This is a genomic window from Treponema peruense, assembly GCF_016117655.1.
GTDB lineage: Bacteria > Spirochaetota > Spirochaetia > Treponematales > Treponemataceae > Treponema_D > Treponema_D peruense.
Map to the genome: position 1 here is coordinate 1,725,637 of NZ_CP064936.1, position 57,671 is coordinate 1,783,307.

At 42.0% G+C, this 57,671-nt stretch carries 46 protein-coding genes, 1 tRNA gene and 1 pseudogene (2 of these 48 only partly in view); 16 read left to right on the plus strand and 32 right to left on the minus strand.

The window, feature by feature from the left end:
- From IWA51_RS07985 to IWA51_RS08040, 12 genes are all read right to left on the minus strand, one after another.
- Window positions 1-525: the beginning of a sigma-54-dependent Fis family transcriptional regulator gene (locus IWA51_RS07985; RefSeq protein WP_198442038.1), read on the minus strand. 1,020 nt of this gene lie to the left of the window's left edge; 525 of the gene's 1,545 nt are visible here — the first part of the coding sequence; it begins with the start codon at window positions 523-525; its stop codon lies beyond the left edge, outside the window.
- 11 nt (window positions 526-536) lie between these two features.
- Window positions 537-2,894, minus strand: coding sequence for a 30S ribosomal protein S1 (gene rpsA, locus IWA51_RS07990; RefSeq protein ID WP_198442039.1), 2,358 nt, complete (start codon window positions 2,892-2,894; stop codon window positions 537-539).
- A 13-nt stretch (window positions 2,895-2,907) separates the two neighbouring features.
- Entirely contained in the window at window positions 2,908-3,636 is a 729-nt protein-coding gene (locus IWA51_RS07995; RefSeq protein WP_268969350.1) for a pseudouridine synthase, read from the minus strand.
- Window positions 3,626-4,165, minus strand: a complete 540-nt coding sequence (gene scpB / locus IWA51_RS08000; protein ID WP_230402744.1) for an SMC-Scp complex subunit ScpB — start codon at window positions 4,163-4,165, stop codon at window positions 3,626-3,628. Before scpB ends, IWA51_RS07995 begins: the two co-directional genes overlap by 11 nt.
- A 116-nt stretch (window positions 4,166-4,281) precedes the next feature.
- A complete protein-coding gene (locus IWA51_RS08005) occupies window positions 4,282-5,043 on the minus strand; it encodes a segregation and condensation protein A (RefSeq protein ID WP_198442041.1) in 762 nt (253 codons plus the stop codon).
- A 12-nt stretch (window positions 5,044-5,055) separates the two neighbouring features.
- Window positions 5,056-5,607 (minus strand): 2-amino-4-hydroxy-6-hydroxymethyldihydropteridine diphosphokinase, encoded by a 552-nt coding sequence (gene folK / locus IWA51_RS08010; protein WP_230402745.1) that lies wholly within the window; start codon window positions 5,605-5,607, stop codon window positions 5,056-5,058.
- A 5-nt stretch (window positions 5,608-5,612) separates the two neighbouring features.
- Window positions 5,613-6,896, minus strand: coding sequence for a recombinase RecA (gene recA / locus IWA51_RS08015; protein ID WP_198442043.1), 1,284 nt, complete (start codon window positions 6,894-6,896; stop codon window positions 5,613-5,615).
- A 187-nt stretch (window positions 6,897-7,083) separates the two neighbouring features.
- Entirely contained in the window at window positions 7,084-8,199 is a 1,116-nt protein-coding gene (locus tag IWA51_RS08020; protein ID WP_198442044.1) for a tetratricopeptide repeat protein, read from the minus strand.
- 2 nt (window positions 8,200-8,201) lie between these two features.
- The gene (locus IWA51_RS08025; protein WP_198442045.1) at window positions 8,202-9,737 is read right to left on the minus strand and encodes a hypothetical protein; all 1,536 of its coding nucleotides are present in this window, start codon (window positions 9,735-9,737) and stop codon (window positions 8,202-8,204) included.
- 91 nt (window positions 9,738-9,828) lie between these two features.
- Window positions 9,829-10,620 (minus strand): tetratricopeptide repeat protein, encoded by a 792-nt coding sequence (locus IWA51_RS08030; RefSeq protein ID WP_198442046.1) that lies wholly within the window; start codon window positions 10,618-10,620, stop codon window positions 9,829-9,831.
- A complete protein-coding gene (gene rpe, locus IWA51_RS08035) occupies window positions 10,611-11,243 on the minus strand; it encodes a ribulose-phosphate 3-epimerase (protein WP_177528944.1) in 633 nt (210 codons plus the stop codon). Before rpe ends, IWA51_RS08030 begins: the two co-directional genes overlap by 10 nt.
- Before the next feature lie 99 nt (window positions 11,244-11,342).
- Window positions 11,343-13,244, minus strand: a complete 1,902-nt coding sequence (locus IWA51_RS08040) for a glycoside hydrolase family 43 protein (protein ID WP_198442047.1) — start codon at window positions 13,242-13,244, stop codon at window positions 11,343-11,345.
- Between the two features lie 326 nt (window positions 13,245-13,570).
- Between IWA51_RS08040 and IWA51_RS08045 the strand changes: the two genes are divergently transcribed.
- The 3 genes from IWA51_RS08045 (at window position 13,571) to IWA51_RS08055 (ending at window position 18,323) form a co-directional block, all read left to right on the plus strand.
- Window positions 13,571-14,500, plus strand: a complete 930-nt coding sequence (locus IWA51_RS08045; protein ID WP_177528946.1) for a tetratricopeptide repeat protein — start codon at window positions 13,571-13,573, stop codon at window positions 14,498-14,500.
- A 106-nt stretch (window positions 14,501-14,606) separates the two neighbouring features.
- Window positions 14,607-17,321 carry a transcription elongation factor GreA gene (gene greA / locus IWA51_RS08050; protein ID WP_177528947.1) on the plus strand — a complete coding sequence of 905 codons (2,715 nt, stop codon included), beginning with the start codon at window positions 14,607-14,609 and terminating at the stop codon, window positions 17,319-17,321.
- Window positions 17,322-17,387: 66 nt separating this feature from the next.
- Window positions 17,388-18,323 carry an MBL fold metallo-hydrolase gene (locus IWA51_RS08055; RefSeq protein WP_198442048.1) on the plus strand — a complete coding sequence of 312 codons (936 nt, stop codon included), beginning with the start codon at window positions 17,388-17,390 and terminating at the stop codon, window positions 18,321-18,323.
- A 12-nt stretch (window positions 18,324-18,335) separates the two neighbouring features.
- On the opposite strand, the gene deoC is transcribed toward IWA51_RS08055, so the two are convergent.
- Window positions 18,336-19,082, minus strand: a complete 747-nt coding sequence (gene deoC / locus IWA51_RS08060) for a deoxyribose-phosphate aldolase (RefSeq protein WP_230402629.1) — start codon at window positions 19,080-19,082, stop codon at window positions 18,336-18,338.
- Between the two features lie 150 nt (window positions 19,083-19,232).
- Between deoC and IWA51_RS08065 the strand changes: the two genes are divergently transcribed.
- Together IWA51_RS08065 and IWA51_RS08070 are read left to right on the plus strand one after the other, a co-directional pair.
- Window positions 19,233-21,239, plus strand: a complete 2,007-nt coding sequence (locus IWA51_RS08065) for an NAD(+) synthase (protein WP_198442049.1) — start codon at window positions 19,233-19,235, stop codon at window positions 21,237-21,239.
- Window positions 21,233-22,105 carry a 23S rRNA (adenine(2030)-N(6))-methyltransferase RlmJ gene (locus tag IWA51_RS08070; RefSeq protein ID WP_177528951.1) on the plus strand — a complete coding sequence of 291 codons (873 nt, stop codon included), beginning with the start codon at window positions 21,233-21,235 and terminating at the stop codon, window positions 22,103-22,105. The genes IWA51_RS08065 and IWA51_RS08070 overlap by 7 nt, the downstream gene beginning before the upstream one ends.
- 3 nt (window positions 22,106-22,108) lie before the next feature.
- Here IWA51_RS08070 and IWA51_RS08075 read toward each other — a convergent pair whose 3' ends face one another.
- The 6 genes from IWA51_RS08075 to IWA51_RS08100 form a co-directional block, all read right to left on the minus strand.
- A complete protein-coding gene (locus IWA51_RS08075; protein WP_198442050.1) occupies window positions 22,109-23,863 on the minus strand; it encodes a B12-binding domain-containing radical SAM protein in 1,755 nt (584 codons plus the stop codon).
- A 9-nt stretch (window positions 23,864-23,872) separates the two neighbouring features.
- Window positions 23,873-25,906, minus strand: a complete 2,034-nt coding sequence (gene fusA / locus IWA51_RS08080) for an elongation factor G (protein ID WP_177528953.1) — start codon at window positions 25,904-25,906, stop codon at window positions 23,873-23,875.
- Window positions 25,907-25,944: 38 nt separating this feature from the next.
- Window positions 25,945-26,016 (minus strand) — tRNA-Val (locus IWA51_RS08085).
- Window positions 26,017-26,100: 84 nt separating this feature from the next.
- The gene (locus IWA51_RS08090; RefSeq protein WP_198442051.1) at window positions 26,101-27,693 is read right to left on the minus strand and encodes an SH3 domain-containing protein; all 1,593 of its coding nucleotides are present in this window, start codon (window positions 27,691-27,693) and stop codon (window positions 26,101-26,103) included.
- Window positions 27,694-27,761: 68 nt separating this feature from the next.
- Window positions 27,762-31,712 (minus strand): hypothetical protein, encoded by a 3,951-nt coding sequence (locus IWA51_RS08095; protein ID WP_198442052.1) that lies wholly within the window; start codon window positions 31,710-31,712, stop codon window positions 27,762-27,764.
- Window positions 31,713-31,769: 57 nt separating this feature from the next.
- A complete protein-coding gene (locus tag IWA51_RS08100) occupies window positions 31,770-32,651 on the minus strand; it encodes a LysR family transcriptional regulator (RefSeq protein ID WP_198442053.1) in 882 nt (293 codons plus the stop codon).
- 205 nt (window positions 32,652-32,856) lie between these two features.
- On the opposite strand from IWA51_RS08100, the gene IWA51_RS08105 reads away from it, so the two are divergent.
- The 3 genes from IWA51_RS08105 to IWA51_RS08115 all read left to right on the plus strand — a co-directional run bounded on the left by IWA51_RS08105 (window position 32,857) and on the right by IWA51_RS08115 (window position 35,547).
- Entirely contained in the window at window positions 32,857-33,177 is a 321-nt protein-coding gene (locus IWA51_RS08105; protein WP_177528957.1) for a hypothetical protein, read from the plus strand.
- Entirely contained in the window at window positions 33,177-33,737 is a 561-nt protein-coding gene (locus IWA51_RS08110) for an SGNH/GDSL hydrolase family protein (RefSeq protein ID WP_198442054.1), read from the plus strand. Before IWA51_RS08105 ends, IWA51_RS08110 begins: the two co-directional genes overlap by 1 nt.
- A gap of 145 nt (window positions 33,738-33,882) precedes the next feature.
- Complete coding sequence (locus IWA51_RS08115) at window positions 33,883-35,547, plus strand: nucleoside kinase (RefSeq protein WP_198442055.1); 1,665 nt, start codon at window positions 33,883-33,885, stop codon at window positions 35,545-35,547.
- On the opposite strand, the gene fliJ is transcribed toward IWA51_RS08115, so the two are convergent.
- The 8 genes from fliJ to flgB all read right to left on the minus strand — a co-directional run bounded on the left by fliJ (window position 35,541) and on the right by flgB (window position 42,623).
- Complete coding sequence (fliJ, locus tag IWA51_RS08120; protein WP_198442056.1) at window positions 35,541-35,972, minus strand: flagellar export protein FliJ; 432 nt, start codon at window positions 35,970-35,972, stop codon at window positions 35,541-35,543. The two genes, IWA51_RS08115 and fliJ, sit on opposite strands and share 7 nt — an antisense overlap.
- A gap of 17 nt (window positions 35,973-35,989) precedes the next feature.
- Complete coding sequence (locus tag IWA51_RS08125; RefSeq protein WP_198442057.1) at window positions 35,990-37,348, minus strand: FliI/YscN family ATPase; 1,359 nt, start codon at window positions 37,346-37,348, stop codon at window positions 35,990-35,992.
- A gap of 9 nt (window positions 37,349-37,357) precedes the next feature.
- Complete coding sequence (gene fliH / locus IWA51_RS08130; protein WP_177528962.1) at window positions 37,358-38,290, minus strand: flagellar assembly protein FliH; 933 nt, start codon at window positions 38,288-38,290, stop codon at window positions 37,358-37,360.
- Between the two features lie 17 nt (window positions 38,291-38,307).
- Window positions 38,308-39,393 (minus strand): flagellar motor switch protein FliG, encoded by a 1,086-nt coding sequence (gene fliG / locus IWA51_RS08135; protein WP_177528963.1) that lies wholly within the window; start codon window positions 39,391-39,393, stop codon window positions 38,308-38,310.
- Window positions 39,394-39,396: 3 nt separating this feature from the next.
- Complete coding sequence (fliF, locus tag IWA51_RS08140; RefSeq protein ID WP_177528964.1) at window positions 39,397-41,106, minus strand: flagellar basal-body MS-ring/collar protein FliF; 1,710 nt, start codon at window positions 41,104-41,106, stop codon at window positions 39,397-39,399.
- 165 nt (window positions 41,107-41,271) lie between these two features.
- Window positions 41,272-41,604, minus strand: coding sequence for a flagellar hook-basal body complex protein FliE (gene fliE, locus IWA51_RS08145; protein ID WP_198442058.1), 333 nt, complete (start codon window positions 41,602-41,604; stop codon window positions 41,272-41,274).
- A gap of 74 nt (window positions 41,605-41,678) precedes the next feature.
- Window positions 41,679-42,140, minus strand: a complete 462-nt coding sequence (flgC, locus tag IWA51_RS08150) for a flagellar basal body rod protein FlgC (RefSeq protein WP_177528966.1) — start codon at window positions 42,138-42,140, stop codon at window positions 41,679-41,681.
- A 63-nt stretch (window positions 42,141-42,203) separates the two neighbouring features.
- Window positions 42,204-42,623: a flagellar basal body rod protein FlgB gene (gene flgB, locus IWA51_RS08155; protein WP_198442059.1), complete on the minus strand. Its 420-nt coding sequence runs from the start codon at window positions 42,621-42,623 to the stop codon at window positions 42,204-42,206.
- Between the two features lie 416 nt (window positions 42,624-43,039).
- On the opposite strand from flgB, the gene IWA51_RS08160 reads away from it, so the two are divergent.
- The 8 genes and pseudogenes from IWA51_RS08160 to IWA51_RS12930 all read left to right on the plus strand — a co-directional run.
- A complete protein-coding gene (locus IWA51_RS08160; protein WP_198442060.1) occupies window positions 43,040-43,273 on the plus strand; it encodes a helix-turn-helix domain-containing protein in 234 nt (77 codons plus the stop codon).
- Window positions 43,273-44,841: a type I restriction-modification system subunit M gene (locus IWA51_RS08165; RefSeq protein WP_198442061.1), complete on the plus strand. Its 1,569-nt coding sequence runs from the start codon at window positions 43,273-43,275 to the stop codon at window positions 44,839-44,841. Before IWA51_RS08160 ends, IWA51_RS08165 begins: the two co-directional genes overlap by 1 nt.
- Window positions 44,838-45,902 (plus strand): virulence RhuM family protein, encoded by a 1,065-nt coding sequence (locus IWA51_RS08170; protein WP_198442062.1) that lies wholly within the window; start codon window positions 44,838-44,840, stop codon window positions 45,900-45,902. The genes IWA51_RS08165 and IWA51_RS08170 overlap by 4 nt, the downstream gene beginning before the upstream one ends.
- Window positions 45,903-45,907: 5 nt before the next feature.
- Window positions 45,908-46,699 carry a hypothetical protein gene (locus tag IWA51_RS08175; protein ID WP_198442063.1) on the plus strand — a complete coding sequence of 264 codons (792 nt, stop codon included), beginning with the start codon at window positions 45,908-45,910 and terminating at the stop codon, window positions 46,697-46,699.
- Entirely contained in the window at window positions 46,696-47,943 is a 1,248-nt protein-coding gene (locus IWA51_RS08180) for a restriction endonuclease subunit S (protein WP_198442064.1), read from the plus strand. Before IWA51_RS08175 ends, IWA51_RS08180 begins: the two co-directional genes overlap by 4 nt.
- 43 nt (window positions 47,944-47,986) lie before the next feature.
- Window positions 47,987-48,547 (plus strand): restriction endonuclease subunit S, encoded by a 561-nt coding sequence (locus IWA51_RS08185; RefSeq protein ID WP_268969669.1) that lies wholly within the window; start codon window positions 47,987-47,989, stop codon window positions 48,545-48,547.
- Between the two features lie 21 nt (window positions 48,548-48,568).
- Window positions 48,569-51,811, plus strand: coding sequence for a type I restriction endonuclease subunit R (locus tag IWA51_RS08190; RefSeq protein ID WP_198442066.1), 3,243 nt, complete (start codon window positions 48,569-48,571; stop codon window positions 51,809-51,811).
- Between the two features lie 49 nt (window positions 51,812-51,860).
- Window positions 51,861-51,980 (plus strand): annotated as a pseudogene (locus tag IWA51_RS12930) (abortive infection family protein); the annotation flags it as partial.
- Window positions 51,981-52,147: 167 nt separating this feature from the next.
- On the opposite strand, the gene hslU reads toward IWA51_RS12930, so the two are convergent.
- The 5 genes in view from hslU to IWA51_RS08220 are tightly spaced (at most 17 nt apart) and all read right to left on the minus strand, a layout consistent with a single transcriptional unit that may run on beyond the window.
- The gene (gene hslU / locus IWA51_RS08200; protein WP_230402631.1) at window positions 52,148-53,695 is read right to left on the minus strand and encodes an ATP-dependent protease ATPase subunit HslU; all 1,548 of its coding nucleotides are present in this window, start codon (window positions 53,693-53,695) and stop codon (window positions 52,148-52,150) included.
- A gap of 1 nt (window position 53,696) precedes the next feature.
- Window positions 53,697-54,245 (minus strand): ATP-dependent protease subunit HslV, encoded by a 549-nt coding sequence (gene hslV / locus IWA51_RS08205; RefSeq protein ID WP_177528968.1) that lies wholly within the window; start codon window positions 54,243-54,245, stop codon window positions 53,697-53,699.
- 2 nt (window positions 54,246-54,247) lie between these two features.
- Complete coding sequence (gene topA, locus IWA51_RS08210; RefSeq protein ID WP_198442067.1) at window positions 54,248-56,464, minus strand: type I DNA topoisomerase; 2,217 nt, start codon at window positions 56,462-56,464, stop codon at window positions 54,248-54,250.
- A gap of 17 nt (window positions 56,465-56,481) precedes the next feature.
- Entirely contained in the window at window positions 56,482-57,447 is a 966-nt protein-coding gene (gene dprA, locus IWA51_RS08215) for a DNA-processing protein DprA (protein ID WP_198442068.1), read from the minus strand.
- Window positions 57,448-57,460: 13 nt separating this feature from the next.
- A protein-coding gene (locus tag IWA51_RS08220) for a tetratricopeptide repeat protein (RefSeq protein ID WP_198442069.1) crosses the window boundary here: on the minus strand, window positions 57,461-57,671 show its final stretch. It continues 527 nt past the right edge of the window; 211 of the gene's 738 nt are visible here — the last part of the coding sequence; its start codon lies off the right edge, out of view — the gene reads right to left on this strand; its stop codon occupies window positions 57,461-57,463.

Below are 57,671 nucleotides of genomic sequence, written 5' to 3' on the forward strand. Positions count from 1 at the left end.
ATTGCTTCTGTACTTACGGGCATTTTCGTATGCAATTGCAGCCTGCTTTCCCAAAAGCTCAAGTATCATCAGATCGTCATCATTAAAAGGAATGTCGCTGGCTTTGTTAATAAGTTCAATTACCCCTACACACTCGTCACCGACGCACATAGGAAAAGCAATCATGTTTTTTGAAATATAATCAGTTTTGTCCTGAACAGAAGAATTGAAACGCGGGTCAGATCCTACATCATTTATAACTACAGACTGCTTGTTCTGGGCAACCCATCCGGCAATACTGTTTTTGTCTACTTCTATTTTTTTTACTTCTGCACCTTTAGGACCAAGTGCTATAGAAAAATGAAGGCGACCGTCTTCTCTGTTAACAAGAAGAAGAGAGGCCGCCTCGCATTGAACCATACACATTACTGACTCAAGAATAGAAGCCAATAATGCGCGTGAATCACCGTAACTTAAATTTATACGGGTATTGATTTCGATGAGTGACTTAAATTTATCAAGACTAATAGACTTTATATCACTCATCGAAGGTAAAATTATCTGTCTTCGCTCTGATTCTTGAGACTGTCACCGATTGTGTAGGCACCGTCATCATCATTGCTTGAAGACATGTACTGTGAAAGTTCAGCACGAGCCTGAGCCTTCTTGTATTCCTTTACAGAGAAAGCAACTCTTTCTTTGTCTACGTCGATAGATACAACATAAACATTTACTTTGTCGCCAACGTTGTATTTCTTTACAGCTTCTTCGAATGGAACATCGCGGTCATCGCTAAGGTTTGCCTTGTTTACAAGACCTTCGATTCCGTTCGGAGCCTTTACAAAGATTCCAAAGTCATTGATTGAAGTAACTTCACCTTCAAAAGTGTCTCCAACCTTGTACTCAGCTGCAAATGCCTTCCAAGGATTGTCTGTAAGTTGCTTTACACCAACGCGGATTCTGTGGTTTTCAAGATCACACTCTGTTACTACAACATCGAGTTCCTGGTCAACCTTAATCTCGCTTCCCGGATGCTTGATTCTCTTTGTCCATGAAAGATCTTCGCCAGAAAGGAATGCATCAATACCTTCTTCAAGCTGAACAAAAGCACCGCTGTTTGTAATCTTTACAACTTTTCCCTTAAGTTTGGTTCCAACCGGATACTTGTCAGCAATTGTGTCCCACGGATTGTCTGTAACCTGCTTGAGTCCGAGAGAAACGCGGCCGGCCTGAATATCATATCCGAGGATCATGCATTCTACTTCATCACCCTCTTTTACCATATCAGACGGCTTGTTGATCTTCTTTGTCCAGCTGAATTCAGAAATATGGGCAAGACCTTCAATTCCTTCTTCAAGTTCAATAAATGCACCGAAGTCAGTAAGTTTTGTTACCTTACCCTTTACGATGTCATTTACATGATACTTTTCTTCGAAGTGTACCCAAGGATCTTCTGCAAAATGCTTGAGAGAAAGATTGATTCTCTTTCCTTCCGGATCAAGTTTTACTACCTTGAGTTCAATTTCCTGTCCCTTCTTAACGAAATCCTTAGGGCGTGTAACATGTCCCCAGCTCATGTCGTTAATATGAAGAAGACCGTCAAATCCGCCAAGATCAATAAAAGCACCGAAACTTGTAAATGACTTTACAGTTCCCTTTACAGTATCACCAATCTTTACTTCGTTAAAGAATTTATCACGATTTACGTCAATCTGCTCTTCAAGATACTTGCGGCGATTAACAACTACATTTCTTTTTCCGTTGCTGTAGAGGCGCTCTACATAGAACTTAGACTTAACGCCGATAAGTTTTTCTTCCTTCTCGACTTTCTGGCTGTCTGACTGGCTGATTGGGAGGAATGCACTGATTCCGCCACCAAGATTAACCATGTATCCGCCCTTTGTAACAGAAGAGATTGTTCCGTCTACAGGACGCTTTTCGTCAAACGCAACTTTAAATTCTTCCCAAAGGCGCTTTTCGTCGGCCTTTACCTTAGATACCTCAGGTCCGTTCTTTCCGAACTGATTAACGAGGTAAACTGTAATTACATCGCCAACCTTAGGCAGTTCACCGGCAAATTCAGATACAGGAATTTTTCCTTCTGACTTGCAGTTAACGTCTACGAAAACCGTATCATCTGTAACCTGAACAACTGTTCCCTGTACGTTAGATCCGTTTTCAACCGGCTCCATTTTGTTGATAGATGCTTCTAATTGTGTGTAGATGCTGTCGGAGCCATGGGCACCATTCTGTTCCACTTCCTTCTGTTCCATAGTAAACCCTTTTGATTTGATTTTGTTTTCGATTATCTCACAAACATCATTTATGGTCAAGTCTGAAGTATCAATATATACGGCATCGGGACTTTTTTTTAGAGAACCTTCGGCTTTGTTTCTGTCCATTTCATCGCGTTTGAGTATAGAAGCCTTTATTTCTTCCAGTGACAGGTTGCTGACTCCCTGGTCAAAGCGTCTTTTTGCCTGAACATCAATACTTGCATCAAGATAAAATTTGAATTCAGCATCGGGAAAAACGACCGTAGTCATATCCCTGCCCTCGCAGATTACGCTAAGGCTTTTTACAATCGTGCGCATTCTGTCATTGACCAGATGCCTTAACGGAACAACAGATGAAACTTTTGAAACGGATGAATCTATTCTGTCCTGGTGAAGAACATCGTCCACATCCTTTCCGTTAAGAATCATCCTGGCGTTTACATAATCAAGTTTCTGACGGCCGGCAAAATCTGTTACAGCCTTTGTATCATCAAGATCAATGCCTGCATCCAGAAGAGCCAGCGTAAGAGCGCGGTAAAAACTTCCGCTGTTAAGGTAAACTATACCAAGATCCGCTGCTACTGCATGTGCTACCGTACTTTTTCCTGTTCCTGCAGGACCGTCTATTGCAATTACCATAAAAACCTCACAATTATCTTTGGCGGCAGAGTTTCAGAAGTGCCGCAACTTCTTCGGAAGAAAGATCCCTGAACTGACCGAACTGAAGATCCCCTACCCCGACACAGCCTATTCTTATGCGCATAAGCCGTTTAATGCCTATTTCACAGGATTCAAACACACGCCTGATTTCACGGTTTTTTCCTTCGACAAGAATTACCCTCATGCGGCGCGCGTTAAGTTCTTCTGCATATTTGCATTTGTAAAATACGTTGTCTATGCGGATTCCGTCCATAAAACGCTCTGCCAGGTCTCTTGGAAGAGGTGAACTTGAATCTACAATATATTCTTTTTCGAGTTCTGCGGAAGGATGTGAAAGGCGTGCGGCAAATTCACCGTCGTTTGTAAAAATAATGAGTCCGCTCGAAAACATATCAAGGCGACCGACATTGTACAGACGCTCTGTATAAGCTTCTTTAAGAAGATCAGAAGCAACGGCACGGCCTTTTTCATCAGAAAGCGAGCAGACATAACCTGAAGGCTTGTTCAAAAGAACGTATCTCTTTTTTTCTTCGATAAAAATCTGTTTGCCGTCGACACAGACACAGTCTTTTTCAGAAACTTTTGTTCCGAGTTCCGTAACAGAAGCGCCGTTAACCGTTACCCGACCGGAAGTAATTATTTCTTCGCTTGCACGGCGGCTGGCAACACCACAGCGCGCCATAAAAAGTTGAAGTCTTATTTCGTCATTATCAGCGGGCAAGTTCAAACCTCTCGCTTTCTTTCTCGTCAAGCTGCGGCAGATCCGCAATACTCTGGAGGTGGAAGAATTCCAGGAATTCCTTTGTTGTTCCGTACATAACCGGTTTTCCGGGTACATCCTTTTTTCCGACTTCTTTGATAAATTTGCGCTCAAGAAGAACACGCATCATATTGTCTGCATTTACGTGGCGTATACTTTCAATTTCTGCACGTGTTACAGGCTGGCTGTATGCAATAATTGAAAGTGTTTCGATAGCAGCCTTACTGAGACGGCCTTCGTTCTTTTTGCCATAGCGCTCTTTTACGAGATCAAAGCTTTCTTTTTTTGGGGTGAGCATCCAGCCGCCGATTATCTGTGAAAGTTCAATTCCGCTGTCAAGACAGGCATATTTGTCCCTAAGCCTTGAAAGACATTCTTCCACAACATCAGGAGCAAGCCTGGTAATTTTTGACAGAACTTCGGTAGTCTGCGGCTCACTTTCCAAAAAGAGCACTGCTTCTACCAGGGCAACTTCGCTGTCAAGATTCAAGTCGGTACGGCGCGTATCTTCCTGAGCCGCATCTTCTGAATAACCGGATGTTCCTGCTGTTTCAGGGGATGTATCTGTCATTCCTTCGAATTCATTTTCGCCGGCATTTTCGTTTTCTATGCCGCCTGCTGCTTCCTGCATATCTTTATGTCTCCAAACATTCTGTTTTGATATATATCTGCCATTTTAAGTTTTACTGCCTCAAGTATAGCCATAAAGGCGCATACAACATCGAGTTCGTTTCCACGGCGCGTAATAAGTTCCGTAAACATACATTCGCCTTTTTTTTCAAGAAGCTCATTCATAAGTGCTATCTTTTCATTGGGCGTAATATCTTCGGGAGGCGTAAGTATACGCTCATCAGGATTCAGATTTGTAAGATTCCTGAAAATCTTCTGCATATCCTGAAGAAGTCCCCATGTATCCATTTTTTCCCACTGGGATGCATCTTCTTCGAACGGAAGAATTCTTTCTATTTTCTTGCGTTCAAAACTCCACTCGCTCTGTTCTTCCTGTTCTTCCATAAGGGCAGAAAGTTTTTTAAAGCGCTGGTATTCAATAAGCTGTTCCACAAGTTCCTGGCGCGGATCTTCCATACTTTCGTCGTCATCATAGGACACTTCAACCGGAAGAAGCATTCTGCTTTTTATGCATACAAGTTTTGCAGCCCAAAGATAAAATTCCGTAAGATCCTGAAGATCTACTTCAACGGCATAATCCAGATAATTCTGGAACTGCTCCGTAATCTCGGCAATGGGAATATCATAGATATTGATCTTATTCTCGCGGATAAGACTCCAAAGGAGATCGAGGGGACCTTCAAAAGGACCTGCCACAAATTTTTTCTGCTCTGAAACCTGTTCCTGAACCTGCTCCATATTCTGCCTCTTTTAAAAACGGAAATCCGCACTGTCCAAAATCTTTTCAATCCCCTGGCCGGCCAGAAGGGAAAGACTTTTTTCTACATATGCGGCATCATAAGGAAGCCCGCACAAATACGAACTTCCGCCTTCTTTTACATCGGCACATTCCATAAAAATATCAAGCAAAGGCTTAAGAACAAATGCCCTTTCGCCGAATTTTTCGTGCGGAACAACAAGATCAGCCTCATTTATTCTGCAAAAGCCAAAAAGTTCTATATCTATATCAAGTGTCCGCGGTCCGTTTCTGATTTCAAGCGTCCTGTCTCTGCCAAACCGGGCCTCGACAATATGAATTTTGTCCAAAAGCCGGTGCGGGGAAAGGTCAGTTTCAGCACAGACAACCATGTTCAGAAAGTCATTCTGGTTTTCATAATACATGGCTTTTGTCCTGTAGACACCGGACCAGGAGCGTATGTTTACAAAGCCAGACAGAGCCCTGCAGGCACCCGAAAGAATCTGCATTGATGTCAGATCTTCAGAATCCCTGTTGGAACCCAGTCCGAGTACAACAGTTTCCATTTCTGTCAAAACAGCTCTTCAGGAACAGGCTTGTCAGAAGCAGCTGCTTTTGCAAGTGAAGCCGTCTTTGACGAAGTTTTTGAAGCCTTTGCCTCTTCTTTTTCTGATTCAACTGCTACTGTCGGTGCGGCCGGAGTTTCAGATTCTTTCTGTTCAGGAGAAGAGAATCCTGTTCCGACTCCAAGAGAACGCATTTTCATTTCATAGTCACGTATTTGCTGTTCGGTAACAACTTCGCCTTCTTTTGTTCTGAGCACCTGTCCGGGGAAAATCTTTTCTCTTATAGTATGCTCAAGTTCAAGCCTGTAGTCGGGATTGTTCTCTATATAGGCAACAGCGTTTTCCTTTCCCTGTCCTACTTTTTCGGAACCACGTGTATACCATGCACCGCGCTTGTCAATAAGACCGTGCTTTACAGCTGAATCAAGAATGGACGCACTTGAAGAAACGCCCTTTCCGAAATAAATGTCGAGTTCAACCTTTCTGAAAGGCGGCGCAACCTTATTCTTTACGACCTTTACCTTTACACGGTTTCCTACGGCATCATCATCGCCCTTGCCGCCTATAGACTCTACTCTGCGTATTTCGAGACGTACAGATGAATAGAACTTAAGGGCATTACCGCCGGTTGTTGTCTCGGGGTTTCCGAACATAACACCGATCTTCATACGGATCTGGTTTATAAAGACAACAATACATTTGCTTTTTCCTACAATAGCCGTAAGTTTGCGAAGAGCCTGGCTCATAAGACGTGCCTGCAGTCCCATGACAGAATCACCCATTTCACCTTCGATTTCTTTCTGCGGGGTAAGGGCTGCAACACTGTCCACGACAATAATATCGACGGCACCGGAACGTACAAGATTCTCACAGATTTCAAGAGCCTGTTCTCCTGTGTCTGGCTGGGAAACCCAGAGTTCATCTATGTTAACACCCAGATTTTTTGCATATACAGGATCCAGTGCATGCTCGGCATCAATAAAAGCCGCTATTCCACCGAGTTTCTGCGCTTCTGCAACTGCATGGAGGGCAAGAGTCGTCTTTCCTGAAGATTCAGGGCCGTACATCTCGATGATTCTTCCGCGGGGATATCCTCCGATTCCCAGAGCCTCGTCCAAAAGAATGGAACCCGAAGGTACAACATCAATTGAAGCCGTGTCAGTCTTTGTACCCAGTTTCATAAGGGAACCTGTACCGAACTGCTTTTCTATCTGAAGACGAGCAGCCTCCAGAGCCTTCATTTTTTCCGACATTTCAGCCGAATTTTTTTCTTCTACTGCCTTTGCCATACAGCGGGGCCTCCAACAAATAAAGTGCTTGGCGTCAATATACACCTACACTTTAAATAGACTCTGTTTTTATCTTTAAGCAAAAATTCTGATAAAAAATGCATTATATAAAAAATACAATTAATTTGTATTGTATCAAAAAATAAAAGTTTAATAAAGTAGGCTGTTTGCAAAAAATTCAATGCAATTATTTGAGCGCAGAACCTTTAAGCGGCTGGTAAATTGCACGGCCCGAAAGAACTGCCTCATCTTCTGAAACATCTATTTTTCCAAGAAATCTTACAGGCCTGGAGCCGTCAACGGAAGGAGCAGGAACAGAAGGGAACATAACTTTGACGCGTCCTGTTACAGTCTTTTTGTCTTCATATCCTACAAGAAGATCACATGCCCAGCTTCCGTCAGAAAGTTCCGTGGCATTTGCTATGCGTCCTGACCAGGCAACATAAACATCTTTATAAAGAGCCGGGTCTGATGAAACCGTCAAAAAATCATAATTATCGTCAAGAGTGTCAAAAGTAGGCTCTTCAAGGTATGAAGCAAGAAGGGAAGCCTTGTGTTTTACCAAAGAAGAGGCATTGCTGCCCAAAAGACGGTTTATTTCTACCCTCGCAGCATTGTCCCTGTGTTCTGAAAAGAGTCTTACGGCAAGGTCATAGCATTCAACTATCTGCCGGGAATTCATCAGGTAATTTACGACTGTTCCCGACATATCAGAAAGAACGGGGTCTTTTTTTTCTGCGGAAGTAAGCTGCAGCATGGAAATGTCCATTCTGTCCGAACCTGTATGTCTGCTTCGGGGATAGAATGCAAGTACAAAAACCGACACAACTATTCCGAGGAAAATTCCGCCAAGAATACAGTTTCTTACGACATCGGGGTTTATTCCAAGAGGAGGATAAAATTTTTCTATTGAACCTGTATCTATCATTCCCCTTACGGCCGAAGAAACGTCTGTATTTTTGCGGATAAAATCTTTTGCCTCACGCACAATTCTGTTCTGCGGGTCAAGTTCCTGAACATCCAGATAATATTCCATGGCGGTTCTTGTATCCCCGCGCCTTAAAAAAACGGCGGCTTGTCCCAAAAGAAGGTTTACGTCATTTATCCTGATGCGGCGTGCACGGCCAAAATACCCCATTGCGTTCCCCACGTCCCCTACATAAAGGCAGGCGGTTCCGAGCGTAACAAGGTATTCAAAGTCGTTTTCGTAAATATCAGAACGCGACTCCAGATACGTTATGGCAAGAGAAAATTTTCTGCGGCGCAAAAGGCTCTTGGCCAGTTCAAGGGAAGACCGGGCCATTTTCAGCTTCCAAGCCTGAGCATTATGGAATCAAGCTCTTCATTGAGGCGTTTTATTTCTTCTGAATCAACATCGGAACCGCTTTCTTCGAGCATCTGTATGCGGTCAATGAGATTCTGGATATATTCAGGGTCAATACTGCTGCCCGGTGTTTCAGGAACAGCGTCTTTCTGATCTTCCACTGATAAAACGGGAGCACTCTGTTGTGAATCTGCAGATTCTTCTGACGGTCTGGGTTCTTCTGTTGCTGCAGGTGTCTTCGGAACTTTTTCTTCTGCGGCCGGAACTTTTGACCCCGGAGTCTGTGAGGGCAGCTGCTGTTCTGAAGAGGCGGATGTAGCTTCTTCCCTTCCAAAAAGCGTTTCTGCATAAGTCGGGGCAATTTCTTCTTTTTTAACAGGAATCGGTTCCGGAGTTACTGAAGGAACTGAGGGTTCTTTGACAGACGGTGATTTTCGGGACAGAACGTCCTTGCCCTGTTCAAGGGATTTAAGGAAATTTTTTCCGGCAGGTTCGTTTCCGTCTGCTGCAACAGAAATATAGAATGTTACGGCCTGTGTTCTGAGCGGGTCAAGATAAAATTTTTCCCAGCAGATACAGACGCAGGAATTATTGTACGAAATAACTGAACTGAAGCTTTTGTCTTCGGTAACACTCGGATACCATGACGGTGACTCAAAGGTCTGGTTATTACCGAGTGCAACTGTTTTTACCGGAGTTATGCCTTTTCCTGACAGCAGAAACTGAATGGCTGCAGAACTGTTTGAAGAACGCACCCAGAGATGTTCTGCCATATTCTGCAGTTCTGTTTCTGAATTGATGCGACTTCTTGCTGCAGTAGAAAAATGAGCAACTGTATTTTCGCCCAGGCTTGTGTCAAACACGGACTTTAGCTCAAAAGGCATATTTTTGCGGCTTAAATTGATTGTATAGACAGTTACGCGGACCATATCAACACGGGTAGATTCAGGCACTGAAGGCAGAAAACTGAAGTCAAGGACGATCTGCGCCTTATTGTCTATTGTGTATGCCATCTGCGCGCCATAAGGGGTTCTGCGGGCTTCGCTTTTAACGCCGTTTTCTCTGTTGAGCCTGTATTCTTTTGAATCTATGCGCACAGAAAAATAAGTTGAATTAAAATAATCGTAGGAAGACAAAAGCGGAACAGGGCTTCCTTTTTCGGGAATTGCGTAAATTCCAAAACTTCCGGTACTGCCAAAAAGTGAAATCTTTACGCCGTCGCGCTCTATGGAAAAATTTTTCTCGGGAATATAAGACCAGCCGGTATATTCGTCAACCTCTGTTTTGGAACCTTTTTTTGAAACACGTGCAGGAAGTTCACCCGAAACAGACGGTGCTTCACTTGCAGGCCGTACTACATTGCCGTTGGAATCGAGAACTACAGAAACTTCACTTTCCTTTGGCTTTTGGGAGGCATTTTTTTCTTTGTCAGGAGCAGCGCTTTTTTTTGTAGATGCACAGGAACAGACAGTAGCCGTCATCAAAGCGGCGACAATCAAATTAACGTACTTTTTCATATGCTACTTTCCTCCGTATTTTGCATCGACCATTTTCTGAAGAAGCGCGGCTTTCTGTTTAAGAAGCTCAATATCAGAAGATTTTTTATCACTAACAGCCTCTGCCTCGCGTTTTTTTTGCAAGATTCAGCGATTCTTCGGCAGATTTTTCAAGTTCTGCTATTCTGGAATTTGCTGCATTAAGCTGGCGTCTCAAGACAACCATATCTTCGGTTCTATAATCACGCAACTGCTTTTCGTAACTTTCTTTTGAACTCAGATATTCTTCGCCGGTCATTTTAAGAAGATACAAAAGCTTGTTTTCCCTTTCGCGCTGGGCAATAAGTTCCAGTTTTATCTTTGAATCAGAAACCTTGTCGCTTGCTGGAAAGTCTGAAACAACCGTTTCATAAAGTCCTCGCGCTGTTTCAAAACTGTAGTCGTCGTAAAAACTTTCAGCCATCCAGAAAAGTGCAGAAGGATAAAGTTCATTTCCGGGATTCTGATGGCAGAAATCACTCAGTACCATAACTGCAGCGTCCCTGCGGCCGGTATAATAGAGTGCACGCCCCTTCTGGTAGTCTACATAAGGACGCAGTAAGCTTTCGGGATAGTCTGCAGAAAAAGTCTCGCAATCAGAAACAGCCGCGTCATAATTTTCTGAATTCATGAGGCTCATTATAAGCATGTAGCGCATTCCATCTGAAGAACTGCCTGAAGCTACGGCTTTTCTCAAAAGAATAGAAGCGCCACTCCAGTCACCGGCAGCATAAGCTTCAAGACCTGCAGTTTCGGCACTTTTTGACAAAGATATGACGCTGTTTTCCTGAGAAAATGCAGGTGAGGCAAAATTAACAGCAGTTGAGGCAAGAATAAGAAAAAATATTCTGTCTTTTATTCCCATTTAAGTTCCCCTTTGAAAAATGAGGACCCCGAAACCACAATATCTGTTCCGGCATCAATAACAGAAGGCAGAGTTGACGAGTTTATTCCGCCGTCGACAGAAATTTTATAGTCAAAGCCTTCCTTTCTTTTAATATCGGCAAGCTTTCTGACTTTTTCTACTGTATACGGAATAAGTTTCTGACCGCCCCAACCGGGATTTACTGTCATTACAAGGACAAGATCCACAAAAGGAAGAAGTGTTTCTATTGCAGAAACAGGGGTTGCAGGGCAAAGTGCTATTCCGGCTTTTTTACCGCGCTCATGGATAATCTGCACACAACGGTCGGCATGACAGGTGGCTTCTATATGAAAAGTAACCCAGTCAGCACCGGCATCTATATAGGAAGAAATTGAAGATTCAGGGTGTTCAACCATAAGATGCACATCAAACGGAAGGTCCGTGCACTTTCTTACAGAAGCAATAACAGGCTGGCCGTAAGTAACCTGCGGAACGAAATGTCCGTCCATTACATCTATGTGAACAAGGGAACCGGAATTTTCTTTTATTGTGCCGACTGCTCCTGCAAGGTTTGAAAAGTCTGCAGAAAGAAGTGACGGTGAGAGCATTACGTTTGATTTCATATCCTTCAATATTACTTCAATTTTTTATCTCTGTAAATACAGGATTTATGAACTGTCCGCAATCTTTCCCACCGCAATGAATTGCATTATTAAACTGCGTTATTCTGTCGCTGATGGAACGCGTTTTCCCCAGAATGTTGTCGGGGAACTATTTACTTTTGCAGAAGAAATTCCTGCATAGACTACAGTCGCCACACGTTTATTATTATCAACAGCAGATTCCCAGTCGAGTTCCCTGTCAAGGACAAGAATAATCTGCGAGTCACTGATTCCATTGGGTTTGGTACTGCCGAGTGTTACCGTAAGATATTTGTTTACTGAATCCAATTTCCATGTTCCGTCAAAGGCACCTGAAACGGTTTTGTCTTCATTGAAATAAACGTATTCCGACACGTCCATAACGTCGTTTCCCGGTTTATTCCGCTGGACAAGATTAATGTGTTCCCATGTTCCCGCAATGTCTGATTCCGTTATGTCTGCATCTTTGTTTTCTATATTTGCATAGCGTTCGGGAGATGCAATTGGCCACAGGTCAGCAGTGTCTGTTCCGTTGGGGCACCAGAGAATTTTTCTTACATGACCCATCATAATTGCATTGGAATGAGCATTGCCACCTGCATTTTCAGGAAGTCTTCCCTGGCTTGCATAAAACCAGTCCCCGTCCTTTTCAAAAACAGTACAGTGTGAAAGCCCTACCCAGCCGTCACCGCCATTTTTGAACTTATAGGGATGGGTTACTATAGGAAAGCAGCTTCCTGTTCCACTGCCGATGTTGATTGCGTCACGGCCGTAAATATCTTTATAACCTGAGATTGGATTTTTGGAACGTACGACACGCGTATGGTATTTGTATGAAAGCTCTTCGTTTGCAAAGAACATGTAGTAGTAATTATCTTTTTTGTTGTAAAGAACTTCGGGTCCTTCTGATGGCTGCCAGGCATTTGTGCTTTTTCCGCGGCAGTAAACGCGTGTTCCGTAACCGTTTGAAGCAAGTCCTTCGGGACTGTCTGCCCAAGGAAGACCTATTCCGTTTGTTTTGTCTGCCTTAAGGGTAGCCTTTGGAAAACCTGTATCCCTGTCTATTTCAAGGCCGGCAAATCCGTGGTGCCAGGAACCGTAAATGAGATAATCAGTGTCTGTGTAGCTTTCATCGTGGTTACCCGGAATATATGTCGGATCAATTGCGTTAAAGTAAAAGTATGCATCCCAGTCACCAGTGGAAGACCTGTAGTAGGCAGCCTCAGAAGAAGCCGTATCTCCTGACATAGTCGGGAAATTACTGCCGCGTGCACTTGACGAACACAGAACATAGCCTTTGTCTTCCCATTTATTTGCAGCAGGGTCAGTTGATTCCATCATTCCTATAAAGGCTCTTTCTGTCCACGAATTGTCAAAATTGCCTTTTGTATTCTGTTTGCCGCTGTAAATGTAATTGTCAATTACAACATCATAATACATGCGCATGACAACTGTTCCGTCTGACTTTGTGACTTTTTTGACAGTCGGTGCCCAATAACCCCACGAGATGTCATTTATAGAAGAAAATGGTTCAAGATTCATTTCTCTGCGGAATTCATTGACCTTTTCCAGAATCCACGCTTTGGCTCCGTTTTCTGGCATTGCCATTCCTACATAAGACCAGTTTACAAGATCCTTTGAGCGACGGCCGTAATAGTGGCCCTTTCCTGAATGTGCGTTTCCGTAACTGGCGTCTGTCTGGTACATGTAGTAGTAACCGTCAGTCCACCTTTCTACAGAAGGATCATGGACGTTGGCAAGATTCCACATATTGCGCTTTTCCCATGAAGACATTGCTGAATAATCATCTTTTCCATTGGGGCCGTAAGTATATTCCCTTATAGAAGCAGGTGTGTCCTGGTATCCCAAAGAGTCCTGAGAGCCCGATGAAGACTGGTTTTCAGCAGGACATCCGGTAAAGAAAACTGTAGCCGTCATGAAAAAGCAGCACAGAGTGCATAAGCAAAAAACAGATCTTTTCATATATCACCTCGAAGGAAGTGTAAAATGAAACTGCGGAATCTCAAAAAAAAAGTTTTCTGTAGCGAATTTATACTTAAAAAAGATGATTTTTATCTATTTTTATTGATATTAAACCTGTTCGAAAAATATACTTCCGCAATTCCGGATAAAAAAAAGCAAAAAATAAATATATTTTTACATATCTGTCCCGTTGCGGTGTTGACAAAGAAATTAAAAAACATTATAAACTATTGCCCATTTTCACTAAAAGCCACATTGACATATTTCTTCAATTCGTATAATCTAAAAGAACGCCACAAAAAAATTCCGGGGGATAAGATTTTTTAATGGGTATTCAGTCAGAGAACGCCTTGAGCGAAGCCTACATCATGATAGAATCCTGCGAAATGGAAAAAGCAGCTGCTCTTCTTGACGATACTCTTGCAGGAGATCTGGACAACGACAGTCTTGTATTTGCAATCCAGTGCTGCAATTTCTGGAAAAACACACTTCCGCAACTGGAACAGTCCGGTTATTTTGAACGAGGCGAAACACTTGTAAACCAATGGAAGCAGTTCATGCAGCTGGCTTCACGCGAAGACGGCAAACAGGAAAGAACGCTATATGCTTTCAGAAAAGGCATTTTTTCACTAGCGCTGGAATTTTACGGAAAAGCATCTGACGAAAAGGATGACAAGCTTCATTCAGAAATCTGCCGCAAAAAGGGACTCTGCTACAAAAAGCTTGGTTCTTACGAAGTTGCGCTCAAGTGCCTTACAGAAGCAAACACTTCTGTTCCGGGGCAGTCGTCTGTAATGGCAGAAATGGCTGACTGCTATGCACTTTGCGGCGAAACAAAATATGCCAAGCTTCTTTTTAAGGAAGCATTTTTTATTGATGCACAGAAAATTGACCTTGACTTTCTTGACTCGCAGCTCATTACACTGCTTGTAAAAAAAGTCAGCGAAAAGGGATATTCAGGTGCCGTACTGCAGGAGTGGATTCCTGTTTACGGTGTTCTGTTCGGTGTTTTTACGGTAAAACGAAAATTGCGCTCGCAGGAAGTTCTGGGACTCAAACAGGAAATCTTTGCAAAAAAGAGCGAACTTAAGGATCCGAACAACAACAGTTCTGTAATTATCCCCAGGCTTATGAACCTGTATTTCTGGCTCATAGACCATTACCAGCTGTCAAAGGACAGCGTTTCGAAAATCAACGATGTAATGCTGGAAATAAGAACACTTGATCCGGCTGTGTACAAGATTTTCGTTCAATAAGTAAACTTAGCGACCTCCGGACTGCCATGCGGTTTTCAGAGATTGCCTTGATGTTTTTGGAGAACTTACATTAATCACGCGTTAAACAACGCAACAGGAGCAAAACATGTCTGAAGAACTTGAGAATTCCGTACGCGAGATGCTTAAGGAAGAAACATGGACTCGTGCAGGTATCAGCAACTTCACTAAGAACAATCTTATGGAACTTGCCGAACTTTTGGAAAAGGCACACAACCAGAACTGCGAGTATGAAATCAAGGATATCTGCGACCAGCAGCTTGCACATACAAAGGACAGTATTGTGGCTCTTTATATTTCTGGAATGGTTTCACTTCACTCCGGTTCAATTGACACTTCTGCCCTTGTAACACTTACAGAGATTTTTGAAAAGAACCACAAGGAAGCTCTTGTTGAATATCTTTGCCAGACAATTCTTGATGAAGATTCGCAGAACAAATTTGCACTCAGAAAGCTGGCAGAATATTATAAAGAAACCAACGACGACAAAGTATGGGAACTTTATGAAAAGATTGTAAAGCTTGACTTTGAAGAAGCAGACATTGCAAAAATTCTTGCAGAACGCTACGAAAGCCAGGGAAACATGGAAGCAGCCGTAAGCTACTACAAGAAGGCCCTGCTCCGCTACGTTGCCGCAAAAAATCTTGGTGCGATGAAAGAAATGTGGAGCAAGCTGGTCAATCTTATTCCCGAAGAAATTGACTTCTTTATGCTTGTTCAGCGCAAGATTGCAAAGACAATCAGTGAAGACAAGTCTGCGCTTCTTATGCAGGAACTTTATTCTTATTACAAGAATACCGCAAAGTGGGACACCGCAATCGGAATCCTCAAGCTCATTCTTGAAATAGACAACAAGGATGCATGGGCACGCAAGGAAATCATTGAGTGCTTCCGCGGAAAATATTCAGACAGAGTTCACCTTGACGAATATATTGTTTCTTCAAACCTCAACCAGTCTTACCGCAACGTTTTTGAAGCCATCAGCGACTTTGAAAAGCACATTGCCTTTGATGCAAAGAACTACGTATTCCACAGAACATGGGGCGTAGGTATTATTACAAAGGTTGAAGGTGACATGCTCACTATCAACTTCGGCAAAAAGAACGGCGTTCACCCTATGTCACTCAAGATGGCAGTAAACGCACTCCAGCCTTTGAGTCGTGACCATATCTGGGTTCTCAAGGCTACAAAAAAGCGCGAAGACCTTGCAAAGAAAGTAAAGCAGGAAATTGCATGGACACTCAAGACAATCATCAAGAGCTTTGACAACAACTGCGACGAAAAGAGAATCAAGGCAGAACTTGTTCCAGCTATTCTTACTCCGGGCGAATGGACAAGCTGGCACTCAAAGGCACAGAAGATTCTTTCTTCTGACCCGCTGTTCGGTGTAAACCCAAACGACATCAACCTATATACAGTACGCGATCATGAAATCAGCAGGGAAGAAAGACTTGCCAACGAATTCAAGGCAGAAAAGCAGTTCTTCTCAAGAATTGACATTATGATGCGCTATCTTAACGAAATTGAAGATCCTTCAGACGAGCAGTTCACTGATATGTTCTCTTACTTTACGGGATACCTCAAGGCATTCTCGAATGTCAACGAACAGATTGTGGCTTCTTTCCTTGTTGTACAGGAAATCATCAAGAGGGTTCCGAGTCTTGAATCACCTGCAAAGTTTACATTCGCCGAACTTTATTCAGACATTGACAATCCGCGCGAAATGTACACACTTCTCAAGGACAGCAAAAATACTTCACTCAAGGCAGCGTTTATTGCAAACGTAAGACTTCTTTCTGACTGGGACGACCAGTACATTAACCTGTTCCCGACTGTACTCGACAAAAAGCTTTTGTCAGAACTTATCGCTGCAGGCAAAAATGAAAAGGTTATACGCCTTGTACAGACAAGTTTTGCAGACTACCGCAACTACAGAAATGCCGCAGTTTATTTCTTTGCTGAATGCAGAAACGAACCGTGGTTCAAGGAAGCGGGAATTGCAGACGACAAGCAGCTTGTTACCCTTGTAAACATTATTTCACTGTGCTTCAGGGAAGTAAACAACCACGTTAACACTGTTGAAAACAAAAAGACAATCAAGGCTGCAGTTTCTCTTCTGTTTGCAAACAAGACAGAAAACGGTGTCAAAAACACAATGCTTGACTTTATGCTTTCGAGCGACAAGACGACAATTACCCACATGTACACAATGGTAAATGACGTTAGGGAACTCGATTCTGTATACAAGGCCCAGCTCAGAAACGGAATTCTCGGACAGTATCCTGACTTTAAATTCCAGGAAGCAGAGATTAAACAGGACGCTCCAAAGGGACTTCTTGTTACCGCAAAGATGCTTGAAATCAAGCGCGCACTTGCCGAAGACCTCGAAAAAGTACAGCTACCCAAGGTTGCAGAAGAAGTCAGCGATGCAAGAGCCAAGGGAGACCTTAAGGAAAATGCTGAATATACTTCTGCCAAGGAAGCACAGCACCGCCTTACCGTACAGCTTACAAAACTCAAGGAAGAACTTTCACGCGCAGTTGTATTTGACCCGACAACAGTCACAACTTCGACAGTTTCTTTCGGAACAGCAGTTACACTCGACAATCATATTTCTGGAAAAGAAGAGATTCTTACAATTCTTGGACCGTGGGAATCAAATGCCGACCAGGGAATTATTTCGTATCTTTCCCCGCTCGGAAACAATCTTCTTAACCTTAAGGCCGGTGAACATGCAGAGTTCACTATCAACGACCACAAATACGATTACACTGTAAAGGCAATCACAGCCGCAAGAATGTAATCAGAAAACAACCGTTTACCCCCGGAAGTCATTGTGGCTCCGGGGTGTTTTTTTTGGAAAGGGAAAATGGCCATAGACAAGTCAACATACGAAAGGATTTCTGCACATGCGGGAATGTTCCATAACTCAACCAACATAGGCGTCATAGAAGGAAGCGACGCTCTCTATGTAATAGACACTGCCTGCAGCGACGACGACGGTAAATGTATTGTTGAATCGCTTGAAGATATTTTTCCGCATAAAAAAATAAAAGCTGTAATAAACACACATTCACACGCCGACCATTGCGGTGGAAATGCCTATATTGTAAAAACACAGAATGCACAAATCTGGGCACCGCATGATGAATCAAAAATAATGGAGTTTCCGCGCTCACTCGGAGTAATGTACTGGGGCGGCATTCCGTTCAGCGACATTAACAATCCTGTCTTTGTAGTTCCCGAAGCGCTCGAAGTAACAAAAACTTTTTCTGACACCAGCGTTGATGTCGGAACTGCAACAATAAGTTTTGTTCCGCTGCCTGGTCATTTTTTTGACCAGTCCGGAATTTTTGTTTATGACAAAGAAGACGGTTTGACTACAGCTTATCTTGGGGACGGATTTTTCGGAATGTCGCTTCTGAAAAAATTCTGGATTCCGTTTATGTATGAACCTGAAAAATTCCGTTCTTCTGTTTTGAAAATTGAATCTTCGGGTGCAGACTATTTTGTTCCGGGTCACGGAGAACTTTACACAAAAGACAATATTACTGCCGCTGCCGAAATGAATACAATGGTGACCCTCGAAACTGAATTTCTTATACTGCGGCTTCTGGAAGAAAAACCGATGACACAGGAAGAACTTCTTAAAGCCGTTACCGATTATGCAGGAATAACAATGCGCCCGGTTCAGTTTGTGCTTATAGGAACAACACTACGCTCCTATCTTTCGAGCCTTTTGAACCGCGGCAAAGTAAGTTTTGAAATGTGCGAAAACAGAATGCTCTGGCGTACAGTCAGATAACCGGCACCGCAATTATTCGGAAAGTCCGTCTACAATTGCTGTTCCGGCACTTGCACCTATTCTTGTTGCACCGGCTTCAATCAGTTCCAGAGCTTCCTGCGTGGTATGAATTCCGCCGCTCGCCTTAACGCCCATATCCGGTCCGACAACAGAACGCATGAGTTTTACTGCATGAACTGTTGCACCGTTCGGAAGAAGACGGCCTTCAATATCTTTTACAATTGCAAAACCGGTCGAAGTTTTTACAAAGTCAAATCCGCTGTCACGGGCACATTCGCATGTCTTTTTTATTTCTTCGTCATCGAGCAGACAGGTTTCAAGAATAAGTTTTGTCACAACAGGGCGTCTTTTTTCTTCTATGTCTGCCGTAATCCACATTGAAGCTTCAGAAACGCTTTTTGTAACTGCAAGAAGTTCAGCCTTGAGAAGTTCCCACTCATGGGCCTTTACAAGAGACAGGTTCACTACAAAATCAAGTTCGTCAGCTCCCTGTGTAATGGCAATGTCGGACTGTGCAAGTTTTGTTTCAAGACCGCCCGCTCCCAAAGGAAAATCTATTACGGTACAGACTTTTGTTTGCGAATCTTTGAGAATTCCGTGTGCAAGGGAAACAAATGTCGGATTAACGCAGACAGAAGCAAATGAATATTTTGCAGCCTCGGTGCAGAATTCCCTTACGCGCTTTTCTGTTGCGCAGGGGGAAAGAAGTGTCTGGTCAATAAAAGATGCCAGTTGTTTTTTATTCAGTTTGTTGTTCATACATTCAATTTTATTGCCAACACACAATGCCGTCAAGGTCACACCGTTACGTGTCTCCGTTACGCAAACGCAGAGCAGCCACGCTGTAAACGCACGAATGCCCGGCTCAAAGGTCTTTTAACAGACTATAATTTTCGGTATAATAAAATTATGAAATTCGGATTTTTAAGAACCGCATGTGCAAGTCCAAAACTTTGTGTAGCAGACTGCACTTCAAATGCGCATGAAATTATAAATTGTGTAAAAAAAGCTTCTGGCGAAGGAATCTCTGTTCTTGTTTTCCCTGAACTGTGCATCACGGGATACACCTGCGCAGATTTATTCATGCAGGCCACGCTCGAAGAAGCTGCCGTCTGTGCCCTTAAAGAAATATGCGAACACACCCGCGATATTCCAGTACTGTTTGCCGTGGGGCTTCCGCTTACTGCAGGCTGTGTCAGGTACAACACGGCCGCAGTCTGTTTTAAAGGAAAAGTTCTTGCTGTTATTCCAAAGACATACATACCCAACTACTCTGAATTCTACGAGCGCAGATGGTTTACACCTTATGACGGTTACGCCCCTGACAGTATTGAACTTGGCGGCACTCTCGGAACAGTCCCCTTCGGTACAGACATAATTATACGCGACAAAAGCGATCCTTTGATTTCAATTGCAGCAGAAATATGTGAAGATGCGTGGGTTCCGCTTTCACCTTCAACAAGACACGCTCTTGCAGGTGCAACAATTATTCTGAACCTTAGCGCAAGCAATGAAGTTGTCGGAAAAGCCGCATACAGAAAATCACTTGTGCAGTCCCTTTCGGCAAAAAATATGTGCGCCTACGTTTATGCAGATGCCGGTCATGATGAAAGTACAACAGACATGGTTTTTTCGGGCCACAATCTTATTGCACTGAACGGCACTGTCAAAGCAGAATCGCTGCCTTTTTCTGAATGCACGTTTACCGCAGCAGACCTTGACATGGAACGCATACAAAGGGACAGGCTCAGAACAACAACCTTTGCACAGAATGCATCGGCAGAGCGCGGCACAAAAGCAGAATACAGATTCATTGATATCTGTCTTGAAGACAATATTTTCTCAAAGGACACCGGCGCCAGAATTTCCGGCGGAACAGATCCGCATCCGTTTGTTCCTGATTCTGCAGAAAAAAGACAGGAGCGTTGTCTTGAAGTCGTTGAAATGCAGGCAGAAGGACTTGCAAAAAGACTGCGCCATATTCACGCAAAAAGTGCTGTTGTAGGACTGAGCGGCGGACTCGATTCCACACTTGCCCTTCTTATAACCGCGCGGGCCTTTGACAAATGCGGCATAGACAGAAGCGGAATTCTCGCGGTAACAATGCCTGCGTTCGGAACAACCGGCAGAACCTACAGAAATGCCTGCTCACTTGCCGTAAAAACCGGCGCGACGCTTAAGGAAATAGACATAAAGGAGTCGGTAAAAAAACACTTTGATGATATAGGCCAGGATGAAAGTGTTCACGACATAACATATGAAAACTCACAGGCTCGCGAAAGAACGCAGATTCTGATGGATCTTGCAAACATGACCGGCGCAATTGTAATAGGAACAGGAGACTTGAGCGAACTGGCACTGGGCTGGTGTACTTACAACGGAGACCAGATGTCAATGTACGGAGTAAATTCAAGCATTCCGAAAACCCTTGTAAGACACCTGGTTACATGGTTTGCCGAATGTGCACAAAATAAAGGCGACATACAGCTTTCAGAAATTTTAAAAGACATTCTTGACACACCCGTAAGCCCCGAACTTCTGCCGCCCGACGGAAGTGACATAAGCCAGAGGACAGAAGAAATTGTGGGTCCTTACGAACTTCATGACTTTTTCCTTTACTATGTACTCAGATGGGGCTTTTCCCCAGAAAAAATATATTTTCTTGCTTGCGATGCACTTCTTGGAAAAAAAGCAGACGGAACAGGAACAGCATACACAAAAGAAATTATCCTTAAATGGATGCGCTCGTTTTACAAAAGATTTTTCTCGCAACAATTCAAAAGAAGTTGTATGCCTGACGGAGCCAAAGTCGGAACAGTAAACCTTTCACCGCGCGGTGACTGGAGAATGCCGAGTGATGCAGTCTGTTCAGAATGGCTTTTGCGACTCGATTCAATAGGAACAACAAAATGCTAAGTTACCAGCACGAATATCACGCCGGGAATCACGCAGATATACTCAAGCATATCTGCCTCTGCCTGATTCTTGAAAATCTTACAAAAAAAGAAAAGCCTTTCACGGTAATAGACACCCACGCAGGAGCTGGAAGATTTGATCTGAATGACGAACGTCTTCTAAAAACGGGAGAAGCACACGAAGGAATAGAAAAATTATTTACTGCGTGCAACAGCAAAACAGATGCTCTTCCACACGGACTTTCGCTCTATTTGAAAACAGAAGGCGAATATCTCAAAAACAATATTTATGCCGGCAGTCCTGAACTTGAAAGATATTTTATGCGCAGGGGAGATACCCTTCATCTTATAGAAAAACATCCTGCTTCTCTGGCTTCACTCTCTGACAGTATAAAGCTCTCTGTTCCGGCAGAAAAAAAGTCAGGTTTCTGTACAGTAAAAGTACATGACGCAGACAGTTACACTACCCTAAACGCTCTTGTTCCGCCACTGGTAAAAAGAGGGCTCATAATCTGTGACCCCAGTTACGAAGACGCATCTGACTACAAAAGTGTAACGGCTGCTTTGGAAAATGCAAGAAAAAAATGGAACACGGCAATCATAGTTTTATGGTACCCGCTTTTGGAAAGAAGAAAAAATGAAACTGCACAGATGCTGTCTGCCCTCGAAATTTTCGGCAAAACCGGAACAAACCCATGCGAAAGCTTCAGGTGCGAACTCGAAGTAAAAGATCCTGCTGCGATGAGGGAAGAAAACGGGGCACATCTTTACGGAAGCGGAATATTTGTAATGAACCCGCCGTGGCATCTAGAAGAAGATATGCGCGAAGTTTCTGATTATCTTAAAAAAAAGCTGATCGACTTCTGATTTCTAGTGGCCCAGAATTTTCCAGTCAGGACCGTTTTTACTTACAAAAACTTTGGTTCTGTTTGCAAACTTTCCGGCATTTTTCGCAAAAAAATCCAAATCTGCAGCATAACCGCTCATAAGATCATCAGGATGATAATGAAGCTGAACAACAGATTCTGTACCTGTCGCTGTTGCTTCACCGAGGGCACCGTTAAGTACAATCAAATCTTCTGCAACCGAAACAAGTCTGTTCAAATTGCGCGAAGCATATTTGTTTCTTACAAAACAAAGCTGAAGTTCCCGCGCTTTTTGAGAAGAACAACATGTCTGTACAGAATGTGTTTCCAAATACTGCGCAAATTCCCTTAAAAAAGTAGAAGGCTTTTGCCTTAACGGTTTTAGCACAGAAAGAAACCATGGAACCGCACGGCCAGAGTTATAGAAAATATCTTCAGCTTCAGAAAGTTTTTTTGCAGCCGCAAGATCTTTTGCAGAAAAAGAAGTACTTTCCACAACATGGTAAGGAGGACAAGCCATCCATGTAAGTCCTAGACTTTGTGCCGTTTCGTACAAATCTGTTCCAGGAAGAACACTCAGGCAGAATAGTTCAAGATTGTTGGGGTACAATGAAAGTGCAAAATCCAGGCTCGCACAGAATCCCTGAAGAGTGTCCCCCGGAAGTCCATAAATAAGATCAAAGCCGAATACAGCACCGCTTTTGTTAAGGAAGCCGATATTTTTTTCAAAGACCTTTTTGTCAAAAGACCTGTTTACATTTTTCAAAACAGATGCATCTGCGCTCTGCAACCCGAACTGAAGACTGCAGTTTACTGACGCAAAAGCCGCTGCCAGTTCCCTATCTATAAATTCTGCGCGTGCCTCAAAATAGAAAAATGTATCAGGCGCAATTGTTTTTATAAGAGACAGCATTTCAAGCGCACGTTTTTTTGAAGCATTGTATGTCGGATCAAGGACAAAAACCTGCGGAACCTTATAACTGCTGAAAAGCCTCAGTTCTTTTTCAAGCCGTTCTAAAGGAAAATACTGTATTTTCTGTTCGCCCTTACTTTCATAGCAGTAGGAGCATTTGAAAGGACAGCCGCGTGCAAGTTCCCAAAGCACACCGCCGTATTTCTGCGGATTCAGTGTTCCGTCGAGCCAGGGAGAAGAAATTTCCTGAAGATCCAGAACAGCGGAACGCGGCAAAGGTAGCAGAGTGGCAGGATGTCCGTTCAGACCAAGCAGACGTGCATCTTCATTCCTGTTGCCATCATTTTTTAAAGGAGCATATACACCGGGAATTTTTGTAAACAAAGAGTCGGTTATCAAAATATTTTCTTTTTCATAAAGAGAGCGCAAAAGAAGTGGAACCGTTTTTTCGCCCCACCCCGAAACAGCATAATCAAATTCTGTAAAAGAGGCGGGATTTGCAGTAACTTCGGGTCCGCCTGCTATACATATTAAGCCGGGAAAATTCTTTTTTAACAGAGCGCAAACCGTCTCCAGCAAAGTTCTGTTCCAGACATAAATGCTGAAGCAGACGGCAAACAAATCTTTGTTTTCTGAAATAATTTTTTCTGAAACACTTCGGGCTGACTCAGATAAAGTTTTTCCTTTTTTCTGGAAATCTTCAATGGAAAAATCAAGAAGAGAAAAATTCAAAGTGTCATTAAAAAATGAAGTGCTTTTTAAAGCAGAAACTATGCATGCGGCTCCCAAAGGAACTGCCTGTGGGGACGTTTCCACAAGAGCCGCAACACAAAGAACTGTCTTCATACCGATATATCAGCTTTTTTTCTGGAAGTGGCTGAATGTCATTCCAAAACTTGCGCGTCCCTGGGTTACAGAACGAAGGTTTGTAGAAAAACCAAACATCTTTGCCATCGGGGCCTGTGCATGAATTATATTTCCGCCGGATTTTTCTTCCATGCTGCTGATTATTCCGCCGCGCTGTGTAATCTGGCTCATTGCATCACCGACAAATTCTGTAGGACTTTCAATGTCAACTTCCATAACAGGTTCCAGCATTTCTGGAGAAGCCAGGTTGCACACTTTGTCAAAAGCTTCGGCGGCGGCGGCTTCAAAAGCGAAGGTTGTAGAAGTAAGTTCGTCATAATTAATAGCGGTAAGCGTAATGCCGATGTCTGTACAAGGATAGCCATATTTGATTCCTGAAGCAAAACAGTTGTTGATGCACTGCTCTATTGAATCAAAAATCTCATGCGGAACATTATTGTCGCGCACACTGCAGGAATACAGGTTACCTTCGCCTGTTCCGCGAGGTTCAACATGAAGAGTAAGACCTGCGGTATTTTCCTTTCCTGCAATAACGCGGCTGTAGCTTTCAGAATAGTCTGCAGAAGAAGTAACAGATTCCCTGTAAGTAACCTGAGGAGCACCTACACGGCACTGAACCTTATAGTCATCGCGGATTCTTGTTACAAGAACGTCAAGGTGAAGTTCGCCCATTCCGCTTATAACAAGCTGTCCTGTTTCTTCATCGTCGCGGTGTGTAAAGGTCGGGTCTTCCCTGCTCAGAATATCAAGTGTTTCCTGAAGCTTATCGCGGTCACTCATAGTTTCGGGCTCGATTGCAACAGAAATAACAGGTTCCGGGAATTTTACTGTTTCAAGAAGAACAGGTTTTCCTTCGCTTCCCAAAGTGTCACCGGTCTGGGCCAGCTTTAGTCCTACAAAAACCGCTATATCACCGGCACTGATGCTGTCTATCTGATCCATTCTGTTGGCATTGACGCGAAGAATTCTGTTTACCCGCTCGCGCTTCTTTTTTGTTGCATTGTATATCTGTGTTCCTGTAGAAATTTTACCGGAATACATTCTTACATAACAGAGAATTCCTGCTTCACGGTCATACTGAATCTTGAATACAAGCCCCAGCGGCATTGGAGAATTGGGATCGCATTTAACAAGAACTTTTTCTTCTGTATCTTTCTTAAAATGAATTCCTTCTGCAGGAGGAACTTCGTCAGGAGCCGGAAGATAGTCGATTACTGCATCGATTAGCGGCTGGACACCCTGGTTGTGGCGGCTTGAACCGCAAAGGAATGGAACAAGTGTTCGTGCTATAGTTGCCTTTCTTATGGCTGCAACCAGCTGTTCAACGGTAATTTCCTTTCCTTCAAGGTACAGTTCACCAAGCTCATCATCATTTGAAGCAACTGTATCTATAAGTTTTTCATGCCATTCCTGAGCTGCTGCCAGATTTTCTTCTTTTATGTCAGTTACTGTAAATTTTTCGCCTTCTGACTCTGCGTCCCAGTGAATTTCTTTCATTCTCAGAAGATCCACTACGCCGTCAAAATCCTGTCCCTGACCAAGAGGAATTTCGAGGGCCACAGTCTCACAGCCGAACTTTTCGTGAACATCATTCATTGCGCCAAAAAAGTCAGCACCAACTCTGTCCATTTTGTTGACAAAGCAGATTCTTGGAACATTGAATTCGTCGGCCTGCTTCCATACAGTTTCTGTCTGGGGTTGAACCCAGCCGACAGCACAAATTACGGCCACGGCTCCGTCAAGAACACGAAGGGAGCGTTCTACTTCGGCTGTAAAATCGACATGCCCCGGAGTATCAATTATGTTAATCTGATATCCTTTCCACTGGGTTGTGATGGCTGCAGAACCGATTGTGATTCCGCGTTCCTGCTCCTGCTTCATAAAATCCATTGTTGCAGCGCCGTCATCTATCTCACCTATCTTGTGAATTTTTCCGCTGTAGAAAAGGATTCTTTCTGTAGTAGTTGTTTTTCCGGCATCGATATGCGCCATAATGCCGATGTTTCGCATTTTATCTAACATAATTTTGTCCTAAATTGAATCTAAAAGGAGGGAAAATCTACGCGATATTGGGTTTGAACCAATGACTTCCACCGTGTGAAGGTGGCACTCTACCACTGAGTTAACCGCGCACAAATGTGCATATATTTTATTGTAAATATATACCCCCTGTCAATAGGCGCGCCGGCCGCAAACATGTCGGCGCTGACTGGCGCTTATTTGAAGAATTCTGTGGAAATGCCTTTTTTCAAATCTGAACGCGGTTTTGGCTGTTTAATTTTTCTTGGCTCAGGAATATACTGCTTTTCACACCAGCCTTCTTTTCCGTCTATTGTGCGTATTCTGCAGAGTTTATCTTTTGCATTTGTTTCAAGGACTTCAACAAAGTCGTTTTCATAAAGCCAGGCAATCGGCTGGCTGGATTTGTCCATTTCTTTTCTTACGGGAATATGCATGTCTTCTATGACTACAATTTTTCTGTCTGTCATTCCCAGTTCATCCCACCAGACATTTTTTACTTTCTTTATATAATAGTTATCCAGGTCATAGTCCGTAACATAAATGTCACCGTTTTCTGCCACAGCAAACGGGAAATTTGCATGCACTGCATTCATGTCATCACGATAATGATATTCATGGGCGAAAGAATATCTCCAAAGATCAGTAAATTCTTTTGATATTATGGTTTTATCCCACGGGTTTACGATGATAATCAGTCCATACCCTTTTTCTAATTCCAAAAGCTTTTTTTCTAGTTCAGGGAATTCAGGATCTCTTGGACCAATGCGTTTTTCACCAGTATAAATTCTTTGGATTTCATTAATCTTTTCCCAGTCGCGATAGGTCCATTTATCTTTTACAAAATAAAAAAGACCCTTTGAGTCCATTTTATCATAATTCACCGGATAAGTAGCATATACTTTATATCTATTTTCAAAAACTTTCTGTGCCGCGGAGTCAGTAAAACCAAACGAGTTATAATTAATATTGGTCAATCTAATCTCATTTTCATGTAATTCTACATTTCCAATTACAGGGTAATTCCTTAAATACCCTTTTTCATTAAGTTCACCTCTTTTAAACCCAAACCGTTCGGCGTTTTTATCAAGGAATTCCAGTGTTTCTTCATGCGAATATTTTCCTTTTTGCAGATCATCAAGATCCGTATATGAAAGCTCAATTCCAAAACGCCCCCGTCTGGCTGTAAAAAGTTTATTGTCACAGGAATAGATATACTTAGCAAGGATGTCTGGAATTTTATCATTATTATGATAAAGTTCATTCAGATATGCTTCTTTCTGATCATCAGGAACTTTATTATAAATCTCGTAAGCAGCATCTAGTTCCTCTCTTGAAGCAGCATAAAAACATAAACCGTCGTGAATAATCTCTGTCAAAGAATCAGGATCAATATCTGTAAATGTATAAATAGCTGGGGTAGGACCGTCAGCAATAAATCTGAACGGACTTATTTTCCTTATTGAAAAAGTATTATAATTCCAGGCTCCTTCTTCGGGAGGTTCGTATTCGATTGGAAAAGTCTGCAAATTCTTGTCTATTACAAGTTCATCCGTACTTTTTGCATGCCCCATCCAAAAGTTTCCGTTCGTACTGTAAACTATAGAAGAATTTGAAGACACAAACAAATCATAAATACCGCCACCACGATTACCATCATAAGAACCTATCATGACTCCAAAACCATATTTATCAGTTCCTACAACAGTTTGTGGAATGAGCATGGATTCTGAATGTACGTAAAAACCTGCAAATAATGCAGCCAGTAAAACAAGAATAGTTTTTTTCATTTTTTTCCCCCGTAAAAAGTGAGAATGTACAATTATATAAAAAAGTTGCACTATTTGTGCAGATTTTATCATTCACTAACTCCCAACCGCTGTATTGAAAAGGACCTGTAAGTACAGGAACCTCTTGCATACCATTGTTTCATATTCTGTACCAGAACCTCGCATATCTTCCCGTTATATGTACTCTCTATTACTCTGACACAGGAAAGAATCTCTTCAAGGGTTTTTGCAGAACGCATACGCTCCGTGTCAACCGAATTTATTATACCAATATGATTGCCTGTTCTTTTCGTATCCTTAGCATTACTGAAAAACAGAATGTCACTTTTAACAGGATTTGTATCGTTTTCTTTTTCAGCTTTAGTTTTTTTCCTTGAAAGATTTTCACCATAAGTAATAACATCTCCTGGAATTACCAGCATCATTTTTTTTCTGAAGGCTTCAAGTTTTTTAGGAGAACAGTATTTGCCTACGTCATCAATTACTAACGGCCCTGCTTTTGGCTGTTCCGTAAAATAAGTGGAATCCTTGAAATCGCCGGGATAGAAAAGGTCCATCCAGTTTACTATCTCGCAGGAATTCGGTTTTACATTTTTATCTGGTTCAAAAATAAAAACTGGGAATGAGAGCTTTCTCTCTACTGAATCGGGGTCCACACTGCTGTTTTCCGAGCGGTCTGTTATTATATTCTGATTAGCAAGGAAAGAATAGCGGCTTCCGTTATAGGCTGCAGCCCTTACGGCAAAACCCAGGCAGTCCGTACCCGCACTTTTGTATGCAGGAAACTTATATGCTTTTATATAACTGTTTTTCAAATTATCGGAATAATACCGCACTTCCTTGTCTAAACTGTTTTCAGGTTCCGGATTCTCAGGTGTTGGAATTCTTATAAAATTTTCGTGTTCCCAAAATCCTAATCCTGGAATAAAGGGTTCAATGGACTTTCCGTTTACAGTTTCCTTATTGTCCCGCCAGTACAGTTTCCATTTATCAAGGGGAGCTGTTGTCGATTCGTAAACCGAGAGAGCTTTATTTGTAGGAGTATTAACTGAATAATTATTTCCTTCACTAATTGGAAAAACTGCAGGAGATTCAGGCAGGTTGCAAATTGATGTATTATAAACATCTTTACCTTTACCCGGATTTTTTACCTGGTCGAGCGCATCTTCTTTTGAAACTATTATCTGTGAAAAATGGGTTCTCATTGCAATCCGCTGAGCCTTAATTTTGTACGCAAAGTCAAAGGGACTGTCCCAGGCATTAATGGGAATATTTTTCTGGTCTGTATTTTTTTTTCTGCCTGTTTCATCTCTGTTTATCGGATAATCATAGCTTACTGTATTTAGTTTTTTTGATGGTTTTTTATCGTCTCTTTCCGAAGTGAATTCATCAAAATACACAACCTGGCCACCGTTGCCTCTGTTACCTTTGGAAACAGCTATATCATATTTATCACAGGAACCGTACTCCCTGTTCCACTCATTAAAGCCCCATTCCTTATTCCACCAGGACTTTTCACTTTCTTTAATAAAACTATTTCCGAGAGGTGCGTCCCATGGGTGTTCCGCGTTCCAATCTTCGTTATTATCATATTTTTGATTCAGATAAAGATTTGCACGCCACAGCATTTTTTTGTCATAGGCACAAAGATAATCAGCTTCGGAACACTGTGCTTCGACAACAATTTCTTTATCAGAAAAATTATCACTTTTGCGTACAAACTTAAACGAAAGATATATATCGTCTCCAGGAGCAGCAGATTTTGAACTTAAGGGCCGAATACCAAGCCCTGTTACAGAAAGCGAAGAACCGTCCTGTTTTTTTAACAAAAGCGTTCCTGCAGATGACAAAAACAAACGTTCACGGCCTGAATAAGTTTTTTGTAAAACATAGGATCCCTTTCCGTCAGCAACAAGGTTTCCGTACTCGATGATTTCTCTTCCGGCTAAAAGTGCAAGTAAAAATGAAGAGCCGGTACTGTTGTTTTCTACATTATAACCGCGGTTATAATTACTATTGAAAAAAAAGTTCCTGTCCTTTGCGCTTAAGGAAACTTCATATTCATAGTCTGAATAAATGATTTTTGCTCCCGCACGGTTTCGCAGTTCAAAAGAAATTCCGTCGGCAAAAAGATATTCGCCTGTATTGGGAATCCACTTCCATCTTGCATCAGAAGACTGTGACTGTTCTTTTAATTTTTTAATAGAAACTTCGGCTTTAACAGGAAAAGAGTCAATAAAATCAAGCGGTGTGTATTCAGGATTTTGTTCAGAATTATTACGTTTTCTTATAAATCGGCGCGCAATATATGAACCGCTGTCAGGAAGTTCACTCCAAAGACTTTTCCGGGCAGTGCCGTTTCTTGTTTCGCTCATATATACAACTGTAACTCCGCTCCTAGTCTTACCATTGACATCAACAACAATAGCATAAAGCGGATGAGTTTCTGCCCGATATAAAACAAGTATATCACCTTTTCTTAATTCATTGCAAGACGGAACCACGCAGGTCGCGCGCTCAAGGTCTTTTGCAGTAAATATGTTTTTTTCGCGCGAAGAACCGATTGGTGTGTTAATGTCTTCCTGGAAAAGAGAAAACAGATCCCGTGAATATTCCATCATCCATTTGGCAGGCCGCTTTCTTTCAAACCCGTAAATTTGTTCTGCAGCACCGCTCATACTGAGTGCGCCCGAAACAAGACCTGCACTGTCTGTCCCCGCACCCCGCATTGTTTTGGACAAATCCATGGGAAGATAACTGGTTTTTCCGTAATAGAATTTCTTATTTGTTTTTACAGATGATGAGAGTTCTTTATTTCTGCGCATCTTGCACCAGAATGTCCGCGGAGTATCAATTCCAAGCGCTGCATACGGCATGGGGTTACCGCCGCCGGGAAATTCCCCGTCAGTCCAGAAATTATTTTTGGCAGAACCGCTGTAATTTGACCAGCTTTTGTCCACTTTGTCAAAAAGAGGCTTGTCATACACATCTGTTCTATCCCTGGGGTTTGTGTATTCCACGCACCAGTCCAGATATCTCAAAGCTGCCTCTGCAAAAGAATTGCTTTCTGTTTCACTCAGGCATATATATTCCTGTGCAGAAAAAGTATTTTCGTCATACAACGAAATAAGACCCGAAAAAACCGGATAATTGTTTTCCAAAAGATAAGACAGGTATGCACGCAGATATCCTCCGGCAGATTCTTCTGAGTATGATGAAAGAATATATATTCCGTCGGAAGAAACCGAAGAATGCATTACGCTTCTGTAAACCAGAACTTTCAGAATGTCAATAAATTCAATTTGTTCCTTCGTATTTTCTTTGCTGGAAACCTTTTCTTTACCGGAAGACTGTTCTTCTGCGCCGAAAGACAGATCATCCTTTGCATTTTCTTTTGCTTCTTTTCCCCAGTCAGTAATCGTTTTGTCAAAAATTTTTTTGTGCCGCTCATTCTGGTCGTTATACAGGCTGAACAGTCCGTTTTCTGCATCAAGTATTTTTCCGTCCATTTTGAAAACTACAGAAAAATATGTGCCAGCAGAAGGCGAACAGATTGCAACAAGCCGCGCGCCCTTTACACAAAAGCCCAAATCACACGAAAGGGGAACAAAAACTTTTTCTTCATTTACAAAAGGATAGTTTTTAAGTCTTGAAAGATCTCCGCGTGCTGCTTCAGAAAAAAGCCCGCAGTCCTTTTCAATTTTTTCAAAGCTGCCCGGACTCCCCAAAGGTATCAGTGAAGAATCTGACGGGTTAAGACAGTTCCATATTCCGTCTTTAAAATAATAGGCTTTCTCACCAGCCAGAATATAACTCTGCACAACAGTCAGTTTTTTTGCGGCCTGCCTGAAGTTTTTCAGAACAAAATAACCCTGTTCAGAATCAATATCAACAGAAATTTCAGCCAGTTTGTTGCCGAAAGAAAAACTTTTCCAGGCATTACTGTCTGCAAAAATCTGTTGTGTACCAAGAATAAGTCCTGCTGCAAGAAACGCAATATAAAAACAAAATCTCTTCATACCTTATATATATGCTTTGATTTGTTCTTTATGACAAAAAAATGAAAAAAAATCGAATTAAATTCCGTGTCCCGCGGCAAGGGCAAAATATCTTGTAAGAAAATGGTAAAAAGCTTCGGTACGCGCATTTTCGAGTTTATTCTTTTTGTATGTAATAAGAATGTCTCTGCTGCATACAGGATCGTCAATTTCAAGAAGAAGAACTTTGTCTGACTCAAGCGTTCCCCACGAAAAGTCAGGCCAGAAACCGATGCCCATATTTGCTGCAATCATATTTCTTACGGCCGCCGGGCTGTCACTTTCAAAAACTATATTCGGCTTTATTCCGGCACTGTTGCAGTATTTGTCGCAGATCTGCCTTAACTGGCGCGACCCTAAAAGTGAAATAAAGTCCTCGTCGCTTACATCACGGAGCGAAATTGACTTTCTTCCGCGGAACCGGGGAATATTCGGTACAGCAAGATAAATTTTTTCGGTACACACATACATTCTGTCATTCTGAACCTCGGGCTGTTGGTAAAAAAGACTGGTCGTAACACAAATATCATACAAATCGGTCTGGTCATTCTGCTTGAACTGTACATGCACCGAATCATCAATACGCTGGTATTCAATAACTGCATCGGCAACAAGGGTAGAGGCGGCAAGTACATTGAGGTGAATCGTGGAATCTTCCAGTTTTGCCATACTTCTCATCTCTTCAGAAAGGCTTTCCATTTCTTTCATTATAGGATCAAGCTTTTTGTAAAGATAGCTCCCGTAGCGAGAAAGCATTATTCCCCTTCCCTTCGGAATAAAAAGCGGAACTTTGAGTTCTTCTTCAAGACGGTGAATTGACTGGCTTAAGGCCGGCTGTGCGATATGAAGCTTTTCGGCACTTCTCGTAACATGTTCTGACTGTGCTACTTCAAGAAAATATTTGATTTGTGTAAGTTCCATAGTTTAATCATAATATTAAAGTTATAGTTTTGCAATATTAATATATTGAATATTCTCTTTATATAACTTTAATATTATAGTTTTGATATAAATAATATATTAGACATTATTATATACCGGTGATATATTTTTAACGTATTCAAGGAATGGTAGAAATACCATCAAACTTGAAAACTTAAACAAAGTATTTTCCCGGAGGAAAAAAATGGCTGAATTTCTGGAAGCAATGATGCTCGTATGTTTTGGTCTTTCATGGCCGATTTCTGTAATCAAAAACTACAAGTCTCACACCGCAAAAAACATGAGCTTAAGGTTTACTCTTTTGATTATTGCAGGCTACGTAGCAGGAATCATTTCAAAGATATACACCCACAAGTTCAATTATGTTCTTGTGGTATATATACTTAACCTTGCGATTGTTTCATGCAACATCGCCGTTTATATAATAAACAAAAGACAGGACAGACAGGCAGCGTCCCTTAAAATGCCACTGTCAAAAGCAGATGTACACCAGGAGGCAGTGTGATGTCAAAAATCGATGATAAAATTGAAGAATTCAAGGTTGTTAACGGAATGGCCAGAAAAAATGAAGTTGTTTGCTTTGGCTCAAGTTTTTTCTCAAAAATGGATTTTCTTGAAATGGCCTGTGACAGCGGAATGACAAAGCCCGTATACAACAGAAGCATCGAAGGACTTTCAATAAGCGATGCCGAAAAAGTTCTGTCAGAAACAGTATACCCTCTTGAACCGTCAAAAATTTTCGTAAACATTGGCGACGCAGATGTTAACGGATCCAAATTCAACGAAGATGACTTCATTGCAAAATATGAATGGATGCTTTTGAGCATTCACAGAAACTGCAGAAACTGTCGCATATTCGTAGTATCTGCAATTTCAGACAAAGAATGCGCAAAATCCCTCAACAAAAGGCTTGAACAGCTTGCAAAGTCAACAGGCTGCACTTATATAGACATATGTTCCGAAGGAGTAAAGCACGCTTACACAAAAGTATTCAACCAGCTTAAACCGTTTATAAGGAATTTTCCCATAAACTTTGCTGATGCCATGCAGTATCAGGCCGGCTGATAAAAATATATCTTATACTCATACTCATTTTTAAGGTAACCGATTGAAAACAACAGTTTTTGATTGGTTACCTTTTTTTACAAAAGATTCCGTAACGCCAGTTTTTAAAGTGGACTTTTGAACATTGCAGACTTATAATATAACAATGAACAAAATAAAAATTACATTTACAGACAAAACATCAATAGAAGCAGACAATTCAATAAAGCCCGTCACAATTCTTTCAAGGATAGCACCGCAGGTCTCTGACGCGGAACAAAAAATTCTTGCGGTAAAAGTAAACAATGAACTGTACTCACTTGAAAGCGAAATCAATATTTCTGCCGACATTGAACCGGTATTTGAAAATTCAAAGGAAGGAGCTGCAATATACAGAAGATCACTCTGCTTTGTACTGGCCGCGGCAGCCTACAATCTCTTTCCCGGAACAAGACTTCTGGTAGGACACAGCCTTGGCTACGGTTATTACTACACCATCGACACGCAGCAGCAGATTTCTCCTTCAGAAATAAAAGCCATTCAGGCAGAAATGAAAAGAATAATTTCTGCAGATGAAATAATTGAAACAAGAACAATTTCATACAAAGAAGCGTGTGAACTTTTTGAATCCCTCAATCTTATAGAAACACGCAAACAGCTCAACTACAGGACGCCCCCGAGAATCAAAATAAACACCCTTGAAAAATTCTCTGACATGTATTTTGAACCTCTTGTCGGAAACACGGGAATGCTTGATGTATTCGACCTTGTTCCTTACAACGAAGGCTTTTTGCTCAGATTCCCCACGCAGAATAATCCCTCTTCTCTTCCTGAATTCCACGACCAGCCCAAACTGTTCCAAATTTACAGTGACTACAAAAAATGGGGACGCAGACTTGGTGTTACTTCGGCAGCATCACTCAATCAGATTATCCACGACAGAAAAACCGCCGATTTTATAAACATAACAGAAACCCTTCAGACAAAAAAGATTTCTGACATTGCCGAAAAAATCATGGACAAAAAAACGGCAAGGGTTGTACTTATTGCAGGTCCTTCTTCTTCGGGAAAAACAACTACAAGCAAAAAACTTGCACTTCAACTGCAGGCTCTTGGATACACTCCAAAAGTTATAAGTCTGGACAACTATTATGTGGGGCGTACACAGACACCTAAAGACGAAAACGGTCAGTACGACTATGAATGTCTCGAAGCACTCAACATAAAACTTCTGAACGAAAATCTCATGGATCTGTTTGAAGGAAAAACAATAAAGCTTCCGTCCTACGACTTTCAGGCAGGAGAAAACTACTTCAGCGGACAAACAATGGATCTAGGACCGAACGACATTCTTATAATGGAAGGAATACACGGTCTTAACGACAAGCTCACTCCCCTTGTTCCGGAAAGCATGAAGTTCAAAATCTATTTGTCGGCCCTTACACAGCTTAATCTTGATGACCACAACAGAATTCCGACCAGCGACAACCGCCTTATACGAAGAATTGTCCGTGATGCAAGATTTCGCGGAAAGAGTGCCGCAGATACAATAAGAATGTGGGAAAATGTACAGAAAGGTGAAAAACTCCATATATTCCCGTTCCAGAACAATGCCGACGCTATGCTCAATACTGCCCTGGACTATGAAATTCCTGTCCTTAAGGTATATGCAGAGCCGCTCTTAAAATGCGTTTCACCACTTCAGAAAGAATTCAGCGAGTCAAACAGGCTTCTGCAGTTTCTGAATTTCTTCTCTACAATACCGGCAACAGATGTACCAAACCAGTCTATTATCAGGGAATTTATCGGAGGCTCTGCTTTCCACTACTGATTCTGACCGAATCTTGAAGTAACCACGTCATCGGTATTTTTTTCTTCTTCGGCGGCAAGTTCTTTTTTCCACTCACGGAATTTGCTGTCGCGGAGTTTTTCCAAAACCTTTACTTTCTGCATTGCTTGTCTTACAGCATCTCTTTTCTGCTCTGCAACAAGCTGTGCCTCAGCCAGTTCTTCAAGACATTTTTCCTGTTTCTGGGACAACATAATAAAAAAAGACTGGGACTGCGCCCTGAAAGAAAAATCTGCAGATGCGTCATTCATTTTTGAGACAGCTACACGCCGTTTTGCAATGTTTTCAAGTTCAGACTGAATTTTTGTAACTTCAGACAAAGCTTTTGCCAGTTCCCCTTCGGCCTGTTTTTTTTCAAATTCCCTTAAATCAAGAATCTTCTGCATTGAAAAAGAAAATTTCTTCATATATCAGCTGCAGGCGTTCAGTTCTGCGGTAAAGGAGACTCTGCGTATTCTTCAGGAGGAATTTCAATTCCGCTTAAGTCCGAAAGTTTTTTGAGGGTTTCTTCCATTGAACTTGGGGAATATTCTTCCTGACACAAAAAATCTTCTATAGCCTGGTGATGGTCTATTGCTTCATCTATTTCCAGAGAATTTCCCTTCTGGTATATTCCGTCAATGATAACTTCTTCCTGCTGTGCATAGGTTGCCATCCAACGGCGCACTCTCTGGCACGCTTTCTGTGAATTAACGCCGGTAACACGTTTTGCAAGGCGGCTTATGCTTGCCATAATGTCAATTGCAGGATAGTGCTGTTTTGCGGCAAGGCTTCTGTTAAGCACAATGTGGCCGTCAAGAGTTCCCCTTACCTTGTCTGTTATAGGTTCATCAAGATCATCGCCGTCTACAAGAACAGTATAGAAGGCCGTAATTGAACCTTTAGAATTTGTTCCCGTACGTTCAAGAAGTTTTGGAATCATATCAAAAACACTCGGAGGATAACCCCGCTGTGCAGGAGGTTCACCGGTGGCAAGACCTATTTCACGCTGGGCATGAGCAAAGCGCGTTACACTGTCAAACATAAGCATAACATCTTTTCCCTGGTCCCTGAAGTATTCGGCTATTGCTGTTGTAACATATGCGGCTCTGAGACGTGCAATTGAAGGCTGGTCACTTGTAGCAACAACGACAACTGAACGTTCCAGTCCCTTTTCACCAAGATCCCGGTTAATAAAGTCCATAACTTCTCGGCCACGTTCACCGACAAGTCCTATGATATTGACATCTGCATTGGTATTGCGTGCAATCATGGAAATCAATGTACTTTTTCCAACACCGCTTCCTGCAAAAATTCCCATACGCTGGCCTTTTCCTACCGCAAGAAGGGAATCAATTGCCCTTACACCTGTTACAATCCTTCTGTCCACAGGCTTTCTTTCCATAGGATTCGGAGGACTGGCTATGGCAGGATAATATTCTTCGGCTGCTATTTCACCTTTACCGTCATAAGGATGGCCTGTTGCATCTACTACGCGTCCAAGAAGGGCGTTGCCGACCGGAACTTCAAGTACATGGCCAGAAGCAACAACTTCGGCTCCTACTTCTATTCCCCTTGTATCACCGTAAGTCATAAGGCGCACTGCATTGCCTTCAAGACCCACAACTTCTGCAAGAAGCGGCTCTTCCCTCGTACCAACATGTATAGTACACATTTCGCCTATTACAGACCTTGGGCCGCGGCTTTCTACCATAAGCCACTTTACGCCTGTAACATAACCTGTATATTTAATTGGTTCAGTTCTTTCTACAGTCTGAATATATTTGTCAAAAAAATTTTCCATGCCTTCATCCTAGAGGTCCGGATTAATGACTTCTGATTTTCCGACAGTCTTGATTGGAGAAATGCTCAGAATCTGATTTTCGAGTTCAGAAAGCTGGCTTGAAATGCGTGCGTCTATTGCTCCGAAATCTGTTTCTACAATACAGCCACCCTTTTCTACAGAGCTGTCTTCGACAACATGGATATTCGTTACGTTTTCTACCTGCTTGATAAAGTCAGAAATATGCTCTGAAGTAAGCTTAACATCAGAAAGATTTACACGAAGCGTAACCTCGCCCCTGCCCTTTACTTTTTTCAGAGCCTGAATGACATTTGCCATAACGACGCTTTTCTGGTTTTCGCTCATTATCTTAACAACTTTGCGTGCTGTAAGAATTACAAGGCTTACTATCTGCTGCTCTGTTCCGTCAAGAATTTCCTGGCGTTTTGCCTGTACAGATTCGAGCATTTTGTGAATGCGTTCCACAAGGCGTTCTGCTTCTGCATTGCCTTCTTTATAGCCTTCTTCACGGCCCTTTTCCATTCCGTCTTGCCTGGAACGCTCGTAAACGGACTTTTCATCTTCGTGCGCTTTGTCCAGAATCTCACGGGCTTCGGCTTTTGCTTTTTCTACAATAGTATCTGCTTCTTTTTGGGCAGCAGTTTTAATTACAGCAGCCTGGTCTGTCTGTCTTTTTACTTCTGCAAAAGCTGCTTCCTGGGCATTTTTTACAATTCGGTCTGCTTCGGACTGGGCTTTTTCGAGCATTGCCGACTTTTCTTTTTCCCACTCGATTTTAAAAGCATCTGCTTCTTTTCTAAGGTCATCGGCGGTCGGCCCCGTATATTCAGGAACAGCCTCGACAACTTCCTCTACAGGAGGATTAAATTCCTTCGTAAGCTTAAGAATAACCTTGCCGTTCTTGTTATTTATCTCGCTTGGTCTGAAAACACTATGGGCCATGACTTGACTCCCTTAACTCAAACTACCATCTCATCGTCTGCAGAACGTGCGATAACAATTTCACCGCTGTCTTCAAGACGTCTGATTACAGAAACAATCTTCTGCTGGGACTCTTCAACATCCTTAAGACGTACAGGTCCCATGTATTCCATATCTTCCTTAAGCATACTTGCGGCACGCTTGGACATATTTCTGAAAATCTTGTCCTGAACTTCGGTATCAACAGATTTAAGGGCCTTTGCAAGTTCCTGAGTATCAACTTCGCGTAGAACCTTCTGAATAGCGCGGTCATCAAGCATAACAATATCTTCGAAAACGAACATGCGTTTCTTGATTTCTTCTGCAAGTTCAGGATCATCTTCTTCAAGGGTTTCAATAATAGCCTTTTCAGAAGAACGGTCAACAAGGTTAAGAATCTCAACAATGCTGTCAACACCACCGGCTGCCGTGTAGTCTTCGCTCGAAAGTGTTGAAAGTTTCTTTTCAAGAACGCGTTCAACTTCACGCAAAACCTCAGGTGAAGTTCTGTCCATTGTAGCAAGTCTTTTTGAAACTTCAGGCTGAATTTCCTGCGGCAGGTTCTGAAGAATCTGTGCTGCTTTCTGCGGATCAAGATAAGCCAGAATAAGCGAAATTGTCTGCGGATATTCCTGCTGTACAAAGTTCAGAAGGTGGGCCGGGTCAGTGCGCCTGATAAAGTCAAAAGGCCTGACCTGAAGTGAACTTGTAAGTCTGTTGATAATATCTATTGCCTTCTGGCTTCCCAATGACTTTTCCAGAAGTTCGCGGGCAAAATCAATACCACCGGTGGTAATAAAGTTCTGGGCCTGCATGAGTTCCTGAAATTCTTCAAGAACCTGATCCTTAAAGTCTGCATCAATTGTATCAAGACGGGCAATTTCAAAGGTAAGAGTTTCAACTTCATCTTCACGAAGGTGCTTCATAACTTCTGCAGAAACTTCGCTTCCCAGAGAAACCAGAAAAATAGCGGCCTTTTGTCTTCCGGTAAGGTTTTTGTAATCCTTTGCCGCGTTTTTCTTTTTTCCGCCTATTGTAGTTTTTGAGCCGGACTTTACACCTGACTCTGAAACTTCTTCTGCCATTTTCTATTCCTCCATAAGCCAGGTACGGATAAGCATGGCAACATCTTCGGGATGTTCCTTTGCCATAGCGACCGCATTTTCCTGAAGTTCGGCGCGCTTTCTTTCTTCGACAGACATTGTAACTTCCATACCCTGTTCCTTTGCGGCCCAAAGTGCGGCTTCACGGTCTGCCTGCTGTTTTCTAAGAAGTTCTTCTTCCCTAAGTCTGCGGCGGCGTTCAATTTCACGGCTGATAACCCTGAACAGAATAAATGCCACAAGCACAACCGCGACTCCGATAAGCGAGAACATTATGGTGCGTTTTGTCTGCTGGGCTTTACGGTAAGCATCGTCTTCCCGCTGGAATTCCTCTGTGCGGTCAAACATTACGTTGGTAACCGTAACATTGTCCCCGCGGGCCTTGTCACAGCCAATGGCATCTTCAACAAGTTTCTGTATTTTCCTGATTTCCTCTTCGGGAATAGGAGTATATACACGCATTATGCCACCGCTTTCGGTAAGCCTTAATTGTCCTGTTTCATCGTAAACTCGGTTCCATGTACCGTCAATATTCACAGAAACAGTGCGACGTCCCATGGAAGGGCTTGTTTTTTGAACAATATTCTTTTCGTTAAGGGCATTGTTTACCTTGCGGCCGGTTTCTTTTGAAGTTCCTATGACATTTGACATATCGCTGTAAACCGGCGGATTCTGTCCTTCCACTCCGGCAGGTCCTTCGGGATTGTATCCTGTTCCGGTAAACGTTTTTTCTACACTTTCTTCTGAAAGAACAAGATTGTCGCGTATATCACTGTCATCATAAGGCGTATTGGGGTTGTCGGGCTTGATTGTAACACCGTAATATTCTTTTGCAGTAGTGGTGCTCTCTGACATGTCCATTTCTATCTTCATGTTTACGACACCCACGCGCTTTTGAGAATATGTTTTTGTAAGAGACTTAAGAATCTCTCTTGTATAGTAAACTTCCTGCTCCTGGATAAGTTTCTGCTGCTTTTTTATATTATTGATGCGGTCGGTTTCGGCCATTCCTTCAAAATTGTTTATTTCAGAACCGGTCGCTCCGTCAAAAATACTGATATTTTCTTCTTTAAGTCCTTCTACGCTTCTCTGTATAAGGTGAACCAGTCCCTTGATTTTGCGCTTGTCTTCAAGAATACCGCTGGAACCGTTGGCATAAAGAACAACAGAAGCACTTGCCGGCTGCTGTTCTGAAGCAAAAAGCGTTTCGTCAGGAAGAGTAAGATTTACATTTGCCTGCTGGATATAGTCAAGGGATTCAAGATGTGACTTTAGAGCCAGTTCCTGCGAGCGCAGCCAGTTTACCTTGTCATCAAAATCATTGCGTGACCAGCGCGTAACATCAAAAAGACTGTACGCATCCATTGATTTTGGTTCAAGCCCTTCTGAAATAAGGACGGAACGGTAGCGTTTTGCAACAGACTCATCGTCAACAGAAATGTATCCGTCGGCAGAAACATAAGCTTTTACGTTGTCTTTGTCCAGCCTGAACATAATTCTGTCACGTTCAGCTTCATCCCTTACAGGAGCATTGAACAGCCGCACCGTAGCAGGACGTGATGAAAATGAAGCCGTAAGAACAACAGCCGCTACAGCCACGACTGCAATTCCTATTCCTATCCCTTTCTGAAGGGGAGTCCACTTCCCCCATTTTTCTTTTATGGTTCCAAATATTTTTTTAAACCATTCGTTCATCTGCCCCTCCCGTGAACGAATTTTTATGACACTCAGCAATAATGCATAAAACTATTTTATTTACATTAGGCAAAAACCTAAAGACACTTGCTCTATAGTATATCATGCAGAGGAGAATTTGAAAAGAGTTTTAGGCTATACACGCCGTTTTATTCAGAATAAATGCTATCTGTTCTGTGAAAGTTCCGTCCAGCCGCTTACAAGCCTGTCAATAACGGTCTGAGCCAGGTTAAGTGACATCTGTGCTTTTGCCATTGCGGTTGCAACATCATGAATATCTACGCTGTCGGGGTCTGTGATTACCTGTTCCTGGATTTTTGCTACATCAACCTGATTGGAATTCATGCGGTTAACAGCATCCATAAGAAATGTCTCAAAAGAACCCTTTTTGTTTTCAGAACCGTCAACATAAGACGAAACTGCCTGTGACAAAGGTTTTGTTCCAATATGAGCCGGATTTGATCTGTTAAGTTCAAGACTTCCTATGCTGAATTCCATTGTTTCCCCCGGAAAAAGTAATCAAGGTAGCATTCATAAACTGAAGTTTTCAGATGCTACCTCTTATATTACAACTATCTTGCGGCAATTTCCAGTGCAGCAGAGAACATTTCCTTGCTTCCCTGAATAACAGAGCTATTGGCTTCGTAAGCCCTGTTTGCACTTATCATGTCTACCATTTCGTTAACAATATTGACATTCGGATATTCGACATAACCCTTGTCGGGGCCTGACTGGATTGCATCGGGATGGGTCGGGTCGTAAACCATGCGTCCCCTTTCGGTATCCTTTACAATTTCACTTACACGCACACCTTTTCCAGGACCGTTATCCATGGAAGCGTCAACAAAAGGAGAACGCCAGACAGGATTTTCAGAAGCTACAGGCTGGACAATAACGCTCTGCCTTCTGTAAGCGCCACCTTCCTGTGTTCTTGTAGTAGTTGCATTTGCTATGTTATTGCTTATTACGTCGGTGCGCAGACGCTCTACGCTCATTCCTGTTGCTGCAATATTAATACTTGTAAAAAGTCCCATTTTTTATTCCTCCTGTAAAAGACGCTGCCCTTCCTGCTGATTTTTATACGCCCTCAACGGCTATCATATCTTTTTCATTGCAGTATTAACCTGAGAAAATTCAAAACTTTCAAGTTGGGTAAGAAGCCTGTACTGCATCTGAATCTGAACAATATTCATAGCTTCCTGTTCGGCATCAACATTGTTTCCGTTTGCCTTTGAAACTGTTGTCCAGTCAGTAACCCTGCGCGGCTCTACAGACCTCCAGTCACGCGGCATTTCGCTGCTTATATGGCGGGGATCTGTGGTTATCATGCGGAATCCTTCACCGGAATTGTCCCTTGACTCGAACGCCCGCTTGAGTTCGCTTTCAAAGTTTACGGACTGCCTTTTGTAATTGGGAACTTCGCTGTTGGCAATGTTGTTTGCCGTTACCTGATAGCGCAGGCTTGAAACATCAAGAGCCCTGTGGAGTAAATCTACTGAATTTGAAAAACTGTTCATACCCATACTAAAAGAATCGGCACGGCAAAGAAAAAAATTAGAAAAAAAAGAGCCGCCCGGTTAGGTGGACTCACTAAGGGATTTTTAACCCTTTAAAAATTCGGCATAACTTACAGCATTGTAGGTTATGCCGTTTTTGTTTATTCTGTAGGAATATAAACTGCCCCAATGAAGTTCCAATGGATGCAGATTGTCTGTTTCTTGATTCTTGTTCCCAGTACCTCTTTTCTTTCTGAGATTTATTATATCTTATTAGCCACTCCTGTTACAACATTAGTATAGCACTTCACTTTTTTGAAAAAAGATAAAAAAATATCCCAAAACCAGATGAGGTAGTCTTGGGAGGTAGAAAAATTCATAAATATATGATATAATAACGCTATATTACTGAAATATTTGAGTAAAGGAGATGCAACATGGGATTTCCAGAAGAAATTAAAAGAATCAGACAACGATGTTTTCTGACACAGCAAGATTTTGCCAAAGAAATACAGGTGGCATTTTCTACTGTGAATAGATGGGAAGGCGGTAAAGCGAAGCCTAACCTAAATGCAATGAAAAATATAAAGGAGTTCTGCCTTAAGAAGGATGTTGATTATACAGGTGTTGAAGAGGCATGGCTTGATTTTAAAGTGGAGGGAAAAAGATAATGGCTATCGATAATAAGAAGGAACAGGAACGCGATGAACTTCACAGAGCTATATGGGCAATCGCAGATGAACTTCGTGGTGCTGTAGATGGTTGGGACTTCAAAAACTATGTACTTGGCACTATGTTCTATAGATATATTTCTGAAAATATTGCGAACTATATCAACGAAGGTGAAATTGAAGCAGGTAATACTGATTTTGAATATTCAAAAATGAGTGATGACGATGCAGAGGAAGCAAGAGAAGGTCTTGTTCAGGCAAAAGGTTTCTTTATCCTTCCTTCTGAACTTTTCTGCAATGTAAGATCAAAAGCTAAGGATGATGAAAACCTTAATGAAACACTTGAAAAGGTATTCCGTCACATAGAAGAGTCTGCTAAAGGCAGTGAATCCGAATCTGATTTTGCAGGACTTTTCGATGACTTCGATGTAAACAGCAACAAACTTGGTTCAACTGTTGCAAAGAGAAATGAAAAGCTTTGTAAACTTCTTGATGGTGTAGCTGATATGAATCTTGGTGATGTTAAGAATCATGATATTGATGCATTCGGTGATGCCTATGAATACCTTATGACTATGTACGCATCCAATGCAGGTAAATCCGGTGGTGAGTTCTTCACTCCTGCTGATGTATCAGAACTTCTTACAAGACTTGGTACAGTTGGCAAGACTGAAATCAACAAAGTTTATGACCCGGCCTGTGGCTCTGGCTCACTGCTGTTAAAGGCAGAAAAAGTTCTTGGCAGAGATAAGGTGCGTAATGGTTTCTACGGACAGGAAATCAATATCACAACCTACAACCTTTGCCGTATCAATATGTTCTTACACGATATCGGTTTTGATAAATTCAATATTGCTTGTGAAGATACACTTATAGCACCTGCACATTGGGATGATGAACCTTTTGAACTAATCGTTTCAAATCCACCATACTCAATCAAGTGGGCTGGTGATGATAATCCATTACTTATCAGTGATCCTCGTTTTGCACCTGCAGGTGTTCTTGCACCTAAGAGTAAGGCTGACCTTGCATTCATTATGCACAGTCTTTCTTGGCTTGCATCGAACGGAACTGCTGCGATTGTATGTTTCCCCGGTATTATGTACCGTGGCGGTGCAGAACAGAAAATAAGAAAGTATCTTGTTGATAACAACTTTATTGATTGCGTTATTCAGTTACCTTCTAACCTTTTCTTTGGAACATCTATAGCAACTTGTATTATGGTTCTTAAGAAGAATAAGGTAGACAACAGAACTCTGTTTATCGATGCAACTAACGAATGTATTAAGGTAACAAACAACAATAAGCTTACAGCTGAAAACATGGATAAGATTGTAGACTGCTTTGCAAATAGAACAGAAACAAAGCATTTTTCACACCTTGCAACCTATGATGAAATTGAAGAAAACGACTATAATCTTTCTGTCTCAACTTACGTTGAAGCCGAGGATACAAGAGAAAAAATCGATATTGTTAAACTTAATGCAGAAATAAAAGAAATTGTCGCTCGTGAAGAGACCTTAAGAAAAGCAATTGATGAGATAATTGCGGAAATCGAGGTGGGATGATGAAGAAGGACAAGCGTGAAATCAGCATTGTTCGTTCCTCCGCTGCGGAATATCTGACATTCATAACCGCCACCGGGGAAAGCGATGTAAATGCAGTATATTGTGATGAAAATGTATGGCTGACCCAAAAAATGATGGGACTTCTGTATAATGTGGAAACGCACACCATCAATTATCACTTGAAAAAAATCTTTGCCGACGGAGAGATCGACGAGAATTCAGTTATTCGAAAATTTCGAATAACTGCTGCGGACGGCAAAACCTACAATACCAATCACTATAATCTGAGCGCCATCATTGCCGTGGGCAATAAGGTGGATTCTCCCCGTGCAGTACAGTTTAGAAAGTGGGCAAACCGTATCATTGAAGAATTTACCGTGAAGGGCTTTGCTATGGATGACGAGCGCCTGAAAAACGGCGGAACTATTCTGACAAAAGATTATTTTGAAGAACAGCTGGAACGCATCCGTGAAATTCGCCTTTCGGAACGGCGGTTTTACCAGAAGATCACCGACATCTATGCCACCAGCATTGACTACGATGCCAAGGCAGAAACGACAAGGCTGTTTTTCGCACGGGTGCAGAATCAGCTTCATTGGGCGATCCATGGCGAAACGGCGGCAGAGACCATCTATCGCCGTGCTGACAGCAGCAAAGAGAACATGGGGCTGACCACTTGGAAGGATGCTCCCAACGGCAAAATTCAGAAATTCGATGTGGTGATTGCCAAGAATTATCTGACACAGGAAGAACTTTCTGCGATAGCGAGAATCGTCAACGCCTATCTTGATTTGGCGGAGCTGCGAGCTGAGGAACAGGTTCCTATGACGATGGAGGATTGGGCAGAACAGTTCGAGGGCGTTCTTCGGCTGAGCCGAAAGGAAATTCTGACCAATGCGGGCAGCATTTCTGCCAAAATTGCAGAACAACACGCCTTGAGCGAGTTTGAAAAATATCGCATCGTGCAGGATCAGCTGTATCAAAGCGACTTCGACAGGATATTGCTGGAAGCAGATTCACATACAAAAGAGCTGCCGGAAGCGAAGGATGGCGGTGAATAAACTTTATGAGATTATCTGATGTTTTATCAAAGCCGCCCGATAAGGAATATGTTCAAATTGATGCATTTTTGCAAAACAAAGCCGGTAAAGTAGGTCAAAAGGTCGATATTTCAACTGGAACGGTCGCCCTGAACTATTTTTGCGTTTCATGCGGGGATATAAGGACTTTTTGGTCAAGTCCCAAACTCACATGTATTTTTGTGAGCAAGAATCTAATCAGTGTTGATTGTGTTTTGACCTGCGGATGCGGCGCTTCCGTACCGGTATGGTTTTTGATAGAAAGCAAAAAGGATATAACAGGTCAAGCACCTGCTATACGCATATTGAAGAAAAGCGTAAAACTATCCGATATGGTTCGTATCAACGACAAACGCTACGGGGAGTTTACTCCGTTATTAGACAAAGCTATGCAGGCATATACCGATGGATTAGGAGCAGGCGCAGTTGTATATCTGAGAAAAATTTTCGAAAAAATCACGGTGAAAACAGCGAAAGCGGTCAATATTGAGTATGCTCAATATGAAGGCGGAAACCCAAAGAATTTTTCTGATCTGTTAAAAAAGGTGGATGAAAAATGCTCGATAATCCCCAAAGAATTTTCCGCAAACGGGTATAAACTGTTTCGAGAATTGAGCGGTGTCGTTCATGGGGAGTATGATGAAGAAGCAGGATTGAAGAATTTTGAAGCCCTGCACAGGCTCGTAATAGGAATCCTTGAAAATGTAATCAATCATAAAGAGTTACTGGATGCTATTACTGTACTCGGTTGGAATGAAGAAAGAGGTGAAGATAAATGAGTAGATTAGATGAGCTGATTCAAGAACTTTGCCCAAATGGGGTTGAGTTCATCACCCTTAATAAGATATGTGGTGTATATGATGGAACTCATCAAACACCGAAATATACTGATTCTGGAATAAAATTTGCGAGTGTAGAAAACATTGAGGAACCGTATGCAACTGAAAAATACATTTCTATTGCTGATTATGAAAAGTATAAAATCAAACCACAACGTAACGATTTGCTTATGACACGAATTGGTTCAATAGGCGTATGTACAGTAATTGAAAGTGATGAGCCGTTGGCTTATTATGTTTCGTTGGCTTTACTACGTCCCGACAACAAGGTATTGAATAGCAGATATTTGAAATATGCCATTGAAAGTCTGCACTGTCGCAAAGAACTTCGCAAAAGGACACTTGTCAACGCCGTACCAATAAAAATAAATATGGGCGATATTGGGAAAATAACAGTTCCTCTACCTCCTCTTGAGGTGCAGAGTGAAATTGTCCGTATTCTGGACAATTTCACGGAGCTTACAGCGGAGCTTACAGCGGAGCTTACAGCAAGAAAGAAACAGTATGAGTTTTATAGGGATGAATTGTTGAAACCGGCAAGTGAAATCAAAACTGTACCACTGGCTGATATAGCAGATATAAGCACAGGCAGTAGCAATACAAACGAAGGTTTAGACGAGGGTAAATATCCTTTCTTTGTTCGTTCACAAGAGGTTCGAAGGAAGAATGAGTATGAGTTTGATGAAACAGCTATCATCACAGCCGGAGATGGCGTCGGTGTTGGTAAGGTGTTTCATTATGTAAAAGGTAAATATGCCCTACATCAGAGAGCCTATCGAATTCATATAAACAATGATGATGTGTTGCCAAAATATTTCTTCTACTATATGAAATCAGCATTTATGCCCTATATTGAAAAGACAATGTTTCAAGGTTCTGTTCCGTCAATAAGGAGACCTATGCTGAACGCATTTCCTGTTCCTGTTCCTGCATTGGACGCACAAAAGCGTATTGTTGAGTTTCTTGATAACTTCGAAAAGATATGTAACGACTTAAATATCGGTCTCCCTGCTGAGATTGAAGCAAGACAAAAGCAGTACGAATTTTATCGTGATGCCCTCTTGACATACGCCGCAACCGGCAAGATAATCTTGACAGACAGACAGACAGACAGACAGACAGACAGACAGACAGACAGACAGACAGACAGACAGACAGACAGACAGACAGACAGACGAGCTTAATGCGCTGATTCGGCTGTGTCAATATGTTTTTGGTACTGTTGTCATTGAACTTGGCACTATTGGAAAAGTATCTATGTGCAAACGAATTATGAAGGCGGAAACAAGTGCCGACGGCGATGTTCCGTTCTTCAAGATTGGAACATTCGGCAAAGAACCGGATGCCTATATTTCCAGGGATAAATTTGAGAAATACAAGGCAGCTTACTCTTATCCGAACAAGGGCGATATTCTGATTTCTGCGGCTGGCACAATCGGCAGAACCGTTATATTTGATGGCGAGGACGCTTACTATCAAGATTCCAATATCGTTTGGATTGCAAATGATGAAAGCATTGTTTTGAACCGTTATCTGTACTATTGCTATCAGCTTCAACCGTGGAATGTTTCTACTGGCGGAACAATTTCAAGGCTTTACAATGATAACATAGCTAAGGCAAAAATTTCTGTTCCCTCTATTGAGGAGCAAAAACGCATTATATCTATTCTTGACCGCTTTGATTCTCTTTGCAACGATATTTCAAACGGTCTGCCTGCAGAAATAGATGCAAGGCAAAAACAATATGAATTTTACAGAGATAAACTGCTTTCTTTCAAACAGTTATAATCTCAAAAGGAGGTGTTTTGTATGCCATATTTCAATATCGTGGCAGCTACAAGTGAAAATACAGTTGTTACCGAATATGAGCCTGTGAAGGCACGTTCTAGCAACTATCAGTCAGAATCTGAACTTGAAAAAGAATTTATTCGTATGCTTACTGAACAGGGGTATGAATATCTTCAGATACACACAGAAAAAGATCTGATTGAAAATCTTCGTAATCAGCTTGAACGATTGAATGCTTATCAATTTTCTGCATCGGAATGGGATAGATTCTTTAAGGATTCTATTGCCAACCAGAATGAGGGAATCGTTGAAAAGACACGCAAAATCCAGGAGGATAATGTTCAGGTCTTAAAGCGAGATGACGGAAGTACAAAGAATATTACGCTTATAGATAAGAAGAATATCCACAATAACTATTTGCAGGTTATCAATCAGTATGTCATCGGTACTGCACAGGGGGCAAAGCATGACAATAGATACGATGTAACAATCCTTGTAAATGGTTTCCCTCTTGTTCATGTTGAATTAAAACGCAGAGGTGTGGCTATCCGTGAGGCTTTCAATCAGATTAACCGATATCAGAGAGATTCGTTCTGGGCAGGAAGTGGTCTGTTTGAATATACACAGATTTTTGTTATCTCAAACGGAACTAATACCAAGTATTATTCAAATTCCACTCGCTTCAATGCCATTAAGGATGTAAATGCTGCACAGGGTACAAAGAAAGGTAAAACAAGCAACAGCTTTGAATTCACATCATTCTGGGCAGATGCAAACAATCGTGTTATCCCTGATTTGATTGACTTTACAAGAACATTCTTTGCAAAGCATACGATTCTTAATATCATTACCAAGTATTGCATATTCACTTCTGAAAATATGCTTATGGTAATGCGACCATATCAGATTACTGCAACCGAACGTATTCTGAATCGTATTGAGATTGCTAATAACTATAAAAAATATGGTGATGTTGCCGGAGGTGGATACATCTGGCATACAACAGGCTCAGGTAAGACTCTTACATCATTCAAAACTGCAAGACTAGCTTCATTGCTCCCTTACATTGATAAGGTGCTCTTCGTAGTTGACCGTAAGGATTTGGACTACCAGACAATGAAAGAATATGACCGTTTTGAAAAAGGTGCAGCTAACAGCAATACTTCTACTGCTATTCTTAAAAAGCAGTTGGAGGACAGCAACGCTCACATCATCATTACAACTATTCAGAAGCTTGCGACATTCATCAAGAAAAATAAAGATCACGAAGTTTACAACAAGCACGTAGTAATCATTTTTGACGAATGCCATAGAAGTCAGTTTGGTGATATGCACGCAGCTATTGTAAAAAGCTTTAAAAAATATCACTTATTCGGTTTCACAGGAACACCAATCTTTCCTGCAAATACCGGAAGTATCCGTAAGCCACAGTTCTTCACAACAGAGCAGACTTTCGGTGACCAGTTACACACTTATACTATTGTTGATGCCATCAATGATAAGAACGTTCTCCCGTTCAGAGTTGACTATGTTAAGACAATGGATATGGGTGAGGATATCGATGATGAACAGGTATGGGATATTGCTCGTGAAAAGGCTATGATGGCACCTGAACGTATCAAGCTTGTGACTGAATACATACTTAACAACTTTGACAGAAAAACATATCGTGGTGATAAAACATATATATACAACACCCTTACCAATATTTCAGAAGTTGCATCCGGCAAGAATGGTGCTGTAGAAGAAATCAAACAGAAACAACGAGTAAGTGGATTTAACTCTATCTTCGCCGTTGCATCTGTTCCAATGGCAAAATTATATTATCAGGAATTCAAGAAACAGATGGAGGCAGACCCTACGAAGAAACTTCGTATTGCAACCATCTACAGTTATGGTGCAAATGAAGCCGAATATGATGAAGGCACAAGCGGTATCCTTGATGAGGAAAACTCAGAAGATACATCAGCACTTGACCAGTCATCAAGAGATTTCCTTGATATGGCCATCAAAGATTATAACGAGATGTTCCATACGAACTACTCGACAGACAGCGACAAGTTCCAAAATTACTATAAAGATGTTTCTCTTCGTATGAAGAACAAGGAACTTGATTTGCTCATCGTTGTAAATATGTTCTTAACAGGCTTTGATGCAACTACATTAAATACACTATGGGTAGATAAGAACCTGAAAATGCATGGACTTATTCAGGCATTTTCAAGAACAAACAGAATCCTTAATTCAATCAAGACATTCGGTAATATCGTTTGCTTTAGAAACCTTCAGAAACGAGTTGATACTGCTATTTCTCTTTTCGGTGATAAGAACGCAGGCGGTATCGTTCTGATGAAAGGTTTCAAAGATTACTACTATGGTTATGAAGGAATTGATGGAAAGCAGTATCCGGGTTATATGGATATGATGGATGACTTAACATCTAAATTTCCACTTTCAGAGCCACAGATTATCGGTGAGCAGAATCAGAAGGATTTTATATCATTATTTGGTGCAATTCTTCGTATGAGAAACCTTTTATCTGCATTTGACGAATTTGCAGGTAAAGAGATGATTTCTGAACGTGATTTACAGGATTATCTTGGCAGGTATCAAGACTTGCGAGATGAATGGAACGAAAGACGCAAGCGTGGTGAAATCACAGATATTATCGATGATATTGTCTTTGAAGTTGAACTTATCAAGCAGATAGAAATCAATATCGATTATATCCTTATGCTTGTAAAGAAATACCACGATAGCCACTGTGAAGATAAGGAAGTGCTTGTCACAATCAAAAAGGCTATTGATGCCAGCCCTGAACTTCGTAGCAAAAAGGCACTTATCGAAACATTCATTGCCGGAATCAATGATGTTGAAGATGTAATGACAGAATGGCATGACTATGTAGCCGAAAAACGTGAAGAAGAACTTGTTCAGATTATTAAAGATGAAAAGCTAAAAGAACCTGAAACAAGAAAGTTTATTGAAAATGCATTCCGTGATGGTGAAATCAAAACCACAGGTACAGACATAGACAAACTTATGCCACCTGTATCTCGTTTTGGTGGTGGCAACAGAGATGCCAAGAAGCAAGGTGTCATTGACAAGCTTAAATCATTCTTCGAGAAGTTCTTCGGTGTTGGCGGCTCATTCACTGCTGATACACATAAAACTGTGAGCTATGCTGATGTTGTATCAAATCAACCATTGATGATGGTAGCTGAAGATACTGCAACTTATGGAACGAAGAAGGATGGTGAATAAATAGTGAGTGATGCATTTACTTTGTTAAGAAACAAAAAATAAGGACAGTGATGCACATGGGGTTGGAGCAGCTAGAATTCCAATTGAGGAACATCATGCTGGATTGTTTGTAAATTCTTCAATAGCTATGGCTGATTTCATTCTCTCTGTTCAGCAAAATAATTCGTAATGCTCACATACCATTTTGGTACTTGAGCATAAGAAAACGACCACACAGGAGTATTCCTACTCTTGTATGGTCGTTATTTCTTTTGTCACCGATTGAAGACGTCACTCAAAATCTTCTTTTCTACAAATCCCTAAGTGAAGTCCTCTTTAAGGCAGCCCCGCTTTATTTTACAGTATATAGCGTTCCAAGTTCTGATCCTGAACAACATTCTTCATGCGTTCGTCAACATAATCTTTGTCTATGGTAATTGTTTCACCGCAGTGAAGGTCTGCAGAAAAACTCAGATCCTCAAGCACTGTCTCCATAATGGTATGAAGGCGGCGGGCACCTATGTTTTCTGCACGTGAATTGACGTCTTCGGCAATAAAGGCCATTCTATCAATCGCGTCTTCGGTAATGTCAAGAACAACACCCTCTGTTCCCAAAAGAGCCTCATACTGTTTTACAAGGGCATTTTTCGGTTCAGTAAGAATGCGCTTGAAGTCTTCTTTTTTCAAAGCTTCAAGTTCAACTCTGAGAGGGAAACGGCCCTGAAGTTCAGGAATAAGGTCTCCTGGAGCCGAAACACTGAATGCACCTGCACCAATAAACAGAATGTGCGTTGTATTTACGACACCCCACTTTGTGTTTACATCGCTTCCTTCAACAATCGGAAGAATATCGCGCTGAACACCTTCGCGGCTTACGTCCTGTCTTGAAGATTCACCGCCCTTTGTGGCAATCTTGTCTATTTCATCAATAAAAATGATTCCGCTCTGCTCTACACGTTTTTTTGCTTCGTCTGCAACTTTGTCAGAATCTGTCATGCGGTCAAGATTTTCGGCCATGAGAATACCGCGGGCTTCTGCTACAGTTACCGTCTTGCGCCTGATTCTTCCGCCCGAAAGCATTTCCTGAAGGCTGTTTATTCCCTGCTCAAAATCTTCGGGATTTCCGCGTCCAAGCACGTCCATTCCCATAAATCTTGGCTGCTGGTGAACGTTTACTTCGACCATTCTGTCTTCAAGCTTTCCTTCGCGCAACAGTTTGCGGAATTTTTCTCTTGTCTCTGACATCCTTTCGGCAGCATCTGCATCCTCAAAAGAAGGGTTTGCGCTTTCTTTTGGTTCTACGTCAGAATTTTCTTCTTCGACGGCTGTATTTTTGGGAACATCTATTTTAATTATTCCGCCCTGAACAGGACTGTCTTCACCAAAAAGTCCCCCCAGAACACGTACTTCATTTTTCTTTGAAGCATCTTTATTTTTGGAAGTTTTGTCTGCACTGCCGGGAAGAATAAGATCCAGAAGCTGCTCTTCTACCTTCGGGGCACATTTTTCTTTAAGTGTCTCCTGCATTTCGGCCTTTACCATATTGTATCCTACAGCCATAAGATCCCTTACCATGCTTTCTACATCGCGGCCAACATATCCTACTTCTGTATATTTTGTGGCTTCAACCTTAAGAAAAGGCGCACCGCAGAGTTTTGCAAGACGGCGGGCAATTTCTGTTTTGCCTACACCGGTCGGCCCGATCATCAGAATATTTTTCGGAGCAACTTCATCCCTTATATCTGCAGGAAGCTTTATTCTGCGCTGGCGGTTTCTTAACGCAACAGCAACAAAACGCTTTGCTTTCTGCTGGCCTATTATGTATCCGTCAAGTCTTTCTACAATCTGTGCCGGAGTAAGCCCGTCGGGAATTCCTGCTGAAGTATTTTTTATTTCGTTTTCCAACTTAAAGCTCCTCTACGGTTATGTGGCTGTTTGTGTAAATGCAGATCTGTCCTGCAATTTTAAGTGACTTTTCTACAATTTCCTTTGCACTGTAATCGCTGGCTTCCATGTAGGCAAGGGCTGCAGAATAGGCATAGTTTCCGCCGGAACCGATGGCAAGAATATCGTTTTCGGGCTCAATGACATCGCCACTTCCTGAAATAAGAAGAATCTTGTCTTTGTCTGCCACGAGAAGCAGTGCATCCAGTTTGCTCATGGAACGCTCGGTTCTCCAGAGTTTTGCAAGTTCAACTGCGGAACGTGTCAAATCGCCGTTAAAAGACTTGAGTTTTTCTTCAAATTTGTCAAACAGAGTAAAGGCATCTGCTGTAGCCCCGGCAAATCCTGTAAGAACCTTTCCGTCAAAAATGCGGCGTACTTTTCTTGCATTGCCTTTCATAACGGTATTGCCCATTGTAACCTGTCCGTCACCGGCCATTGCAACCTTACCATTTCTTTTTACGGCAATTACGGTTGTACTTCTTATTTTGCGCTCTTCATCTTCGGTCATAATTACTCCTTTGCCATTTTGGCCTTGTCTGCTTCATTTGCACGGGCAAAATCTCCCGCAACATCAGGAGTTACATCCTCCTCGTCTGAATGCAGATAATCACAGTCAGGGTTTATACAGCTCTTGTAAGAACCATTTTTCTTGTCATACTTTTCTACGAGGAACCAGCCGCACTTGGGGCAGACTGAATCTACCGGCTTAAAGTGGGTTATAAAGTCACACGCCGGATAATTCGTACATCCATAGAATTCTTTTCCGCGCCCCTTTGTTTTTCTTGCAACAATGTTTCCGTCACAACCGGGTCTCGGGCACTTTGCCAGAGGAATGCTTTTTGTGTTATGGCACTCGGGGAATCCGGAACAAGCCAAAAAGTATCCGAAGCGTCCCAGTTTTTTTACCATGGGGCGGCCGCACTTTTCGCACTTTTCATCAGTTGCTTCATCCAGGGAACCCTTAAGACTTTCCTGGGTGTCCATAACTTCATCAACACGTTTTTTGAACGGCCCAAAGAAATCTGCAATCATTCCGTTCCAGACAAGAACATTCTGTTCAACCTTATCCAGATCGTTTTCAACATCAGAAGTAAATTTTTCGTTGATTACATCGGGGAATGACTCTACAAGAATTCTGCATATAATCTTTCCGAGCTGTGTCGGAACAAGCTGCTTGTTGCTTCTGGTAACATAATATCTATCCAGAAGAACGCTGATTATAGGCGCATATGTAGAAGGACGGCCGATTCCCTTTTCTTCCAAAGTCTTGACAATAGAAGCATCGGTATAGCGTGCCGGTCCCTGTGTAAAATGCTGATCGGGATAGAATGTTCCGCTCGAAAGTTCTTCACCCTTTTTGAGCGACGGAAGGTTTCCCGTAACGTCTTCTTTTGAAGAAAGAGTCTTTATTACATTATAGAAACCCTTGTACGAAAGTTTGCTTGCACTTACACGGAACAGCGCATCTCCGGCCTGGATATCCACACTTGTTGTCTTTGAGAGTGCATTCTTCATCTGGCTTGAAACAAACCGTTCCCAGATAATTGAATAAAGTCTCAACTGGTCTCTGGTAAGATATTCCTTAACGCTTTCAGGCGTGTATTTTACATAAGTCGGGCGAATACCTTCGTGGGCATCCTGTGCACCTTTTCCGACGGAATATTCAATTTTTTCTGCAGGAAGATCATCAGGATAATTTTCAGAAATCCATCCGCGTACATCATCAATTGCAGTCTGCGAAATTCTTACGGAGTCCGTTCGCATGTAAGTGATAAGACCAACGCGCGTACTTCCAATCTGAATACCTTCGTAAAGCTGCTGTGCAATCTGCATTGTCTTTCTTGAAGTAAAATTCAGACGGTTTGCCGCGGCCTGCTGAAGCTTTGATGTCGTAAACGGAGCCTTCGGCCTTACGTTTTTTTCGACTTCCTTTATATCCGAAACAACACATGCGCTGTTTTTGATTTCGCTGATAATTTCGTTGACGGCAGCTTCATTCTTGAGTTCCGGCTTGGAATTCTTGTACTGAACAAGCTGTGCAGTAAATTTTGTCTTTCCCTTGACAAAATCTGCATCCAGAGTCCAGTATTCTTCAGGAATAAAATCTTCAACTTCCTTTTCGCGCTCGCATATAAGCCTCAGCGCAACCGACTGAACACGGCCGGCAGAAAGTCCATTCTTTACTTTTTTCCAGAGAAGCGGACTCAGGTTATAACCTACCAGACGGTCCAGAACACGCCTTGCCTTCTGTGCATTAACCTTTGCTTCATCAATCTGACGGGGATTCTTTACGGCTTCCTTGATAGCAACAGGTGTAATTTCATTAAAAACAATTCTTTCTATGGGAGCCTTCGTTTTTTCGCTCAGGGCATTGTTCAGATGCCAGGCTATGGCTTCTCCTTCGCGGTCGTTATCAGATGCCAGAAGAACTGCATTGGAGTTTTTTGCATCTTTCTGAAGTTCCTTAAGAAGTTTGGCTCTTCCGCGGACAGTAATATATTCAGGCTGAAAATTATTGTTTACATCTATGGCAATACGGCTTTTGGGAAGATCAATAAGATGGCCCATCGAAGCCTTTACTACATAACCCGGACCAAGATAATGCTCTATGGTTTTTGCCTTTGCAGGAGACTCAACAATAACAAGAGTACGCTTTTTTTTGGCGGTTTTTGACACCTTAGCGGATTTTTTCTTAGCAACAGTCTTTAACTCAGTCTTTTCAGACATAATCACCTCATAAAAAACTAGCTGAATAATTCAAGCTGCTTTATATTTCTGCATATATGCATACCGGGAGCGTCTTTTCTTACGGCAACATAATCGGCATAACTGCCAATAACAGGTGCGCCGTCAGAAAGATATTTTTCCGGAGCGTTTACATTTTTTTCCGCATCAGAGTCAATTGTGCGGAACGGTATTTTTTTTCTACTCTCCCCCAACCCTGCAGAATGGAACATAAGCTCGCGGTTATAATCCAGGGCAAAATCTGCAGTTATAAGGGCACCGCTTCCTGCAGGCGCATGTACAACAACAGTTGCCGGACTCAGACCTGCAATAATACGGTTTCTCTGAACAAAACGCCACGGTTCTGCAGGAGTTCCCGGAATATATTCCGAAACAAGGCATCCGTCAGAAAGAAGAATGTTCCCCGCAAGCCTTCTGTGCCCCGAAGGAACGATTGTATCTATTCCGCAGGGCAGCACGGCTATCGTAGAACCGTGTCTTTCCGAAGCAAGGGCGCCTCTGTGTGCAAAAGAATCAATTCCGTATGCAAGACCGCTTATTACGGTATTGCCGTCAAGGGCTGCATCCTTTGCAAAATCCATTGCGGCAGCTGCACTTTTTTCTGACACGCGCCTGGTTCCTACGACAGAAACACTGCGGTTTGAAAGAGCATCTGCGTTTCCGCGGTAAAAAAGAGCATAGGGCGCATCCTTTATTTCTGAAAGAAGTGCCGGATACCCGTTTTCTGAATAAACAAGGGCCGATATTTCACGTGCCTTCATTATCTTTTCTGCTTTTTCGGCGGAACGGGCACATTCACTGCCATTCCAGATAGTTGCACGCACGGACCTTCCTACTATTTCAGAAATACCTTTTATAGACAGTACAGCAAGTTTATCCAAACTGTCAAGATTCTTCTTTAAAAAGAGTTTTTCGCGGAGAGTGAGAAATGTAATTGAGGACAGTGCAATGTCTAAAATACTCACGTATTAAAACTAACTAATTGGAATACTGTGCGTCAAGAACTATTTTTTTATTGGCCTGTGCTTCTGCTGTTTTTTCAGGATTGGGATTGATTTCTATAATCCTGTCATAAAGAGCACATGCCTTGTCAAACTCGTACATGGTGTAATAAGCCCTTGCAAGAACAAACATTGCATTCGTATCTTTTGTCTGAACTTCAAGAAATCGTTCAAGATAAGGAACAGCC

Excerpts from the sequence above, each read along its gene's own strand:
- IWA51_RS08025 (WP_198442045.1), bottom strand. The coding sequence starts at position 9,737 with ATGAAAAAGTACGTTAATTTGATTGTCGCCGCTTTGATGACGGCTACT.
- rpsA (WP_198442039.1), bottom strand. The coding sequence starts at position 2,894 with ATGGTAATTGCAATAGACGGTCCTGCAGGAACAGGAAAAAGTACGGTA.
- fusA (WP_177528953.1), bottom strand. The coding sequence starts at position 25,906 with ATGTTAGATAAAATGCGAAACATCGGCATTATGGCGCATATCGATGCC.
- folK (WP_230402745.1), bottom strand. The coding sequence starts at position 5,607 with ATGGAAACTGTTGTACTCGGACTGGGTTCCAACAGGGATTCTGAAGAT.
- deoC (WP_230402629.1), bottom strand. The coding sequence starts at position 19,082 with ATGAACAACAAACTGAATAAAAAACAACTGGCATCTTTTATTGACCAG.
- topA (WP_198442067.1), bottom strand. The coding sequence starts at position 56,464 with ATGTCTGAAAAGACTGAGTTAAAGACTGTTGCTAAGAAAAAATCCGCT.
- IWA51_RS08190 (WP_198442066.1), top strand. The coding sequence starts at position 48,569 with ATGCCATATTTCAATATCGTGGCAGCTACAAGTGAAAATACAGTTGTT.
- IWA51_RS08065 (WP_198442049.1), top strand. The coding sequence starts at position 19,233 with ATGAAATTCGGATTTTTAAGAACCGCATGTGCAAGTCCAAAACTTTGT.
- fliF (WP_177528964.1), bottom strand. The coding sequence starts at position 41,106 with ATGAACGAATGGTTTAAAAAAATATTTGGAACCATAAAAGAAAAATGG.
- IWA51_RS08055 (WP_198442048.1), top strand. The coding sequence starts at position 17,388 with ATGGCCATAGACAAGTCAACATACGAAAGGATTTCTGCACATGCGGGA.
- fliE (WP_198442058.1), bottom strand. The coding sequence starts at position 41,604 with ATGGAATTCAGCATAGGAAGTCTTGAACTTAACAGATCAAATCCGGCT.
- greA (WP_177528947.1), top strand. The coding sequence starts at position 14,607 with ATGTCTGAAGAACTTGAGAATTCCGTACGCGAGATGCTTAAGGAAGAA.
- fliH (WP_177528962.1), bottom strand. The coding sequence starts at position 38,290 with ATGGCCCATAGTGTTTTCAGACCAAGCGAGATAAATAACAAGAACGGC.
- IWA51_RS08180 (WP_198442064.1), top strand. The coding sequence starts at position 46,696 with ATGAGTAGATTAGATGAGCTGATTCAAGAACTTTGCCCAAATGGGGTT.
- fliG (WP_177528963.1), bottom strand. The coding sequence starts at position 39,393 with ATGGCAGAAGAAGTTTCAGAGTCAGGTGTAAAGTCCGGCTCAAAAACT.
- IWA51_RS08005 (WP_198442041.1), bottom strand. The coding sequence starts at position 5,043 with ATGGAGCAGGTTCAGGAACAGGTTTCAGAGCAGAAAAAATTTGTGGCA.
- IWA51_RS08070 (WP_177528951.1), top strand. The coding sequence starts at position 21,233 with ATGCTAAGTTACCAGCACGAATATCACGCCGGGAATCACGCAGATATA.
- IWA51_RS08125 (WP_198442057.1), bottom strand. The coding sequence starts at position 37,348 with ATGGAAAATTTTTTTGACAAATATATTCAGACTGTAGAAAGAACTGAA.
- IWA51_RS08045 (WP_177528946.1), top strand. The coding sequence starts at position 13,571 with ATGGGTATTCAGTCAGAGAACGCCTTGAGCGAAGCCTACATCATGATA.
- IWA51_RS08160 (WP_198442060.1), top strand. The coding sequence starts at position 43,040 with ATGGGATTTCCAGAAGAAATTAAAAGAATCAGACAACGATGTTTTCTG.
- IWA51_RS08020 (WP_198442044.1), bottom strand. The coding sequence starts at position 8,199 with ATGGCCCGGTCTTCCCTTGAACTGGCCAAGAGCCTTTTGCGCCGCAGA.
- IWA51_RS08100 (WP_198442053.1), bottom strand. The coding sequence starts at position 32,651 with ATGGAACTTACACAAATCAAATATTTTCTTGAAGTAGCACAGTCAGAA.
- flgB (WP_198442059.1), bottom strand. The coding sequence starts at position 42,623 with ATGAACAGTTTTTCAAATTCAGTAGATTTACTCCACAGGGCTCTTGAT.
- rpe (WP_177528944.1), bottom strand. The coding sequence starts at position 11,243 with ATGAAATCAAACGTAATGCTCTCACCGTCACTTCTTTCTGCAGACTTT.
- recA (WP_198442043.1), bottom strand. The coding sequence starts at position 6,896 with ATGGCAAAGGCAGTAGAAGAAAAAAATTCGGCTGAAATGTCGGAAAAA.
- IWA51_RS08090 (WP_198442051.1), bottom strand. The coding sequence starts at position 27,693 with ATGAAAAAAACTATTCTTGTTTTACTGGCTGCATTATTTGCAGGTTTT.
- hslV (WP_177528968.1), bottom strand. The coding sequence starts at position 54,245 with ATGACCGAAGATGAAGAGCGCAAAATAAGAAGTACAACCGTAATTGCC.
- IWA51_RS08110 (WP_198442054.1), top strand. The coding sequence starts at position 33,177 with ATGTCAAAAATCGATGATAAAATTGAAGAATTCAAGGTTGTTAACGGA.
- IWA51_RS08040 (WP_198442047.1), bottom strand. The coding sequence starts at position 13,244 with ATGAAAAGATCTGTTTTTTGCTTATGCACTCTGTGCTGCTTTTTCATG.
- IWA51_RS08075 (WP_198442050.1), bottom strand. The coding sequence starts at position 23,863 with ATGAAGACAGTTCTTTGTGTTGCGGCTCTTGTGGAAACGTCCCCACAG.
- fliJ (WP_198442056.1), bottom strand. The coding sequence starts at position 35,972 with ATGAAGAAATTTTCTTTTTCAATGCAGAAGATTCTTGATTTAAGGGAA.
- IWA51_RS08170 (WP_198442062.1), top strand. The coding sequence starts at position 44,838 with ATGATGAAGAAGGACAAGCGTGAAATCAGCATTGTTCGTTCCTCCGCT.
- IWA51_RS08030 (WP_198442046.1), bottom strand. The coding sequence starts at position 10,620 with ATGGGAATAAAAGACAGAATATTTTTTCTTATTCTTGCCTCAACTGCT.
- IWA51_RS08175 (WP_198442063.1), top strand. The coding sequence starts at position 45,908 with ATGAGATTATCTGATGTTTTATCAAAGCCGCCCGATAAGGAATATGTT.
- IWA51_RS08095 (WP_198442052.1), bottom strand. The coding sequence starts at position 31,712 with ATGAAGAGATTTTGTTTTTATATTGCGTTTCTTGCAGCAGGACTTATT.
- IWA51_RS08115 (WP_198442055.1), top strand. The coding sequence starts at position 33,883 with ATGAACAAAATAAAAATTACATTTACAGACAAAACATCAATAGAAGCA.
- flgC (WP_177528966.1), bottom strand. The coding sequence starts at position 42,140 with ATGGGACTTTTTACAAGTATTAATATTGCAGCAACAGGAATGAGCGTA.
- IWA51_RS08105 (WP_177528957.1), top strand. The coding sequence starts at position 32,857 with ATGGCTGAATTTCTGGAAGCAATGATGCTCGTATGTTTTGGTCTTTCA.
- IWA51_RS08165 (WP_198442061.1), top strand. The coding sequence starts at position 43,273 with ATGGCTATCGATAATAAGAAGGAACAGGAACGCGATGAACTTCACAGA.